45 protein-coding genes and 1 pseudogene are annotated in these 49863 nt (G+C 35.5%); 18 read left to right on the plus strand and 28 right to left on the minus strand.

Going from position 1 to position 49863, the window contains the following annotated elements; all coding sequences use genetic code 11:
* Positions 1 to 16: 16 nt before the first annotated feature.
* Positions 17 to 1747: pseudogene (locus tag A6M14_RS01105) on the plus strand (TonB-dependent receptor domain-containing protein); the annotation flags it as partial.
* Positions 1748 to 1857: 110 nt separating this feature from the next.
* Here the strand turns inward: A6M14_RS01105 and A6M14_RS01110 are convergent.
* The gene (locus A6M14_RS01110) at positions 1858 to 2757 is read right to left on the minus strand and encodes a LysR substrate-binding domain-containing protein (protein ID WP_152872928.1); all 900 of its coding nucleotides are present in this window, start codon (positions 2755 to 2757) and stop codon (positions 1858 to 1860) included.
* Positions 2758 to 2883: 126 nt separating this feature from the next.
* On the opposite strand from A6M14_RS01110, the gene A6M14_RS01115 reads away from it, so the two are divergent.
* From A6M14_RS01115 to A6M14_RS01130, 4 genes are all read left to right on the plus strand, one after another.
* On the plus strand, positions 2884 to 3588 hold the full coding sequence (locus tag A6M14_RS01115; protein ID WP_152872929.1) for an SDR family oxidoreductase: 705 nt from the start codon (positions 2884 to 2886) through the stop codon (positions 3586 to 3588).
* A 268-nt stretch (positions 3589 to 3856) separates the two neighbouring features.
* A complete protein-coding gene (locus tag A6M14_RS01120) occupies positions 3857 to 4855 on the plus strand; it encodes a putative oxygenase MesX (RefSeq protein WP_152872931.1) in 999 nt (332 codons plus the stop codon).
* A gap of 42 nt (positions 4856 to 4897) precedes the next feature.
* Positions 4898 to 5929 carry a methionine synthase gene (locus A6M14_RS01125; protein WP_152872933.1) on the plus strand — a complete coding sequence of 344 codons (1032 nt, stop codon included), beginning with the start codon at positions 4898 to 4900 and terminating at the stop codon, positions 5927 to 5929.
* 129 nt (positions 5930 to 6058) lie between these two features.
* On the plus strand, positions 6059 to 6553 hold the full coding sequence (locus A6M14_RS01130) for a flavin reductase (RefSeq protein ID WP_152872935.1): 495 nt from the start codon (positions 6059 to 6061) through the stop codon (positions 6551 to 6553).
* Between the two features lie 88 nt (positions 6554 to 6641).
* On the opposite strand, the gene A6M14_RS01135 is transcribed toward A6M14_RS01130, so the two are convergent.
* The 8 genes from A6M14_RS01135 to ybaK all read right to left on the minus strand — a co-directional run bounded on the left by A6M14_RS01135 (position 6642) and on the right by ybaK (position 15177).
* Positions 6642 to 7349, minus strand: a complete 708-nt coding sequence (locus A6M14_RS01135; RefSeq protein WP_152872937.1) for a DUF1826 domain-containing protein — start codon at positions 7347 to 7349, stop codon at positions 6642 to 6644.
* Positions 7350 to 7508: 159 nt separating this feature from the next.
* Entirely contained in the window at positions 7509 to 7742 is a 234-nt protein-coding gene (locus A6M14_RS01140) for a VF530 family protein (RefSeq protein WP_152872939.1), read from the minus strand.
* A gap of 437 nt (positions 7743 to 8179) precedes the next feature.
* Positions 8180 to 8782, minus strand: a complete 603-nt coding sequence (locus A6M14_RS01145; protein ID WP_152872941.1) for a biliverdin-producing heme oxygenase — start codon at positions 8780 to 8782, stop codon at positions 8180 to 8182.
* A 61-nt stretch (positions 8783 to 8843) separates the two neighbouring features.
* On the minus strand, positions 8844 to 11723 hold the full coding sequence (locus A6M14_RS01150; RefSeq protein ID WP_152872943.1) for a TonB-dependent receptor: 2880 nt from the start codon (positions 11721 to 11723) through the stop codon (positions 8844 to 8846).
* Between the two features lie 126 nt (positions 11724 to 11849).
* A complete protein-coding gene (locus A6M14_RS01155; protein ID WP_152872945.1) occupies positions 11850 to 12821 on the minus strand; it encodes a FecR family protein in 972 nt (323 codons plus the stop codon).
* 108 nt (positions 12822 to 12929) lie between these two features.
* The gene (locus tag A6M14_RS01165; RefSeq protein WP_152872949.1) at positions 12930 to 13337 is read right to left on the minus strand and encodes a sigma-70 family RNA polymerase sigma factor; all 408 of its coding nucleotides are present in this window, start codon (positions 13335 to 13337) and stop codon (positions 12930 to 12932) included.
* A gap of 160 nt (positions 13338 to 13497) precedes the next feature.
* Complete coding sequence (locus A6M14_RS01170) at positions 13498 to 14259, minus strand: alpha/beta fold hydrolase (protein WP_152872951.1); 762 nt, start codon at positions 14257 to 14259, stop codon at positions 13498 to 13500.
* Between the two features lie 450 nt (positions 14260 to 14709).
* Positions 14710 to 15177 carry a Cys-tRNA(Pro) deacylase gene (gene ybaK, locus A6M14_RS01175; RefSeq protein WP_152872953.1) on the minus strand — a complete coding sequence of 156 codons (468 nt, stop codon included), beginning with the start codon at positions 15175 to 15177 and terminating at the stop codon, positions 14710 to 14712.
* 305 nt (positions 15178 to 15482) lie between these two features.
* Between ybaK and A6M14_RS01180 the strand changes: the two genes are divergently transcribed.
* Positions 15483 to 15941, plus strand: a complete 459-nt coding sequence (locus tag A6M14_RS01180) for a lytic transglycosylase domain-containing protein (RefSeq protein ID WP_152873007.1) — start codon at positions 15483 to 15485, stop codon at positions 15939 to 15941.
* Positions 15942 to 16008: 67 nt separating this feature from the next.
* On the opposite strand, the gene A6M14_RS01185 is transcribed toward A6M14_RS01180, so the two are convergent.
* From A6M14_RS01185 to argC, 5 genes are all read right to left on the minus strand, one after another.
* Positions 16009 to 16362, minus strand: coding sequence for a YnfA family protein (locus tag A6M14_RS01185; protein WP_152872955.1), 354 nt, complete (start codon positions 16360 to 16362; stop codon positions 16009 to 16011).
* A gap of 84 nt (positions 16363 to 16446) precedes the next feature.
* Positions 16447 to 18723, minus strand: coding sequence for an ATP-dependent Clp protease ATP-binding subunit ClpA (gene clpA, locus A6M14_RS01190; RefSeq protein ID WP_152872957.1), 2277 nt, complete (start codon positions 18721 to 18723; stop codon positions 16447 to 16449).
* A gap of 9 nt (positions 18724 to 18732) precedes the next feature.
* Entirely contained in the window at positions 18733 to 19149 is a 417-nt protein-coding gene (gene clpS / locus A6M14_RS01195; protein ID WP_152872959.1) for an ATP-dependent Clp protease adapter ClpS, read from the minus strand.
* A gap of 16 nt (positions 19150 to 19165) precedes the next feature.
* Entirely contained in the window at positions 19166 to 19918 is a 753-nt protein-coding gene (locus A6M14_RS01200; RefSeq protein ID WP_152872961.1) for a DUF6776 family protein, read from the minus strand.
* Between the two features lie 78 nt (positions 19919 to 19996).
* Positions 19997 to 21046, minus strand: coding sequence for an N-acetyl-gamma-glutamyl-phosphate reductase (gene argC / locus A6M14_RS01205; RefSeq protein WP_188110830.1), 1050 nt, complete (start codon positions 21044 to 21046; stop codon positions 19997 to 19999).
* Positions 21047 to 21386: 340 nt separating this feature from the next.
* Here argC and A6M14_RS01210 point away from each other — a divergent pair, with 340 nt between their 5' ends.
* Positions 21387 to 23171, plus strand: coding sequence for a bifunctional diguanylate cyclase/phosphodiesterase (locus tag A6M14_RS01210; protein ID WP_152872963.1), 1785 nt, complete (start codon positions 21387 to 21389; stop codon positions 23169 to 23171).
* Positions 23172 to 23194: 23 nt separating this feature from the next.
* On the opposite strand, the gene A6M14_RS01215 is transcribed toward A6M14_RS01210, so the two are convergent.
* Both A6M14_RS01215 and rpiA read right to left on the minus strand, forming a co-directional pair.
* Positions 23195 to 23878 (minus strand): M48 family metallopeptidase, encoded by a 684-nt coding sequence (locus tag A6M14_RS01215; RefSeq protein WP_152872965.1) that lies wholly within the window; start codon positions 23876 to 23878, stop codon positions 23195 to 23197.
* Between the two features lie 125 nt (positions 23879 to 24003).
* Positions 24004 to 24675, minus strand: coding sequence for a ribose-5-phosphate isomerase RpiA (rpiA, locus tag A6M14_RS01220; protein ID WP_152872967.1), 672 nt, complete (start codon positions 24673 to 24675; stop codon positions 24004 to 24006).
* Positions 24676 to 24781: 106 nt separating this feature from the next.
* Between rpiA and ilvA the strand changes: the two genes are divergently transcribed.
* A complete protein-coding gene (gene ilvA / locus A6M14_RS01225) occupies positions 24782 to 26320 on the plus strand; it encodes a threonine ammonia-lyase, biosynthetic (RefSeq protein WP_152872969.1) in 1539 nt (512 codons plus the stop codon).
* A gap of 60 nt (positions 26321 to 26380) precedes the next feature.
* On the opposite strand, the gene A6M14_RS01230 is transcribed toward ilvA, so the two are convergent.
* Both A6M14_RS01230 and A6M14_RS01235 read right to left on the minus strand, forming a co-directional pair.
* Positions 26381 to 27655 carry an MFS transporter gene (locus A6M14_RS01230; protein ID WP_152872971.1) on the minus strand — a complete coding sequence of 425 codons (1275 nt, stop codon included), beginning with the start codon at positions 27653 to 27655 and terminating at the stop codon, positions 26381 to 26383.
* Positions 27656 to 27877: 222 nt separating this feature from the next.
* Positions 27878 to 28282, minus strand: coding sequence for a hypothetical protein (locus tag A6M14_RS01235; protein WP_152872973.1), 405 nt, complete (start codon positions 28280 to 28282; stop codon positions 27878 to 27880).
* 549 nt (positions 28283 to 28831) lie between these two features.
* On the opposite strand from A6M14_RS01235, the gene putP reads away from it, so the two are divergent.
* Positions 28832 to 30349, plus strand: coding sequence for a sodium/proline symporter PutP (gene putP, locus A6M14_RS01240; RefSeq protein ID WP_152873009.1), 1518 nt, complete (start codon positions 28832 to 28834; stop codon positions 30347 to 30349).
* 69 nt (positions 30350 to 30418) lie between these two features.
* Here the strand turns inward: putP and A6M14_RS01245 are convergent, their stop codons facing one another.
* Positions 30419 to 30916 (minus strand): Lrp/AsnC ligand binding domain-containing protein, encoded by a 498-nt coding sequence (locus tag A6M14_RS01245; protein WP_152872975.1) that lies wholly within the window; start codon positions 30914 to 30916, stop codon positions 30419 to 30421.
* 116 nt (positions 30917 to 31032) lie between these two features.
* On the opposite strand from A6M14_RS01245, the gene putA reads away from it, so the two are divergent.
* The gene (putA, locus tag A6M14_RS01250) at positions 31033 to 34785 is read left to right on the plus strand and encodes a trifunctional transcriptional regulator/proline dehydrogenase/L-glutamate gamma-semialdehyde dehydrogenase (protein ID WP_152872977.1); all 3753 of its coding nucleotides are present in this window, start codon (positions 31033 to 31035) and stop codon (positions 34783 to 34785) included.
* Between the two features lie 51 nt (positions 34786 to 34836).
* On the opposite strand, the gene A6M14_RS01255 is transcribed toward putA, so the two are convergent.
* Together A6M14_RS01255 and A6M14_RS01260 are read right to left on the minus strand one after the other, a co-directional pair.
* Positions 34837 to 35028 (minus strand): hypothetical protein, encoded by a 192-nt coding sequence (locus A6M14_RS01255; RefSeq protein ID WP_152872979.1) that lies wholly within the window; start codon positions 35026 to 35028, stop codon positions 34837 to 34839.
* Between the two features lie 239 nt (positions 35029 to 35267).
* Positions 35268 to 35714: a hypothetical protein gene (locus A6M14_RS01260; protein WP_152872981.1), complete on the minus strand. Its 447-nt coding sequence runs from the start codon at positions 35712 to 35714 to the stop codon at positions 35268 to 35270.
* A gap of 20 nt (positions 35715 to 35734) precedes the next feature.
* Here A6M14_RS01260 and A6M14_RS01265 point away from each other — a divergent pair, with 20 nt between their 5' ends.
* Positions 35735 to 36760: an IS30-like element ISAba125 family transposase gene (locus tag A6M14_RS01265; protein ID WP_005103844.1), complete on the plus strand. Its 1026-nt coding sequence runs from the start codon at positions 35735 to 35737 to the stop codon at positions 36758 to 36760.
* 251 nt (positions 36761 to 37011) lie between these two features.
* Here A6M14_RS01265 and A6M14_RS01270 read toward each other — a convergent pair whose 3' ends face one another.
* Both A6M14_RS01270 and A6M14_RS01275 read right to left on the minus strand, forming a co-directional pair.
* The gene (locus A6M14_RS01270; protein WP_152872983.1) at positions 37012 to 37809 is read right to left on the minus strand and encodes a hypothetical protein; all 798 of its coding nucleotides are present in this window, start codon (positions 37807 to 37809) and stop codon (positions 37012 to 37014) included.
* Between the two features lie 4 nt (positions 37810 to 37813).
* A complete protein-coding gene (locus tag A6M14_RS01275; protein WP_152872985.1) occupies positions 37814 to 38137 on the minus strand; it encodes a hypothetical protein in 324 nt (107 codons plus the stop codon).
* Positions 38138 to 38201: 64 nt separating this feature from the next.
* Between A6M14_RS01275 and A6M14_RS01280 the strand changes: the two genes are divergently transcribed.
* The 4 genes from A6M14_RS01280 (at position 38202) to A6M14_RS01295 (ending at position 40981) form a co-directional block, all read left to right on the plus strand.
* A complete protein-coding gene (locus A6M14_RS01280) occupies positions 38202 to 38840 on the plus strand; it encodes a hypothetical protein (RefSeq protein ID WP_152872987.1) in 639 nt (212 codons plus the stop codon).
* 170 nt (positions 38841 to 39010) lie between these two features.
* The gene (gene trmA / locus A6M14_RS01285; RefSeq protein WP_152872989.1) at positions 39011 to 40093 is read left to right on the plus strand and encodes a tRNA (uridine(54)-C5)-methyltransferase TrmA; all 1083 of its coding nucleotides are present in this window, start codon (positions 39011 to 39013) and stop codon (positions 40091 to 40093) included.
* 240 nt (positions 40094 to 40333) lie between these two features.
* Positions 40334 to 40558 (plus strand): hypothetical protein, encoded by a 225-nt coding sequence (locus A6M14_RS01290; RefSeq protein WP_152872991.1) that lies wholly within the window; start codon positions 40334 to 40336, stop codon positions 40556 to 40558.
* Between the two features lie 177 nt (positions 40559 to 40735).
* On the plus strand, positions 40736 to 40981 hold the full coding sequence (locus A6M14_RS01295; protein WP_152872993.1) for a hypothetical protein: 246 nt from the start codon (positions 40736 to 40738) through the stop codon (positions 40979 to 40981).
* A 3-nt stretch (positions 40982 to 40984) separates the two neighbouring features.
* On the opposite strand, the gene A6M14_RS01300 is transcribed toward A6M14_RS01295, so the two are convergent.
* Entirely contained in the window at positions 40985 to 41761 is a 777-nt protein-coding gene (locus A6M14_RS01300) for a phosphodiester glycosidase family protein (protein WP_171500222.1), read from the minus strand.
* Between the two features lie 105 nt (positions 41762 to 41866).
* On the opposite strand from A6M14_RS01300, the gene A6M14_RS01305 reads away from it, so the two are divergent.
* A complete protein-coding gene (locus A6M14_RS01305) occupies positions 41867 to 42412 on the plus strand; it encodes a lecithin retinol acyltransferase family protein (protein WP_152872997.1) in 546 nt (181 codons plus the stop codon).
* Between the two features lie 59 nt (positions 42413 to 42471).
* On the opposite strand, the gene A6M14_RS01310 is transcribed toward A6M14_RS01305, so the two are convergent.
* Positions 42472 to 44199: a glutamine--tRNA ligase/YqeY domain fusion protein gene (locus A6M14_RS01310; protein WP_152872999.1), complete on the minus strand. Its 1728-nt coding sequence runs from the start codon at positions 44197 to 44199 to the stop codon at positions 42472 to 42474.
* A gap of 166 nt (positions 44200 to 44365) precedes the next feature.
* On the opposite strand from A6M14_RS01310, the gene A6M14_RS01315 reads away from it, so the two are divergent.
* Positions 44366 to 44875: a peptidylprolyl isomerase gene (locus A6M14_RS01315; RefSeq protein ID WP_152873001.1), complete on the plus strand. Its 510-nt coding sequence runs from the start codon at positions 44366 to 44368 to the stop codon at positions 44873 to 44875.
* 90 nt (positions 44876 to 44965) lie between these two features.
* A complete protein-coding gene (locus A6M14_RS01320; RefSeq protein WP_188110831.1) occupies positions 44966 to 45685 on the plus strand; it encodes a UDP-2,3-diacylglucosamine diphosphatase in 720 nt (239 codons plus the stop codon).
* Between the two features lie 25 nt (positions 45686 to 45710).
* Here the strand turns inward: A6M14_RS01320 and A6M14_RS01325 are convergent, their stop codons facing one another.
* From A6M14_RS01325 to A6M14_RS14055, 3 genes are all read right to left on the minus strand, one after another.
* Positions 45711 to 46424, minus strand: a complete 714-nt coding sequence (locus A6M14_RS01325; protein WP_152873003.1) for an MgtC/SapB family protein — start codon at positions 46422 to 46424, stop codon at positions 45711 to 45713.
* A 5-nt stretch (positions 46425 to 46429) separates the two neighbouring features.
* Complete coding sequence (mgtA, locus tag A6M14_RS01330) at positions 46430 to 49180, minus strand: magnesium-translocating P-type ATPase (RefSeq protein ID WP_152873005.1); 2751 nt, start codon at positions 49178 to 49180, stop codon at positions 46430 to 46432.
* Positions 49181 to 49264: 84 nt separating this feature from the next.
* The coding region (locus tag A6M14_RS14055) for a hypothetical protein (protein WP_171500223.1) at positions 49265 to 49863 on the minus strand (599 nt) is incomplete at its 5' end.

Here is a 49863-nt window from a genome sequence, read left to right on the forward strand (position 1 = left end):
TCTGCTAGTCTAGAGCCTTAATATTATTACAAAACGTGCCAATAAAGAAAAACCACTTAGTTTTGAAACAAAACTAGGAATTACATCTGCTGATAATTTTCGTGGCGATAGTTTAGCGTATAACGTGGGTCAAACCATGTCCTTTAGTCAAGATCAGGTCGATGGCTTCTTCGGAATTGATTATACCCGTCGAGGTTCTCAGTTCGATGCTCAAGCTAATCGAATTTCATTAAGTCCTTGGCAAGGCAGCACTATGGATACAGATACAATTGATATAAATGGACGTTTGAATTTCAATTTAACTGATACACAAACTTTAAGTGTTGGTGCTCAGTACTATCAAGATAAACAAGATACAGATTACGGGCCAGATTATCGTTATATTGCAGATAAAACTCCACCATCACATCAAGCAATTAAAGGGTGGAATTTACCCAATCAACCCTTTACCAAGCGCTATGCGATTAACTCACAATATCAAAACCAAGATTTCTTGGGTCAAAACCTGAATATAGAAGCATATTATCGAAATGAAAAATCTCGATTTGTGCCTTATGGTTATTTAGCAGATGGTAAAACAGTCAAACAAAGTCAATCTAATGTCGATTTTGCAGGTATACGCAGTACGATTCAATCTGACTTTAAAATTGCAGATCGAGATTTAACATTAAATTACGGTCTAGATTATGATTGGGAAAAAGATCATCAATGGGCTGACTTATATATCGCTAATAATCAAGGTTTAGAATATATCCCTACAGGGCAAAAACAAGGACAGGGACCAGACACACAAATTCAAAATATTGGGACTTTTGTGCAAGGTGACTTTGCTTTAAATGATCAACTCAATATTCAAGCAGGTGTACGTTATCAATATGTGCAAGCAGATACAAAAGGCTATTTAACTGCACGTGACCCTGCAACTTGGATGCCTGCAGATTCAACCGATTCAGGAAAATTCCTATTTAATATTGGGTCTGTTTATAAAATTAATGATGAACAACAAATATATGCCAATTTTTCACAAGGCTTTAGCTATCCAGATGTGCAACGTGTATTACGTGATGTCGCAGCTTATACTCTAACAACATCGGGTATAGAACCCATTACAGTAAATAGTTATGAACTAGGTTGGCGTTTAGACCAGAATAAAGGGCTTAATTTAGGGCTTACAGGTTTTTATAATACCTCAGATAAAGTCGTTCAATTTAATTCTAACCGCTCTGTGAATGTTGTAGATACCGACCAACGGATTTATGGGCTAGAAGCAACAGCATCATATCCATTTCTTGAGAACTTTAAAGTAGGCGGAACTTTAGGTTATACACGTGGTCAATACAAAGATGCAGCCAAACAATGGCATGAACTTAATTCTTTTGTCGTATCGCCTGTAAAGGGAACGATTTTTGCTGAATGGGACAATAAAGAAGGTTCTGGTATTCGTGCACAAATGCAGGCAATTAAAGGCACTGACAAAGCGTATAACGATGACTTAAAATTAGATGAATTAGGTTTAGCAAAAAATGATAGTAATAGTGCAGCTAGAATTAGGGGGTATACCACTATGGATATCCTCGCACATTTTCCGATTGCAAAAGGTCGTGTAGATTTTGGTATTTACAATGTTTGGGATAAACAGTATCTATCTGTTTTTGCACAACAGGCAGCAATGACCAATGATAATGGTTTATTGCGTATTCCATCGGAAGGTCGAACATTTGCGCTAAGTTATACCATTAACTACTAACTAACATCTTAGGATTAGATTATTAGAGCTTCCCAATATTCTTTGGTTGGCTCTAATTTGTAAGCAGTTAAAAAATTTAGAGTGTTAAATCGTACAGCATAATATTTATCTTAATCATTATGATTGTCTACAAATTGAGAAACCAACCAATTATAAACTTTCATAAGGTTTTCAGTATTTGATGAATGACGAGGTGAAACTAAATAAAAGCCCGTTTCCATCTTTAAAGTATGCTCAACAACTTGAATCAGCTTTTTAGTTTGTAATTCCTCACGAATAAAAATTGGATTTACCAACGCAATTCCTTGTGCGGAAATTGCGGCATCAATCGCAAGAGTTGTTTGATTAAAGCGAATATTCTTAAGTGTGTTTAATGGTAATTCCACGTTAGATTTTTCTAAAAAAATAGACCATAAATTATGTGCATCGTGTAAGAAGGTATAGTTGAATAAATTATCTAAACTTAAGTATTGATTTTCTAACTTTACTAATTGCGGACTTGCAACAATAACAAAAGAATCTTGCAAAAGTAATGCTGTATTCAAACCTCCTCCCAATGGAGGGCTACCATAGCGTATTGCTAAATCTACACCGTCATTTTGAAAATGAGATATTTTTTCAGTTGCCAAAATTTGTAATTCAATATCAGGGTGCATCGCCGTGAAGTCGGCAAGCCTTGGGATTAACCATTTAGAAGCAAAAGTAGGTGTCGCACTAATGGTGATATGTTGCTTTTCATGGACAAAAGATTGAGTTGCTTCATGAATTAAAGCAAAAGCTTGATGGATACTATAAGCATAATTTCGCCCATTCGCTGTTAATGAAACACCTTTTGAATGCCTTTCGAATAGTTTTACACCTAACTCTTCTTCTAAACTGCGAATTTGTTGTGCAACAGCACTTTGTGTCACATTGAGTTCATTCGCTGCCAATTTAAAACTTAAATGTCGACTTGCTGACTCAAATGCTTTTAAAGCATTTAATGAAGGGAGTTTTTTTAGTATTTTCATAAATATATACAGTAGTTTTTCTACAGTTAAAACAAAGAGAATCTTGGGTAAAGAATAAAAACTAACATGCTATGCTGTTTTAAATAGAGCAATATATAACATTAATTGAATTTTAGGATAGCACACATGACTGTAGAAAAAGTAGCGTTAGTTATAGCAGGTGGTAGTGGCATGGGTGCAGCTGCTGCGCGTCAATTACATCAAGATGGCTTTCATGTAGGTATTCTTTCATCTTCTGGAAAGGGAGAGAAACTTGCAAAAGAGTTAAATGGTATTGGAATTACAGGCTCAAATCAGTCTACAGAAGATATCAAAAAGCTTGTTGAATTGGCATATCAAAAATGGGGACGTATTGATGTTTTAGTCAATAGTGCAGGGCACGGACCACGTGCGCCAATTCTAGAGATTACAGATGATCAGTGGCATTTAGGATTAGATACTTACTTCATGAATATTATTCGAGCAACTCGAATTGTCACTCCAATAATGGAAAAACAAAATTCAGGTGTGATTATTAATATTTCAAGTGCTTGGACTTTTGAACCAAGTGATATGTTCCCAACATCTGCTGTATTTCGCGCAGGTTTAGCTTCATTTACCAAAATATATGCAGATCAATATGCGGCAAAAAATATTCGAATGAATAACATTTTACCTGGTTGGATTGATAGTCTTCCTGAATCCGAAGATCGCCGTATATCTGTACCATTACAGAGATATGGTACCAGTGAAGAAATTGCAGCAACCGTAAGTTTTTTAGCATCTAAAGGTGCAGGATATATTACGGGACAGAATATCCGTGTTGATGGTGGCATTACACGTTCGGTTTAAAATACATACAAATATGATCAATCAATTCTAGTATTTTATGATTGTTTGATCATTAAAACTCCCCAAACCCATACATATAAAATAGGACCTAAATACAAATACTCAGTTTTATGCTTTATAAATTGATGATTAATCAAATCTAAAAACCACAAACATGAATATTACTCATCTTTTATTGAATTTATATCGTTTTACTCATCTTTTGATTCAAGCTTAAATAAGCTCATACAGAAATTTAGCTTTTTATAAAAATTTAGGGTGAATCTTCATGAGTAAGAAATTTGAGTGTTCAATTAAGCGTATTCGCTTTGATGAAAACTATGAGCCAGCAAATAATACACGTTTAACAACTAACTTTGCCAATTTGGCTCGTGGTGAAAGTCGCCAAGAAAATCTTCGTAGAACATTAGCGATGATCAATAATCGTTTCAATACTTTGGCAAGTGTTGATAATCCTAAAGCCGATCGTTATTCACTTGAAATTGACATCATTTCTGCTGAAATTGATATCGAAGGTAATGGTCAAACGTTTCCGTTCATTGAAATGCTGAAAAGTACCATTACAGATCACAAAACCAATGAACGTATTGAAGGCATGATTGGTAATAGCTTTTCATCTTATGTACGTGATTACGATTTTAGCGTCGTTTTATTGGAAAATGGCTTCAAAACAGGCGAAAAACCTGAAAACTTTGGTGATTTACACGGGAAACTTTATCAACATTTAGTAAATTCAGATGTGTTTAAAGCCGAATTTAGCAAACAACCTGTGATTTGTTTGAGTGTTTCAACATCTAAAACTTATTTCCGTACGGCAAATCTTCATCCTGTATTAGGTGTGGAGTATAAAAATGATGAACATTCACGTACAGACGACTATTTCGCAAAAATGGGTTTAAGCGTTCGTTATTTCAAACCTGAAAATGGTAATGCACCTTTAGCATTCTACTTTGCAGGCGATTTACTCCGTGATTATACCGATTTCGAATTAATCAGCGCGATCAGTACCATGGAAAGCTTTCAAAAAATTTATCGTCCTGAAATTTATAACAGCAATTCAGTTGCAGGCGTTGTGTATCAGCCAAGTTTGAGCTATCAAGATTATTCATTGACTCGAATTGTCTATGACCGTGAAGAGCGTGGTCAACTTGCAGTTAAACAAGGGAAGTGGACTGAGGAAAATTTCATCAAGCCTTATAACGACATCCTGAATAAATGGGCTGCAAACTTTAAAGTGAAAACAGCTCAGCAAGATCACGCTGCTTAATACATCACCGTTATTTACGAATTTAGAGAAAGAAGATTAGACATGGCAATTTTATTACCAACATCAACAGCAGGCAGCTTACCAAAACCATCTTGGCTTGCCGAACCTGAAAAGCTTTGGTCACCTTGGAAATTACAAGGCGATGAATTGTTAGAAGCAAAGCAAGATGCATTGCGTTTGTCATTACAAGAACAAGTACATGCTGGCATTGATATTGTGAGTGATGGCGAACAAACTCGTCAGCATTTTGTGACAACCTTTATTGAACACTTAGATGGCGTAGATTTTGAAAAGCGTGAAACGGTTCGAATTCGTAATCGTTATGATGCAAGTGTGCCATCGGTCGTTGGTGCGGTAAGCCGTCAAAAGCCTGTATTTGTTGAAGATGCTAAGTTTTTACGCAGCCAAACCAATCAACCAATTAAATGGGCGTTGCCTGGCCCAATGACTATGATTGATACGCTATATGATGGTCACTACAAAAGTCGTGAAAAATTGGCTTGGGAATTTGCAAAAATCCTTAATCAAGAAGCACGTGAATTAGAAGCTGCGGGTGTAGATATTATTCAGTTCGATGAACCTGCATTTAATGTGTTCTTCGATGAAGTGAATGATTGGGGTGTTGCAACATTAGAACGTGCACTTGAAGGCCTGAAATGTGAAACTGCTGTACATATTTGCTATGGCTACGGTATTAAAGCAAATACAGATTGGAAAAAGACTTTAGGCTCTGAATGGCGTCAATATGAAGAGGCATTTCCTAAACTACAACAATCTAAAATTGATATCGTATCTTTAGAATGCCAAAACTCACATGTACCAATGGATTTAATTGAGCTAATTCGTGGTAAAAAAGTGATGGTTGGCGCAATTGATGTTGCTTCTAATACTATTGAAACACCTGAAGAAGTCGCAAATACCTTACGTAAAGCACTTCAATTTGTAGATGCAGATAAACTTTATCCTTCAACAAACTGTGGTATGGCGCCATTATCTCGTCAAGTTGCACGTGGCAAGCTCAATGCTTTAAGTGCAGGCGCAGAAATTATTCGTCAAGAACTTGGTGCTCAGTAATAAATTTTTAGCTATCAATAGCACATGAGATATAAAAAACACCTTCAGCACATGCACCCATATGAGCAAATTGGGTGCGTTGCGAAACCAAAAAACGAGGGTTCAGATGTAGAACCTAGGAACAAAGTGATGATTCAAGCAACAGACTTTAAAAATGCAATGTCTTTATTAACAAGTGCCGTAAATGTTGTAACTACAGCAGGTACATCTGGTATGCATGGATTTACAGCTTCTGCAGTATGTAGTGTTACCGATACACCACCGACATTATTGGTCTGCATGAATCAATCATCACGTTCTCACATGCATTTTATTGAAAATGAAATTCTGACTGTGAATGTTTTGGGCGCACAACATGAGCAGATTTCTAATGCATTTGCATCGAGTAAATTCACTTCAGATCAGCGGTTTAAACTTGGTTCATGGACAACACTAGAAACTGGTTCGCCTGTTTTAAAAAATGCTTTAGCAAGTTTTGATTGTGAAATTGATCAAATTCAACAGATAGGAACTCATAGTATTTTTATGTGTCGTGTGGTTGCCATACAACAAAGCCAGCAGGAGCAAGCTTTGGTTTATTTTAACCGCGCTTATCATCAAGTTGGTCAATTAGAAAATGCTTAAATAAAACATAAAACCCATATAAAAATATGGGTTTTAATCACTCAAAAAATAGATAATTAATTGATTTAAATATAAAAATAATAAAAATTTAACAGATTAATAACAACCTATACTCACCATCATTTTCAATAGGCGCTCGATGAACACAAGGTAAAACTTGTTGTGTAGGATGATCAACCGCTAAACGCCATAAATGTCCTGTCGCTAAATTTGTAGGTTTGGCATTTGGTTTGGGTTGATAGTGTAAATCAAAAAAATACTCTTCTAAAAATTGATCAAATTCAGCATCTTGATCATTTTGTCCATCATATAAGTCTTTCAGTTTTTTTCTAATTTCAGGAATTAATATTTTTTGTTCAACTTGATCATTCGCAATAATATCGCTTGCAGCACCATAATATGTACATAAAAAAGTATCTGTTGCTATAGGCGAACGATCAACATGATATGAGTACACATCTGTTGAAATAAAATCGAGTTCATCATCACGTTCGTAACATTTAAGCAAATTCAAAGAAGGAGAGGCTCCAAAATCGGTTAAAAGCTGAATATCGCTTAAAATTATTTTTCGAGCTAAATTTCCATTTTCAGACAGATTTAACGCCAATAGATCTTCAATTGAAATCTCTGTGATATTTTCTTCTAATGAAAGTTTGCAAACAATCTCTTCGAAATCTCCAAACAAATTCCTTTGCCAGCAAATCGCATTATTTAATCCTTGAAATGTTGTATTAACCAATTCAGGGAAGTCATTCACGACTTTAATTTGAGGATTATCTAAAAATGGATTGTTCATGCAAAAATGGAAGATTCATAATATGTGTTTCATCATACACGCAGGTTTGTATAAATACAGCGTGATTAATCTACATCTAGGCGTTAGAACGTCTAAAAAGATAAATAATGAAAGAAACAATATTGAAGGAGAAATATCTGATGATGTGTAGTGTGCAGGCTAATTCTGTTTGGCTTTTTGGCGTAAGACATACAAATATAAGCTTTCTACTTTTTCACGTGCCCATGGTGTGGTACGTAAGAATCGCAATGATGATTTAACACTTGGATCTATGCAAAAACATCTAATTTCAATTTTATGACTTAAACCTTCAAAGCCACCGTAGTAATCTAATAATTCTTCTAAAATGTCAGCAAGTTTTTTGCCGTGTAAAGGGTCATTGGAGGTGTTCATAGTAGACAACCATATTGTGGGAGACCATTATTATAACCTGAGCTAGTTGGAAAATGAGAGCTTTGGAAGATGCATAAAGTATTTAAAATAATTAATAACTAGAAAGCTTTTTAATGTATGTATGGAATTCATGATTTAAATCTGCAATGTATTGTAGCAGTAGGTATATGAAGCTATTTTCCAGTATATTTTATTTAACATAATATACATTATACGAAATGAATCAAACTTAGAATTCTACATACTGAATACTATCGATTGTTCATTATTTTCTGTTGCTTGCACAAATATATCTGTTTAAAGCAAATAAGATGTCCGTGCTCACAGTTCGCATAAGTTGTTGTTTTGTTTTCAAACCAATATAAGTTATTTAGAATTAAAAAACTAAAGAACACTTCGAATGAAATATTCTTTAGTTTCTTATAACTTGTATCGTTCTATCTAAGTTTCTGAATGTTTTCTAATGCACGACCAAAATGTGCAAATCCTTGTAATGCTCCATCAACAATTTTATTCTGCTGATCTTGAGTAAAATCTGCCTGATCTAATGCTTGTTTAAATCTTTTCCATACACGCATACGACCTTCAGGATATGCAGCTAAATTACTAGCACCGAATGTTTCAGATAAACCTAGTTTACTTTGTGCCTCTTTGAACAAAAATGCAGCACCCAATGTAGAACCTTCAGAAACATAGATCCAACCCAATGCCTGTAAATAATCTACTGATTTTATGGAAGTTAAATCACTTTTACCTTTTGGAATCGCATCTAAATCCTTTAAATCTTTTAGTGCAGCTTCAGAACGGCCACGAATTTCTAAGTCAGGAATAAGCTTTGAAACTTCAGGATATGTATATAGATGCTCGATATCTTTTTGGAAATAATATTGTGATAAGGTAAATTTTATATAATTCTCTTTACTATCAAAGACTTTTGCTTGAGCCATTAAAACTTCCATTCGATCATGTTCATGCGATGTTTCCGCTTTTAATCGTGCTGAAATTGAGCAATCTGTTGCTGTGTTCTGTTGATGATTCATCTGTAATCCATCCAATTTTTAAGTGTATATTTCTATTTTTCGTACAATAAAACGCTAATCTTTAAAATTTCACGGTAAAACCTGCTTTAAATGTACGTCCTGGACTTGGCATAAAGCTTTGCGCTAAAGCATCTAAGTAATAACGGTTGGTAATGTTCTGTAAAGATGTATTTAAAGTCATGTTTTTGTTGAGCTTATAGCTAATAAATGCATCTAAAAGCGTTACAGATTGATATTCAATTTGCGGTGTTGTTGCACCTGTTTGCCACGGTTGATTAATGACTTCTGTAGGCCCAGACATATAGCTCACTCGCCCACCCACTGTTAATCTTTGATCTAAAAAGTGTTGTCCTAAAGTGAGATTTGCTGAAAATTTTGGTGGGTTTTGCGTGTTGCTATAAGAACCCATATAACTTCCAGCTGTGCAATTTGGCGTGTTATATGTTTTTTGATATTCCGATGCGGTTAAACGCAAATGTTGTGCAAATTTTGCATCACAGGTTTCAGTTTTCAAATAATAGGTTGCAGATAAGTCTGTAAAGAATCGATTGCTATTGTAGCTAGACTGAAACTCAAGCCCATTGGCTGAATAACTGCCTGCATTGGTCATATACATTGCACCAAATGTTTGTGAGTCATAATAACGCGTAATATAGCTTTTAATTTTCGTATCAAAATATGCAATTTTAAAAGATGCAGAATCATCTTGTGTAATGACATTATCAATACTTGTATTTGCACCAATTTCCCATACCCGTGAACGTTCTGGTTTTAGTCCAATAATAGGTGAAACTTGTTGCGTACCAAAGGTCGTTTCAAAAAGTGAAGGCATACGCAGACCTTCAGTATAGCTCGCATAAAGATTGGTTTGAGGCAAGATTTCATAATTAATACCAAACGCAGGTGCAAAGCCATGATCTTTAGATGACAGCGCTTCTTTATGACTAAAACCAACGACCATATTTGTCGTTTGCTCATCATATACAACAGAACCAACAGCGCCATATTCATTATATGGTGTGCCATCATACGGATTATTTGTATTACTAAAAACAATAGCATTATTTAAACGTGGATCTGTTGCATCGGTATAGTTTCCATTTTCATCTGGGAACCAATACATAGAATCGCCCCACTCACCTTCTTTTTTATAAGCTCTCACTTGCTTTGCTTTCATATTTTTACGAATGGCTTTGTATTCTTTATTTTTATCTTGTGAACTAAATTTCGAGAATTTTGTACCTGCCCAAATATTCAGTTTATCTACAGGGCTATAATTGAGTTGAGCATTCATGTTAAATGCTGTTCGAGATCCATCTCGCATCACTTTATTCATTTGGATATCTGACTCTGAAATCAGCACATTCTTTTGTGGGCTTATATTTTCATGTTGGAATGAGCTGCCAACACTCAAGCTAAATAAACCTAATTTAGATGGAAAATCAAAACGGTTAGAAATATCTCCTCCTATTCTTTCATTGTCCATTCGCACCCATGAACGATCACTCATATATTCCTGAGAACTTGGAGAAAAGAATGAGCCGTTTAATTGATCGCTTTTGGTTTGATTCCACCATGCATTTGCTTTTAGATGAATAAGATCGTTATTTTCTGGCTCTAAAACATAGCGTGCACTAAGCGTATCCATTTTAATTTCACCTAATGGATACTGATAAATACCTGCTGTACCACTACGGAAAATATCAGATGGCATAATTTCACCATATTTTCCATCAAAACGTCGGTAGCTTAACTCTAGTTCATGTCCTTCTTTAGGTCTTAATGTACCTTTTAAAAGCCAAGATTCAGTTTCAGCCGAAGTATTTAAAACTTCTTCTCCAGCAGCATATGATTGTGCAGTTGAATTTTGTTCAGAGCTTCCATCAAAAATACGGTAACGTTCAAGCCCATGTTTACCTGTAAAATAGTTACCTTGTTTACGTTTTGCATATGCCGCAACAATATCGAGTGTATCGCTTGTCCATGCAAATGCCGCTGTACCTGCTTTGGCACTATTATTTAAAAAATTACCTCGTCCACTATGCGGTATTTCCGTAAGTTCAACACCATCTGCTTTGTTTGTATTTTTATATGCAGGATTGACACTATTATCTAAAAATTCTCCTGTAATACGAACACCAGACTTTTGATCTGCTAATAAGATATCTTTTGCCTTTAAGGTAGACATTGCGACTGTTCCACCAATACCACCTGTAGGAGATGCAGCACCACTTGGACCTTTGGTAATATCAACTTGGCTGATTAAATCTGGATCAAAATAGCTTCGTTGTTGCGTTCCTCCATATCCTCTATAGGTATCTAAGGCTTGTTGAGATCCATCGACCGTTACGGCAATTCGACTTTGTCCCTGAATACCACGAATATTAATATCTACACCACCACCATTACGACTATCCCCAACTTGAACACCTGCAACACCTTTAAATAAATCACCTGCGGAAATATTTCCGTAACGGTCTATTTCTGCTCTAGATATTTGTGTTCCAGACTGAGTCGAAGAATTTGCCTTGGTATGAATGGACGGTAATACAACGTTACTTATATCCTTTTTTCCTGTGCTTAAATCTGTTTGCGGGCGAGCTATTTTAGCGATGACATAACCTTGAGTTGTTTTTTGGATATATAAACCATGCGGAGAAAGTAAGGCTTTAAACCCAGCATCTATACTAAAACTTCCTTTTAAGCCTTTGCTCTGTAAATGTTGAATTTGTATAGGATCAAATGCAAATACAATTCTAGATTGTGCACTAAACAATGAAATTGCCCGATCTAAGGACATTGCAGGAATATTATAGTTATATGTAAGTGTTTCTTTCGCATTGACTGTTTGTGTTATGGCAATACTAGATGTTGCTATAACACCTAAAAATATTGCCTGATGTATTGCAAGTGCCAAAGGACGTGCAAAGAACTGTTTCATTTTCTAGAACCTTATTCGTTATTAACGCAATAGCAGAATTGATATAAAAATCTATTGCTCTTATAAGGCTTAATCCGTGAAAACAAAAAAAGTATCATTTATTTTCCGTTTATTTTAACCTGAATGTTAAATCGTCTTTTTAATCAAAAGCTTATTTCCAAAAATATTTTTCTTAATCTCTAACCCATAAGTATCTTCTAACAACGTAATTAATCGCTCTAAATCATTCATTGGATATGTACCTGAAATTTTGAGTTCTGCTTGATGACTTAATGTCGTATCCGCTTCTACTTTTAGACCATAATTTTTTTCAATAACTTTACTAAATTCGGCTAAATTCATTCGATCAACCATCATCAAACTATGACGCCACAACATGTTTTCTATATTTATTTTTTGTTTTGGGTAAAACTGTGTTTTATTAAAATCCATGGAATAACCAGTCTCTAACTTAATTTTTTGATTGGTACTTTGTGTTGTCGCTTCTACGCTATGTTGAGTCACAGAAAGCGTTGTAAACTCATTTTCTTGACGTACATCAAATGCTGTTCCAAGCGCTAACATCGCACCATCTTTATTCAAAACAGTAAATGGACGATGTTTCTCATCTTTGCCTGTTTCCACATAAATCTCACCAAATTTTAAAATAATATTCCGTTGTTTTTCGCCGTATTGAACATCAATAGCTGTTTTACTATTTAAATGAATTTTCGTTCCATCATTTAATAAAATCTCTTTTTGCTCGCCATAAGTAGTACTATAATCAGATGTCCACGCTTGTTCATGAGCAAAGTAAATAGATGCTATAACAACACTACATATCATAATAAGCATTAAATTAAGCGGTAAAATTTGAGTTATTTTTTGATGAGTTAATAGATCTCTTGCAATACTTTTAGGGATTTGTTCTGTATTTTGTTTTAATTTATTTTGAACATTTTCTATTTTTTGCCAATTTTTTTGATGTTGAATACTTAAATTTTTCCATTGTTCAAATTCTATTTTTTGCGTTTCACTTAAACCATTTTCATCCATCAACAAGAGCCAATCTAATGCTTGTTCGAGAATAATCGAATCATCTTTTTCCTTAATATTCATTCAATACAATCCAGACTCAGCTCTTAATCAACTTCAAAAACATGCATACAACTGAGCAATATTTTTTTAATATCTCGTTTTACCGTAATTAATGAAACATCAAGTTTTTCAGCAATAGATGAATACGTTAGCCCCCTCAATCTTCCATAAAATAAAAACATTCTTTGTTCTATCATCGAGGTTATTGAGCAACTGCGTTAGCTCTAATAATGCTTGAATCACAATTAACTCTTGTTCTGGAGATGGATGACTTTCAACATCCATTAAAGAAAGGCTTTCTTGATAGGCTTGTTCTATATTTTTGCGTTGCCACCATTTATTCGCTAAATTTCTAGCAATTGTAGTGAGTAATGCCCGAGGATGGTCATAGCTGTAACGATCATAATGTTGAATAATTTTGATAAAAGTATCATGCGCTAAATCTGCAGCCAAAGCATCTTGTTGTAATCTACGAGATAGCCAATCATGTAACCAGTCATGATGGTGTCTATACAGAGATTCTACGGAATTAGGCATATGGTATTATTGCAAATGATAATTATTATCAATAATACCTAGTATTGCCTCAATATACAAACCCATAACTACACTTTTTATAACCGTTAGGGTTATGCATAAATATTAATTAAAGCTTATAAGCTTGTAATTTCAAATATATAGCAAAATAAAATCATTCTTAATTTAAGAATGATTTTATTAAAACTAAAACTTCAGCTGTTTTTTCAGCGTGTAGCCAGTGCCCTGCGCCGTCAACAGTTTCAATTTTAGCATTTGGAAATTGTTGCTGAACAGCTTCAACATGGATGTCTTTTTTCAGATAAGGTGATGCGCCACCACGAATAAACAGAGCTGAAGTTTCACAGCAGATATTTTCCCATGCAAGAATTTCAGAATAATGCTCATATAATGTATTTACATTAAATAAGAATTTACCCTTATTAAAAGATTTCATTAAAAATTGAATCACCATTTCTTCAGATAAAATTTCACGCATAATAAGCAAAGCTTCTGGTCGTGAAGAAATATGAGCATTTTCAACAGCCATTAAAGCTTTAAAAACAGAATCATGATGACTTTCTTGATATGCGAAAGGTGTCATATCTAACACAATTAATTTTTGAAGACGATCTTTTGCAAAATCTGCCAATTTCATGGCAATTTTTCCGCCCATAGAATGCCCTACAACATTAAAGTTATGAACGGCTAAATGATCTAATGTTTCTAAAACATCTTGAGCCATTAAGACATAATTCATTTCACTTGAATGTTCAGACTTACCATGATTACGAACATCTATTTGAACAACATGATGTGTTTCTAAAAATGCCCTTGCTAGCATTCCCAAATTACTTAAACTTCCAAATAAACCATGTATAAATACAATTGTTTCAGACTCATTTGTTTTTGGGTTTTTATGAAATTCATAATTTAGTATCATGATTTAAATAGGTCTAAGAAAATTAAATTGATTTTAATTATAGTTGATATTTGGTGCGATTTCTTTCAAAAAATATTTCCTGCTTAGGCTATTTATAACAACACTATCAATACTTCCTTTTCTCTTTTAGAGCTTATTACCTCTCTTTATTTCATTTTGAAAAACGCTGCTATCTTTCTATTTTTTGGGAATTTAATGGTTATATATTTTTAAAATTGCTTAGGCTATTTTGTTAGGTTCATTATAATTAGTGCTCTTTTAAAGGGTAAACAATAGATTTTTTATGTAATAAAACTAACCAATATCACAATTTCACGAGATATATCCCCGAGGATTTTCTATCAACCGTAAATTACTTTAAAGTTCAACTAAATAAGAGCTAATATTTAATCAAATAAAAGGCTTAATTGATTACAATCAAACTAAGCCTTATTCCCCTACTTTCATTGGTTATACATCTAGAATTTCTGCAAAGGTTGCACCTAATACTTTTGCTAAATCTTGCGGATTTAAACCAATATCTAGACCACGCTTTCCGCCACTTACATACATTTTATTTAAAGTTTCTGCCGTGGAATCAATCACTGTTTTTAAGCGTTTTTTCTGCCCTACGGGACTAATCCCACCGACCAAATATCCTGTTAAACGTTCTGCATCTTTCGGGTCTGCCATATGCAGTTTTTTACACCCCAACGCACTCGCAACTTTCTTTAAATTTAGTTGATGATTCACAGGTAATACCGCAACAAAATAGGCTTTATCATCGGTCACCATTAAAGTTTTAAAAACTTCGTTTACATCTAGCCTCAATTTTTCGGCAGCTTCTAAACCAAAACTTTTGGCATTTTGGTCATGTTCATACTCATGAATACTATATTCAATTTTGTTTGATTTTAAGATCTTACATGCAGGTGTCATTGGTTATTCAATCACAAATCATCATGATATGAATTATATGCCTTTTAAAAAAGGATGTTAATTTGTATGAATCCTATTTTAGTAAAATTCCTGTAAACAAACGCTATAAAATCGTTGCGAATATACTCTTGACGCTTAATGCATGCTTTACTTATATTCGATGCAATATTTTGTCTGAGTTGGTTTGTATTTTGTTGACTTTAAAAAGCGTTAATTTTATTCGTAAAATAACAAAATCTGATATTTTCAAAATTGCAGGAATTTCTATTACTGCGCTTTTATTTACAGGGTGTTCATCTTTAGGTATGGGCTCTGTAGAAAAACGTGCCACAAAATTATCTGCTGGTATTCAACGCGCATATTCTGTAAATCCAACTACGGCAAATCGTGTATCGCCTATTATTGTGGCGACAGCAGATCGCTACGATATGGATCCCCTCCTTATTGCGGCCCTTATTCGCCAAGAATCTTCTTATCGTCCTACTGTGGTTTCAAATGCAAGCGCAGTGGGTTTAACTCAAATAATTCCTCGCTTTTGGCAACAAACTTGCCCAGGTGATTTATTTGATGAAACAGCCAATGTAAATTGTGGTACTTATATTCTAAAAAAATATGAAGCATCAGCAGGAAGTATGCCTAAAGCTCTGGCTTATTATAATGTTGGGCCAACAGGCTATAACACCAACCGACAAATGAAGAAACAAGGCAAACGCTACGCAAAACAAGTGAAACAGCATAGAAAAGACTTAAAACACGCACTTTAATTTTGCTCGTGTGATGATAAAAAAGGATGTATATATGCATCCTTTTTATCTTTCATTGACTTAAGATTTAGCGAATAAGCCCTTGTGGCTGTAAGATAATCATTGCAGCGCCAATAATCACCACTAATCCGCCCATTATATCCCAACGGCTTAAACTCACTTGATCTACATATTTAAGCCACATGAGTGCGGTAAAAATATAAATCCCACCATAAGCAGCATAAATTCGACCCGAAGCGGCAGGATGCAAGGTCAATAACCAAACAAACACGGCGAGACTGAATAGCGTTGGAATCCACAACCAATGGCTTTTCCCTTGATTCAAAATTAAATACGGGAAATAGCATCCGAGTATTTCAGCAATAGCGGTAATAAAAAACAAAAAAAATGTAGTGATTATCTTTGTGATCTGAATATCCATCAATCTACTCACAACAACGACTTTTAAGGTTCTAATAAAAAAATAACCCGTGCTGACACGAGTTATTTTCATCATTTATAGATTTTAAGCAGGTTCTGCTGTTTCATCTTCAAAAACAGCTAGTTTCAAACCAACTGCTTTGCCTTTTTCTTTTTTAACCGTAACTGAAACATTACCGCCATTTTCGGCCAATTCACCAAACAAAATCATTTCAGCTAAAGGCTTTTTCAAATGCTCTTGGATAAGACGTTGCATCGGTCTTGCACCCATTAAACGGTCATAACCATTTTCAGCTAACCAAGCACGTGCAGCTTTCCCAACTTCAAGTATCACTTTTTTCTCATCAAGTTGCGCTTGAAGCTCTGTAAGGAATTTATCTACTACGTTTTCAATAACAGTTGTTGGCAATGCTTTAAACTGAATAACGCTGTCTAAACGGTTACGGAATTCAGGCGAGAATGCTTTTTTCATTCCATCTTGATTGTCATTACTATTGTCTTGTTCCATGAAACCAATATTCGTACGTGAAATACTCTCTGCACCAATATTTGTTGTTAAAACAAGAACAACATTACGGAAATCTGACTTACGACCATTATTATCGGTTAATGAGCCATGATCCATAATTTGCAGTAATAGATTAAACACATCTGGATGTGCTTTCTCAATTTCATCAAGCAATAATACACAATGCGGATTTTTATGAATCGCATCTGTTAGCAAACCACCTTGGTCAAATCCAACATAACCCGGAGGCGCACCAATTAAACGAGATACGGCGTGACGTTCCATATATTCAGACATATCGAAACGTACAAGCTCTACACCTAACAACTTCGCAAGCTGTTTAGTAACTTCTGTTTTACCTACACCTGTTGGGCCTGCAAAGACAAAGCTACCTACAGGCTTATCTGGTGCTTTTAAGCCCGCACGAGAAAGCTTGATGGCAGATGCGAGTGCAACAATGGCATCATCTTGACCAAACACAACGCGTTTAAGATCACGCTCAAGATTACCCAATACAGTCTTATCATCTTTAGATACTGTTTTTGCAGGGATACGTGCAATTTTAGACACAATATCTTCTACGTTTTCTACAGTAATTAAAGTATCGTCTTGTTCTGCTTTTAAACGACGTTGCGCACCTGCTTCATCAATCACATCAATGGCTTTATCAGGCAAGAAACGATCATTGATGAATTTGGCAGAAAGCTCTACAGCCGTTACTAATGCTCTATCATCATATTTAACGTGATGGAATTCTTCAAACTTAGATTTCAAGCCACGTAGAATATCAATGGTTTCTGAAATAGAAGGTTCATTCACATCAATTTTTTGGAAACGACGCGACAATGCATGATCTTTTTCAAAAACTTGGCGATATTCTTGGAATGTTGTTGAACCAATGCAACGTAAACTACCATTAGATAGCGCAGGCTTAATTAAGTTTGATGCATCCATTGTGCTGCCCATACTAGAGCCTGCACCAATAATCATGTGAATTTCATCAATAAACAAAATTGCTTCTGGTTTTTTCTTTAAAGCATTTAATAATTGTTTTAAACGCTTTTCAAAATCACCACGATATTTTGTTCCTGCAACCAATGCACCAATATCTAAACTAAAGACTTCTGCATTTTCTAAAGGCTTTGGTGCTTTACCATTCACAATTAACCAAGCCAAACCTTCTGCAATCGAAGTTTTTCCTACACCTGGGTCACCAACAAGCAAAGGATTGTTCTTACGGCGACGACATAAAATTTGCGCTGCACGTTCAATTTCCTTTTCACGACCAATTAAAGGATCAGTTTTACCCTTTTGCGCTTCTTGGTTTAAGTTAACCGTATATAGCTCTAAAGGCCCTGCATTAGAAGATGATAGTTGTTCACCATCTAAATCTTCGACTTCTTCCTCTGCATGCTCTTCTTGTTTATGTGCACCATGAGAAAGATACTGCGTTAATGTAAGACGGTTAATTTGATGACGTTTTAATAGATATACCGCAAAAGTATCGCGTTCTGAGTACATAGCAACAAGAACATCGGCACCCTCAACGGTACGATCTCCACCACTCGACTGAACATGAAAAATTGCACGTTGTAAAATACGATCAAAACTTTCTGTCGGATGCGGTGCTAAGTCACTATCTTCAGATAATTTAGGCGTGTTTTGTTCTGCAAATTCTTCTAGTTCTTTACGCAGTACAATAATATCTGCACCACATGCTTTTAGAGCATTTACCGCAGAATCGTTATCTAATAATGCCAATAACAAATGTTCAACTGTCAGAAACTCATGTCTCTTTTGACGAGCCATGCTAACAGCCAAACGTAATGATACTTCTAGTTGTCGACTTAGCATGTGATCCCCTTAATTTTTAGGCTCTATCTGACAAAGTAAAGGATGACCTTGTGATCGAGCGTAATTATTGACTTGGTTCGCTTTTGTTTCCGCAATGTCTCTTGGATAGACGCCAGCAACACCTTTACCTTCGTAATGTACAGTTAGCATTACTTGAGTAGCTTGGTCAAGATTCATTGCGAATTTTTCTTGTAAAATTTCAATAACAAAGTCCATTGGTGTGTAATCGTCATTCAAAAGAAGTACAACATACATTGGCGGACGTTTAAATTCGGGCGGTGCAGTTTGCACAACTGTATCGCCTTCTTCCTCATAATTCCCATCTTGCATATTCGTACGAATATCTAAGTGCCAATCGATTAAGCCCGATTGAGAGAATCCATTCTTAATTTCAGTCAAACACAGTTGACGCTTTAAATTACTCATATTTAATTTGAATACACTATTGAGCAGTTGCTTTGACTTGTGGAATATCTGCTATAGACGTTGATACAGCATCTACAGGTTTTCCTCTTACCCAACTAAAACGTTTAATAATAGGTGCCAACCCTGTACCAGTAATACGCGCTTCAATGAACTGCGGTGTAAAACCTTTAGGTAATGTCCAACGTCCTGTTAAACGCTCGAAGTTATCAAAGTTAAAGTTTGCTTTTTCCATTGGAATCACAAGTACTTCAGAACCTCGAATAACACGCAATTCTACATTCCCAGACGTCATACTTTTAGATGGGCTGACTTGAACTAAATCGAGCTGATATTCATATGAGTTATCAGCCAATGGCTTAACACCTAAGTTTTGAACGGTCAGGCTTAATCCACCACGTTGTCTTAATACTTCACGGTAAATTGTTAACATACCATCCGATTGAACTTTATCGGCCTTTGCTTGAGTAACAGCAGCAAATAAATCATTTGAGTTACTCACAGCAACATCACGTTCCTGAACAGCAGCATTCAATGATTTATTTAAGGTTTCTAAGCGATCTTTTTGTAACCCTACCACTTCTACAAGCTGTTGAGCATCCGCATCATAACCAGACACTGTTAAACCTTGACGATGCCCAACGCTATAGCCTAAAAAGCCACTGCCTAAAATCAATACCGCAGCACCGACAACAAGTGGCATATTGCCTTGTAAATGCAGTTTATTTGACTTTAATTGTTTTTCTTCAGTCTTAGATTCAATGTTGCTCATCGTCATCTCTTTTAAAATGTTTTTCAAAGCACAGATTTAATTCGAAAAAATGCCGTCTGTGTAGTTGAAAAGCGTTACTTATGGTAATAACCCAATAACATCTAAACCTGCATTTTCAGCAAAGTTAAACATTAAGTTCATATTTTGAACAGCCTGACCTGCTGCACCTTTCACTAAGTTATCTTGTACAACCAAAATCACTAGTTTTTGTGGATGAGGTTTGTATAGTGCAATACGTAATTGATTCGCACCACGTACAGAACGAGTTTCAGGTGAGCTTCCTGCAGGCATTACATCTACAAATTGTTCATTGGCGTAGAACTGCTCATACAAACTTTGTAAATCTGCTGTTTGACCTGCTTCTGTTAAATCAATATAAATGGTACTGAACATTCCGCGAATCATTGGAACTAAATGCGGAACAAAGAGAATATGATCAAACACACCTTTTTGCCCTGAAATATTTTCCAAAGCTTCTACAATTTCAGGATGATGACGGTGACCTGCAACGCCATAAGCTTTAAAGTTATCTGCATTTTCAGAATAGATCATGCCTAAGCTTGCTTTACGCCCTGCACCAGACACACCCGATTTAGCATCGATAATAATACTTTCAGGTTTCACTAAAGCTTCAGTTGCTTTTAATACAGGCGCTAAACCCAATTGAACCGTTGTTGGGTAACAACCTGGGTTACCAATTACATTCGCTTGTTTAATTTTCTCACGGTTTAATTCAGACAAACCATAGGCAGATGCTTTTAACACATCTGGACATGCATGTTCTAAACCATACCATTTTTCAAATTGAGCTAAATCTTGCAATCTAAAGTCTGCTGCAAGGTCAATGACCTTAGTATTTGCAGCCAAAAGATCTTCTGCATGTTTCATTGCTACACCATGTGGCGTTGCAAAGAAAACAACATCGCATTTTTTTAATTCTTGAATGTCTAAATCTGAATATTTAAGCTCTGTTTGCCCACGTAAACTTGGGAACATGTCATCTACACGGCGACCAGCTTCAGTACGAGACGTTAAAACAGTGACCTGCACATTTGGATGACGCAATAAAAGACGTAATAATTCAACGCCTGTATAACCTGTTCCACCAACAATCCCGACAGAAATCACGCTAGCTACCTCAATTTAAATAAATTATTGATATGTTCGTTGCTTAGTATGGCAGGGTTTAAAAACTTTCTGAACAATTTTGAACGAGTTTGTTGATTTTTTAACTCTTTTATAGCATTGTCCTTATGTGATTCACATAATTTTTCACGAGAATTTAAAAGCCAAATATACAAATTTTGTGTATATTAAGCATCATTATTTTACATGATTATGAATAAGTTCAAGACTTATACAATGCTAAACAAGTCATATTTAAATATAAACTTAATGATTAAAAATACTAAATTTTATACGTGGAACTCTTTAGTTTCACAAGTACTTCGAATAGGGTCGAAACATAGTGCGTACACCAAATAAAACAATAGATCAAAGCAACACAGATCCCCAAACAACGCTACCGCCTATTCATTACTCTACTTCAGAGCAAAGCTTGCATATATTAGATCAAATGCCTAATTTCGCCTTGATTATCAAATCCAATAATATCCATATAAATCAAGAATTTCGAAAATTTTTAAAGCAAGAAAAGTCAGATCTAAAGCTTCAAGATGTTTTAGAAGCATTTCATCCTGAAGATGCTGTTAAATTTAGTGAATTACTTAATAGTAAAATACCTCGACCTGAAAGCATTCAACAACAATATCGAATTAAAAATAACAACAATGAATATCAATGGTTTCTTATACAAGCCAAAGCAAACTTAAATGATTCTAAAACGCTAGATTGGTTTATTACGCTAATTAACGTACAAGAACATTATCAATCTCATAAAGATATATTAATGCAGCTCAAGACTCAAAAGGAAATGAGCAACCAAGTTAAAAATGCATTACGCATTTCGAATGAGACAGATGAACTTACAGGTTTACTCAATCGATATGGTTTAAAAGCCAATGTACAAAGTCTCTTTAAAAGTAATAAAAACAGCTATGGGCATATTGGATTATTTCTTATCGGTTTAGATCATTTTAAAAATATTAATGATACCCAAGGTTACACAGCAGGTGATTTTATCCTTAAAAGTTTTGCTAAAAGATTAAAAAAAGAATTCCAAGATCAAAGCATTCTTGCTCGACTAGGCAGTGACGAATTTGCAGTTGTTTATTACGGCATACAAGATATTGATACTTTTAGCCATATTGGAAACAAAATACTCAATTTGATGAATGAACCTTATGACTATAACGGTAAAATGCTGAGTAGCAGCATGAGTATTGGATCTGCCATTTTCCCACAAGATGCAGATAACTTTTCAAACTTATTGCAATGTGCAGATACAGCACTAAGTGACCTAAAAACACGTGGTCGTGGCGGAATACAATATTTTAACGAAAATATGTTTAATATCACGCGTAATAAAGCCATTCAAATAGAAACGGCACGGCGTATTCTTCGTGAAAATACAATTACACCGTATTATCAACCTAAAATTGAGCTATCGACGTTAAAAGTGATTGGCTTGGAAGCTTTACTACGCTGGTATTGTCCCGAAACAAAAACAATCTTTAGTCCCGAAACAATTACCGAAGCTTTTGATGATTTTGAGCTATCGACCAAAATTAGCGCAAATATGCAAAATAAAATTTTTGCCGATATTAAAAAATGGCAATCATCAGGTAAAAAAATTATTCCTGTTGCTATTAATGCATCGCCTGTGGAGTTTTTTAGAGATAATTACGCAGAAACACTACTGCAACGCATTCAAGATGCAGACATTTCCCCTCAGCATATTGAAATAGAAATCACAGAACATTTATTTTCAGATCGTAGTGCAGGTTACGTAATTCGTGCACTCAAAAAACTGCAAGAAGCAGGAATTCTTATTTCACTTGATGATTTTGGTACAGGTCATTCATCTTTAACGCATTTACGTGACCTGCCCGTAGACAGTATTAAAATAGACTATAGCTTTATTTCTAAAATTGTTGAGAAAAAACCTATTGCCGCAATTGTCGAAGGTATTGTGAAATTAGGACCTCTTTTAGGCATGAATGTTATTGCTGAAGGCATTGAGAACCAAAAACAACTCGATATGCTCATAAAAATGGGTTGCCCTCAGGGACAAGGCTTTTTATTTAAAGATGCGATTACGAGTGAAGAAGTTGAAAAGAAGTTAGAGGAGTAAAAAATCTAACGAATGTATAAAACTTAAATACTATTCCACCAATACGGCGTTGGCATTTTCTTCAATACGTTTTGATTTTGTTGAAAATCTACATCGTGCTTATGTACCAACTGCCAAAAATGCGCACTATGGTTAAAATGAACCGTATGCGCAAGTTCATGAACACAGACATAACGTACAACGTCTTTGCTATATAAAACCAAAGCACTGTTCAGCATAATTTTTTGTTGTGCTGAACAACTTCCCCATCTTGTCTTTGGTTGTCTAATACTGCATTCAGTAAATTTAAGCCCTATTTCCGCACTTACGCTATTTAAATACTTCGGTAGTTGTTCTTTGGCATATTCAATAACAAAAGCTTTTAAATACTTTTCAGGTGTGCGATCACTTATCTTTAAAATCATATTTTCAACATCAAAAATAAAATTATTTTTCTGCGTTAAATATTCAATTTGAATTGGCTGAGTTAAATTAAATAATTGAATTTCTGTAGGTCGAGCTCTATCTACATGAACAATATTTTGTTGTTGTGCTTGCCATGTTTTAAGCAACCAAGCTTCAGACTGATCTATAAAATTTTGGATTTGCTTTTTTGTGCAAAAAACTGGGGCAGTTAAACGAATACGTGTGGGTTCAACACGAAGTCTTAGCCGTGTAGATCGAATATTGCGTGTAATTTGAATTTCAGGTAAATCAGATAATGTCATTTTTGTTCTTTTCTTATTTAAATCCCCCTTGCGCAGCAATGCTGCTCACCTTTGGTAAAGGAGGGAGTAAAAGTCCCTCTTTATTAAGAGGGACTTAGGGAGATTATCTCTTTAATAAGTTAAAATTAAACTGCAGTACGTTCTTCAATACCGTTATCTGTTGCAACAATCGCAATATCAGCTTTGTTTAATGCAAAAATACCGTTACATACAACACCAGGAATATCATTTAAGGTTCTTTCAAGCTCTAGTGCATTTAAGATATTTAAATTATAAACATCTAAAATAACATTACCGTTATCTGTCACTACGCCTTCACGGTATACAGGGTCACCGCCTAAAGCAACAATTTTGCGAGCTACGGCAGAACGCGCCATTGGAATTACTTCTACAGGAAGTGGAAATTCACGGCTTAATTGTTCAACCCATTTTGAATCATCTACGATACACACGAATTTCTTCGCAATTGAAGCCACAATTTTTTCACGTGTAAGTGCAGCACCACCGCCTTTTACCATATGCATGTGCCGATCAATTTCATCTGCGCCATCTACGTAAGCATCTAAACCGCCCACGCTATTCATATCAACAACTTCAATACCTAGTTTTTTAAGACGTTGTGCAGTTGCTTCAGAACTTGCAACGGCTGCTTCTAATTGAAGTTCAGGTAAAAGATCAATTAAAAAATTAACAGTACTACCCGTACCAACGCCTAAAATGCCACCTTTTGGTAAGTGTTTTAAAGCAGCTTTTGCCGCGGCTTGCTTTTTCTCATCTTGGGTTGCATATAGACTCATTACATTACTCAACTATTTTCGACATTTGTTGCTGATTTTACAGCCTAAATGTATTTGGGTTTGTTACAATAAGCGCCTATTTTAAACTGTTAGATGGAAAATTAACATGCTGTCTCGTTTGGTTCGACAAATATTACAAGCAACCGTATACGATGTTGCAATCGAAACCCCACTCGAAGCAGCGCCACGAATTAGTGAAAAGCTAAATAATAATATTCGCTTTAAGCGCGAAGACTTACAACCTGTCTTTTCTTTCAAGCTACGCGGTGCCTATAACCGTATTAGTCAGTTACCGAAATCTCAGTTAGAACGTGGCGTTATTACTGCTTCAGCAGGTAACCATGCACAAGGCGTGGCATTATCTGGTCAAAAGTTAGGAATTCGCGCCATTATCGTGATGCCAAAAACCACACCAGACATTAAAGTCCAAGCGGTTAAACGCTTAGGTGGTGAAGTTGTATTACATGGCGATTCATTTGATGTAGCCAATAAATACGCAATTGCACGTGCAGCCGAAGATGGTATGACTTTTATTCCACCGTATGACGATGAGCTCGTTATGGCAGGACAAGGCACCATTGGTAATGAAATTTTACGTCAATGGCGTGATGTAGATTATGTATTCGTTGCTGTTGGCGGTGGCGGTTTAATTGCAGGTGTTGCAGCTTACTTAGGTGATGTTGCACCACATGTAAAAGTCATTCCTGTTGAATATGATGAATCTGCATGTTTAAAAGCAGCACTTGAAGCAAATGAACGTGTAATTTTACCTGCTGTTGGTTTATTTGCCGATGGTACAGCGGTTGCACAAATTGGTGAAAAACCATTTGACGTGATTCGCCTACAAAAATCAGATAACTCAGGGCCAATTGTTGAGCCAAATGTTGTATTGGTAAATACAGATGAAATTTGTGCTGCAATTAAAGATACTTATGATGAATGTCGTAGCATTGTTGAACCATCAGGTGCAATGGCTTTAGCAGGTATTAAAAAATACGTTGCAGAACATGGCTTAGAAGGCAAAAACTTAGTCTCTATTGTTTGCGGTGCAAACATGAACTTTGACCGTTTACGCTATATTGCAGAACGTACAGAGCTTGGTGAACGCAAAGAAGCCATTTTTGCAGTGACGATTCCTGAAGAAAAAGGCTCATTCCTGAATTTCTGCCGTGCTTTACAAGGCCGTAATATTACCGAGTTTAACTACCGTGCAAGCCATGCAACAGCGGCACAAGTGTTTGTGGGTATTAGTCTTAAAGCTGGTGAAAAAGAACGCCAAGATATTTATGAAGCATTAAAACTTCAATTTGATGTAGATGATTTGTCTGATGATGAAGTTGCTAAGCTACATATTCGTTATTTAATTGGCGGTCATGCAGATTTAGAAAATGAACGTTTATTCCGTGTAGAGTTCCCTGAACGTCCAGGTGCACTACTTACTTTCTTAGAGCGTTTAGGGCCAACACATAACATTACACTTTTCCATTACCGTAACCACGGTGCCGCGGAAGGTCGCGTTTTAGTTGGTTTAGAAGCTTCTGATGCGAAACAAAATCCCGATGGTTTAATTGAAACATTAGAAAGTATTACTTATCCATATGATGAAATTACCAATAACTTAGGTTATCAACGTTTCTTGAAATAAGTTTTTTATCTTTTCATCAAAAACAAAAGCCTCCACTATGGAGGCTTTTTTTTAAGCAAATTAGGCAGATTGTGTCTGAATAGGATTCTTTAGCAGAAGGAAATAAGCTAAAGCAGAACTAATAGCAACAATAGATGAAATAAGAAATGCGATAGAGAATGATCCTGTATATTCAATACAATACCCTGTAACAATAGGTGCTATCGATCCAGCAATATAACCACCAAAGTTTTGTATAGAACCAAAAGAGGCAACACGATTGGTTTCAACAATTGTATTTACAATCATCCATGCTGTCGCACTTGCCATATTGATACTAAATAAAGCAATACATAATAAAACCACACACGTTGTTAAACTCGGTGATAACGCCAAAGGTAAACTTGCTATTGCTGCAAGTAATAATCCTGTAATCACAAGACTCTTACGACTATTAATATTACTTACACCTTTTGAAACCAACCAATCACATAATCGTCCAGCCGTTAATGTACCTACTGCACCAAAGAAATAAGCTAGAGATACAAGCCATGCGGTTTTATAAAGATTCAAACCATGCTCACGTTCAAAATAACCTGGCAACCAAGTCAATTGAAGCCACAGCATATAAATGACCCCCATGAATCCTAAAATTGCTCCCCAAGTACTTTTATGCTTGAATAAATCTACCCAATTAGCAAATACACTCGGTTTTGCTAATTCATCATTCACTTTTACAAATTCTGTAATCGCCTTTGTTCCAGCTTCTGGATATTGCGCTAAATATTCAGCTTTACTCTTATAAAATGCAAACCAACATATACCCACTAGAATGCCAACCACACCTGTAATAATAAACATTCCTCTCCAACCAAAATTAATCATTAAAATGGTTAATACAGGTGGAGCTAAACATGGTCCTATACAGGTAGAAGACCAAACGATACCCGTAGGTGTTCCTCGTTTTTCCGCATCAAACCACTCTGACAAAGCCTTTGCCGCAGATGGAAACATCGGAGCTTCACCTAAACCTAAGGCAATACGAAGTCCCATAAATCCTGCAAAGCTGTTCACTAGCCCCGTAGCTGTTTGTGCAACAGACCAAATAACCAATGAAGCACCTAAAGCGATTTTACTGCCTAGTCTATCGATAATTAAGCCTAAAGGAAGTTGTGCAAAGGCGTATGCAAGAGAAAAGGCTGACAATAAAATCCCCATTTCTGATGGACTTATCTGCATATCGGCTTGAATTGATGTATTTGCTATAGATAAAGCACTACGGTCTAAATAATTAATAATTCCTATTAATAAGAGGAATGTGACTGTAATCGTTTGATACTTTTTTAACGGATTCATAATTAAATAACTTCCTTGTATATATTTTAATTTTTTATACCGCCTAACCCATAAAAATAAGTATTTTTTATGAACAAAATGAATCAGGTGAAGTCACTATAATTTAGGAGTTTCCATGCAAGCCAATGAAATTATTTCATAAACCAATAACTAAACATCAATTATGCTTTACAGAACTAGATCATGTATTTTTTTCTTTAAACTTTTGACATAAAAAAGCCTCTATATAGAGGCTTTTTTTATAATCATCTTTTTCTGAATTATTGAGGAAATTAGAAGTAAAATAAGTAAAATAATAGTCCCAACAAAAGATCTATCCAAACCATTAGGCATAAGAACAAATCTAAAAATTACACCATAAATAAAAACTGCTAAAGCAAATAGCAACATGGATTTGTAAAAAATTTTAAAATCAAATTTTATCTCTTCGGCATCTTTAGTTAAAATCTTAGTTATCAAGCCTACAAAGCAACCCGCTATTACACTCACAACAAAAAAGACACTAAAACCATAAGCTAACGGCTTATATTCAATCCATCTCCAAATTGAGTAAAATAAAAAAAACGGTACTCCCCATCCTAAACCGCCATAGAGAAAAAATTCTTTAAATATTTTATTTATATTCATTATATAAATCTCACTACAACACCTAGAACCAATAGAATAAGCCCGATTTTTCCTAAAAGATGGGCAAAAACACCAATTGCTGTAAGCTCTGTCTGCTCACGTTCATATGAAAATAAAGATTCAATGTTACTTTTCTTTTTAACTGTTCTGATGTCATCAGAAGACCATAGCCAGTTTTGTTAAATAGCCATGAACCTCTCGATCATCTGAAGATAAACTTAAATAAATAGAGAATAAGAAAAAACCAGATACAGCAAAGCAAACAAATTTAAAGTATCGCTCGAGTTTCACCCCCAATAATAATTATCATTCTTAGTATTATATTTTAACGCGATTTATAAAACAGCCTATCTTCTTATGAATAACACAACAGCACAGCAAGTTTTGTAACCAAAATTACATTTCGTTGCATAAACAACATACAAGAGCCACTCAATTGTTACAGAGCGTAATTTCAACTTTATGCTTGAATCAGCAACTTGCGAAAAATGCATAAAAATTCATCTTGGATAGATGATTCTTTTAGGACTGACAAAGGATGGCAAAATGATGAGCCAACTGAATCCCACATTAGTAACATTTATGTTCTATATCGTGGCTATGATTGGTATTGGGCTATATGCCTATAAAGCCACAACAAATTTTGATGACTATATTTTAGGTGGACGAAGCTTAGGTAGCGTAGTAACAGCTCTATCTGCAGGTGCATCCGACATGAGCGGATGGCTATTGATGGGCTTACCAGGTGCAATTTATCTTTCAGGTTTATCTGAAGCATGGATTGCAGTTGGCTTAGTCGTTGGTGCTTGGCTCAACTGGTTACTTGTTGCAGGACGCCTACGTACGCACACTGAAATTCAAAATAATGCCTTAACCCTCCCTGACTATTTCACTAGTCGTTTTGGCGATACGAAAAAAATATTACGTTTAATCTCTGCCGTTGTAATTCTAGTATTCTTCGCAATTTACTGTGCTTCAGGCATGGTTGCTGGCGCTCGATTATTTGAAAGCCTATTTGGTTGGGACTACACAACTGCATTATGGATTGGTGCAATTGCAACAATCAGTTATGTATGTATTGGTGGCTTCCTTGCAATTAGCTGGACAGATACCTTCCAAGCCGGTTTGATGATTTTTGCATTATTACTTGCTCCAATTGTGACTTACCTTGCGATTGGTGATCATGCACAAAGCGTTACTGTTCTTATTGAAAGTGCACGTCCACATGCAAACAACATCGTTTCAAACTTAAGCGTAGTTGCGATTTTATCGTCAATGGCTTGGGGCTTGGGCTACTTTGGTCAACCACATATTCTTGTACGTTTCATGGCGGCAGACTCTGTAAAAGTAATCCCTGCTGCTCGCCGTATTGGTATGACGTGGATGATTCTTTGCCTAGGTGGTGCTGTAGCTGTAGGTTATATCGGTATTGCATATTTCCACGCGAATCCACAATTTGGTGCAGTGGTAGATGCAAATCCTGAAATCGTATTCATGGAAGTGACTAAAGTTCTATTTAACCCATGGATTGCAGGTGTCATTTTAGCGGCAATTTTAGCTGCTGTAATGAGTACGCTAAGCTGTCAATTACTTGTATGTTCTACAACATTAACTGAAGATTTGTACAAAGGCTTTTTCCGTAAAAATGCATCTCAAAGTGAATTAGTTTGGGTTGGTCGTTTAATGGTAATCCTAATTGCAATTGTTGCAATTTGCCTAGGTATGAACCCAGATAGTAAAGTTTTAGGCTTAGTTGCTTATGCTTGGGCTGGTTTTGGTGCTGCATTCGGTCCACTCATTATTCTTTCATTGTTCTGGAAACGTATGACGTTAAATGGTGCAATTGTTGGTATGATTGTGGGTGCTGTGACTGTAATTGCATGGAAAACTTATTTTGCAGATACAGGCTTATACGAAATCGTTCCTGGATTTATTCTTTCTACGCTTTCAATTATTGTAGTAAGTTTATTAGGTAAAGCACCTGCAAAAGATGTTACAGATCGTTTTGAGCTTGCAGAAAAAACTTATGCGCAAGCAATGCACGAAATGAAAACAGACAAAAAATAAGATTTCATTCTTATTGATTAAATAAAATAAGGGGCTATATGCCCCTTATTTTATTGCTTTAAAAAATAGCTAAACCACAGGTTTTGGCTGTACTTTAAGTTTAATTTGGCTCGATTCTTTAATCACTTCCATCACAGGATAACTGCGGGTTTCTTTTACACCTGGCAATTGCCATAGCACCTGACCTGAAATTTTCCGAAACTCCTCCATATTTGAGCATCGAATTTTTACAAGAAAGTCAAAACCACCACTAATCATGTGGCATTCTACAATTTCAGGATAATGAACCACAGCATCTGAAAAACCATCCAGTGCATTAGGCGTCGTCTTATCGAGAAGAATTTCCACAAACACCACAAAGCTACAATTCAATTTATCTGGATTGAGCTTAGCTCCATACCCTATAATATAACCTTCCTTTTTGAGCTTCTGCACACGAGCCAAAGCCGCGGTAGGCGACAAGTTAACAGCTTCAGCAAGCTTAATATTTGAAATTTTCCCATCGTTTTGTAGAATATCTAACATCCTGATATCTATGCGATCTAGGGTTGAAACATGGTTTGTCATCAGAATTATTCTCTAAAAAATAGAAAAATTATAGTGAGTTGTTCGTCAAAATTTCTGTAATCATAAATTATATCTGGTTTCTTACCTATTATTTTTTGTAGTCACAGGATGCTGACATGAATATCACTGAAAACGAATTTCAAATTGATAGCTCAAAACCCCATTTAGAATATATCTCTCAGTTTCGTGAAAAGAATGAGTACGAAGAAAAAATCAATGCTGCTTGGCGTATTGACGAAAGCGATTGTGTAGAAAACTTACTTGCACATAGCGAACTTTCAGACGAACTAAATGGCAATATTCAAGATCTTGCTTTCCAACTTGCGCATGCATTACGTGAACGTAAAGGTTCTAATGGCAAGGCTGGTATCGTTCAGGGTCTACTTCAAGAATTCTCTCTTTCTTCTCAAGAAGGCATTGCATTAATGTGCCTTGCGGAAGCATTGTTACGTATTCCAGATACAGCAACTCGTGACCTACTTATTCGTGACAAAATCAATCAAGGCAGCTGGAAAGAACATTTAGGTAATAGTAACCTCATGTTTGTAAACGCTGCTGCTTGGGGCTTAATGCTTACAGGCAAGTTGATGGAAACACCAAAACAAACAAGTTTAAGCAGTGTTTTAACAGGCTTACTTGCACGTTCAAGCCGTGGCATTATCCGTAAAGCAGTCGATGTTGCTATGCGTATGATGGGCGAACAATTCGTTACAGGCGAAACCATTGGCGAAGCATTACAAAATGCCGAAGTACTTGAAGCAAAAGGTTTCCGTTATTCATACGATATGCTTGGTGAAGCTGCATTAACAGATCACGATGCAGAACGTTACTACCAAGACTATACCAATGCAATTCATGCCATTGGTAAAGCTGCTGCCGATAAAGACGTTTATGATGGCGCAGGTATCTCAATTAAGCTTTCTGCTTTACACCCTCGCTATGTACGTGCGCAAATTGACCGCGTTCATGATGAGCTATATAGCAAAGTTTATAACCTTGCATTGTTGGCAAAACAATACAACATTGGCTTAAACATTGATGCTGAAGAAACAGATCGTTTAGAAATTTCTTTAGAACTTTTGGAACGTCTTTGCTTCGAACCAAAACTTAAAGATTGGAAAGGTATTGGCTTTGTCATTCAAGCCTACCAAAAACGTTGTTTTTACGTTGTAGATTATATTATCGATCTAGCGAAACGTAGCGAAAAACGCTTAATGATTCGTTTGGTTAAAGGTGCTTACTGGGATAGCGAAATTAAAAAAGCGCAAATCGAAGGTATGTCGGACTACCCTGTTTTCACACGTAAAGTGCATACAGACTTGTCTTATATCGCGTGTGCTAAAAAACTACTTGCTGCACCAGAGCATATTTACCCTCAGTTTGCGACACACAACGCGCAATCTTTGGCAACCATTTACCAAATGGCTGATCCTGCTAAATACTACTCTGGTCAATATGAGTTCCAATGCCTACACGGTATGGGTGAACCACTATACGAACAAGTTGTAGGTCCTAAAAACGAAAATAAATTAGGCGTTCCTTGCCGTATTTACGCACCTGTAGGTAACCACGAAACACTATTGGCATACCTTGTACGTCGTTTACTCGAAAATGGTGCAAACACATCTTTCGTAAACCGTATTGCAGATAAAAATCTTAAAGTTGAAGATTTAATTGAAAATCCTCGCCAAACGATTACAGAAGCACAGCGTAAAGAAGGCAAAGTTGGTCAAAAACATCTTAGCATCCCTTTCCCTATCGATTTATACGGCTTTAACCGTAAAAACTCTTCAGGTTTAGACCTTGCGAACGATAAAGATTTGCTAGAACTGAATGCGACTGCAACTAAACTACAATCTCATCAATGGAATGCCGCACCTTTAGGCAAAGAAATTGTTGCAGATGAATCTGTTGTTGCTCTTAACATCATTAACCCTGCAAATCATAATGATGTTGTAGGTACAGTTTATGAAGCAACTTCTGCTCAAGTTGATGTGGCTTTAAATACTGCTGCAAATGCACAAAGCGATTGGATTAACACAGATAAAGATGTTCGTGCAGGTTGTTTATTACGTGCTGCTGACATCATGGAATCACGCTTACAAGAGCTCATGATCCTTCTTAGCCGTGAAAGTGGTAAAACATCTGCCAATGCGATTGCTGAAGTACGTGAAGCTGTAGATTTCCTACGTTATTACGCTTCACAAATCATCGATTTAGACAAAAATACAAACATTGAACCATTAGGTACAGTGTTATGTATTAGTCCTTGGAACTTCCCGCTTGCGATTTTCTCGGGTCAAATTGCCGCTGCACTTGTTGCGGGTAATACCGTTATTGCAAAACCTGCTGAACAAACACCGTTAATTGCAGCTGAAGCGATTCGTATTTTATGGTTAGCGGGCGTACCACAATCTGTTGTACAGCTTGTTCCTGGTCGTGGTGAAACTGTTGGTTCACAACTTAGCCAAGATGACCGCATTAAAGGCATCATGTTCACAGGTTCTACAGAAGTTGCAAAAATCTTGCAAAAAACTGTTGCTAACCGTTTAAGTAAAAATGGCACGCCTATTCCGTTAATTGCGGAAACTGGTGGTCAAAATGCCATGATCGTTGACTCATCTGCTTTAACTGAACAGGTTATTTTAGATGTTGTGAACTCGGCTTATGACAGTGCTGGTCAGCGTTGTTCAGCTTTACGTGTATTGTGTGTTCAAGAAGATAATGCTCAAAGCGTAATTACAATGCTTAAAGGTGCAATGCAACAACTACGTGTGGGCAATCCTGGTTTACTTAAAACAGATATTGGCCCTGTAATTGATGCTGAAGCTCAAGGTATTATTAGCAAGCACATTGAAAAAATGAGCGCTAAAGGTCATAAAGTTCATCAACTTATGCGTAATGCAAATCATGATGATCTTACAAATGGTACTTTCGTTCCACCAACACTAATTGAGCTTCCAAACCTTGATGACTTAGAACGTGAAGTATTTGGTCCTGTTCTACACTTAATTACCTATAAATACGGTCAATTAGAACAACTTTTAGATCATATTAATTCTAAAGGCTATGGCCTAACTATGGGCTTGCACACTCGTATTGATGAAACAATTCAATCTGTAGTTACTAAGGCTCAAGTAGGTAACTTATACATTAACCGTAACATTGTTGGTGCTGTAGTTGGCGTTCAACCGTTTGGTGGTGAAGGCTTGTCTGGTACTGGCCCTAAAGCTGGTGGCCCGATTTATCTATATCGCTTAATGGAAAACTGTGATCGTAAAAAGTTAGCTACACCATATGCAACAGGCGAAATTACACCATTAACAGACAATAGTTCTGTATTGGAACAATTCAAAACTTGGGCGCAAAAAACGTTCCCACAATATGAATTGCAAATGCCTCAAGCATTCTGTGTAGGCAATAGCTATGAATTACACGGCCCTACTGGTGAAAGCAACCAATATGTTGTTGTGCCACGTGAACGTGTATTGTCTTTAGCAACGAATGAACGAGACCAAATTCAACAGTTACTTTCTATTTTTGCTGTAGGTAGCCAAGCGGTTGTTCTTGCGGAAAATACATTTATTTTGAAGTATATGTCTAGTATGCCAAAAGCTGTAATTGATAATATTAAGGTTGTAACTGACGTTGTAACTGGCGATTTTGAAGCAGTATTACATCATAATGATGCTTCTGAATTACTTGAATTACAGAAGAAAATTGCAAGCCGTAAAGGTGCGATTGTTGGTATTACTCACTTAAATTCAGGTGACTACAACATTCCACTAGAACGTTTTGTGATTGAACGTGCAATTAGTATTAACACTGCTGCTGCGGGTGGTAATGCAAGCTTAATGACTATGAATTAATTCATTTCATATAAAAGCGAAAAGCCTATAACTTTATTGTTATAGGCTTTTTTATTGAATATCATTTTTAGGGTCTACAAATAAATCACTATTATTTACCAATTCTGCTAATTTTTGAGTATCTACACCAGTAGCCAAATGAGGTACTTTACTTGGGTCAATTTCTCCACCTGATGAGGTTGATACAAAAAGTATCCAATCATCATAAGCAACACCAATATCCAAAGCACTACCAATAAACAAAAGGTCTCCGCTAATACTGACAGAAATTTGTTTTGCCTTGTGCTTCGATGGCTTATATTGTGTTATTGTGAGACTTTCATTTACTAAAAATATAATATAATTTGATTTAACCACTTCACTTTTATTAAATTATAAGCATATAAATAATATGGAATCTCTCTATCCTTTATGAATTCTCTATAACTTAGTTATATGTAAAAATATTTTGGCATAGTAAAACTTAATTCCACTATAAATATTTATTTTTGGTCTAAATAGCTGAACATTTTCATATCATGAGGACTTCCCCTGTGGTCTTCTAAATCTTTGAAAGCTGTATCATTAATCCTTCTTAAAATGTCCTCTTGCTCTAAACCTAATGCTAAATCCTCTTCTAGAACACCAACAGAAGATAGATAATTAATTGTATTCATTCTATTTATATTTATATTTATATTTATATTTATATTTATATTTATATTTATATTTATATTTATATTTATATTTATATTTATATTTATTATAGTTTCATCCCCCCCCATAACTAAATGATTTGTATATTTCATTTTTGCATACTTATTTCCATATTTGGCATAAATAATATAATCACTATATTTATTTAAATCGCTTTTTTTATAGTCCTCAATCTTCCCTTTTTTATATAAGATAATATGGCAGAGTAAAACTTGAAGTGCGACATAAACCACCTAATTAATTTAAAGGGTTTATGGAGTATATAAAATTGTCATACCATCATCTTAACTTTGAAGATCGTACTGCATTAATGCTTGAGTCAAGAAAAGAAGGCTTTTCACCCAGAAAATTTGCTGAACTCATTAAAAGACATCCTAGTACGATCTATCGTGAGCTTAAAAGAAATAGCATCAATGACGTTTATCAAGCTCAATATGCTTCTGATAACACCTTCGCTAGACGTAGACGTGGTCACAGAAAACTCAAAATCGATTCAATCCTCTGGAAATTTATTGTTGAAGCGATCCGTTGTTTATGGTCTCCTCAGCAAATAGCAAAGCGTTTAAAGACATTTCCTGATTTGGATCAAACAATGAATGTAAGCCATACAACGATTTACTCAACTATACGAGCATTACCAAAGGGTGAGTTGAAAAAAGACTTATTATCCTGTCTGCGTCATGAAAATAAAAAGCGAAAAGCTAACGGTGAACCTAAAAAAGATTCTATATTACAGGATATTAAAACTATTCATGAGCGCCCAGCCGAAGTTCAAGAAAGAAAAATACCGGGTCATTGGGAAGCCGATTTAATTAAAGGTAAAGACAATAAAAGTTCGATAGCAACACTTATTGAACGAAATACACGGCTCTGTATCTTGGCAACATTACCTGATGCAAAGGCAGAATCCGTGCGCAAGGCTTTAACTGAAGCTCTGAAATATTTACCTGCAGAACTGCGTAAAACGTTGACCTATGACCGTGGACGTGAGATGTCAGAACATAAAATCCTCGAAGAAGATTTAGGCATAGATGTATATTTCTGTGACCCACATTCGCCATGGCAGAAAGGCACATGCGAAAATATGAATGGTTTAATTAGGCAATATTTACCTAAAGGGATTGATTTAAACCAGGCAGATCAGCATTATTTAAATCAAGTTGCCATGTCACTGAATACTCGTCCTAGAAAAGCGTTAGATTGGCTTACACCATTAGAGAAGTTTGCTCAGCTTGTTGATTATCATAAGGCTTTTGAAACTGTCGCACCTCATGTTTGAATTCGCCTATATTTATCTGTTAAACCGACACGTTCTTTTATTTCATAACCATTAAGAATATAACCATATGTATTTATTATAATATTTAAATCATCTCTTTTTATTTTCTCATGAACCTGAATATTAACTCTCATTTTATATTCATAAGGAAATGTTTTTATCAGAACTATAACTACACCTATCATAATAAATATTAAAAAAAAAATTTTCAACTTAAGATTCCTATTTAACAAAAATGTAATCTAAATATTTTAATTTTTCCTGTGGTCATTAAACTGGCTTTGAAATATTTTTCCTTTTTGCACACCATTTACATATTTTTTCATAGGTAATGGAGTAGGGGAATTTAATGGAACCCCTCTTGTTGCAGCAAAACCATCCACATCTGTTCCTGCTACCATATATGTAGCATTAACAGACCAACCTGTTCCTACATTCCTCAAAGCACTACTATCCCTTTTATCTGGATAAAATGAAGGTTTTGCAGGTCCTGTTTGCCCCCATATTTCAACATCTCTAAAGTTAGGAGATTTAGATATATCCTCAGCAAAAGATCTAGTAGCTTGAGGATCATCAGATGCAGTATTACAACCAAACATTACGAAACGAGCATCAGTTGCCCAGTGAGCTTCTAATTTAGACCATCCACCATCTATTTTCATTTGTTTTTCACTTTCAGGAGCCATCGTACATATGGCTGACCCTGTTGGTCCATCAAACCAAGCATGTGAAAAAATACTGATTTCTTTAACAACAACTTTACCTACTCCACCTCTTTTTTCTATAGAGCTAAGAACTGTCTTAACAACTTCAGCTATATCTTGAATAGGAACATTAAAAACTAAGTGTTCATCTTTATTAAACCAAGAAGCATTTTCTATATTATATCTTCTCGTTTTTGCTGCAAAATACATAAAATTATCCCCTCTTCTATTTTTAGTGGTATAGAACAAAAGAAATAACTTTTTCTTTCTTGAAATTTTTATATGTTGAACATTATTTTCATTCTTAGAAGTTGTTCCAACTGAATATTTTTTTTCTTGTGTCATATTATCAGTCTAACTCCAACTGAATTTTAATATCTTTTTTATCCCCTGAATTAAACTCTTCAGTATATCCCTCCTCATCTGTTACCCCTTTAACCTCAGCACCACTCGGATAAACAGCGGTATAAGGTATGTTTTTATAGGGTAAGCCATCGTCATCAGTACATAAAAATTTTAAATTATGACCAAAAGCTTCAGGAAGTATTGGAAGCTGAAAACTTTGACTAGCACCATTTTCAAAAACATGCTCAGAAGCAAAAAATTTGGCATAGCCTGCCGTTTTCACTGTAATCCCTTCAGGGGAAATAATAATTTCAGTACTACCAGCCATAAAAGAGACCTATTTAATATTTTTATATATAATTGTGATTTATTTAATTAATAACTTATAAAATATGACATTTATTACAGCAATTCAACTAAAAGATAGTGCTATCGTTGTCGCAGATAATAAATTCATATCAATAGACAAAGATAATCCAAGCGAATACAAAGAATACCTAGACAGCAAACTTTATAGTTGGAAAAAAGGCATACTCACAGGCGTAGGCGAACATTATTTACTAGATAGAGCGATACAACTTTTTGTACATAGTGCAGATTCAGATACAAACAAACTCCCAACATGCCTCCACATCTCAAGACAAATAAGAGAACTAGAAATAGAACATCATCATCAACTCAACATTAGCCAACTTCTCTACAGTCAAGAAAGTCAACTCTATAAGGTCAGCCCCACTACGCCAACAGGTAAATATGAAACGACCGCATTAAAAGATAAAGAAATCATTCTATGGCTATTTAACCCAGATGTTAGCCAAATCATGGATGAGCTACAGACCCTATACGCTACACTAAAGCCCCAAAACAGCTTTCCGACAGAAAAAGAATGGACAAACCACTACATAGACCAATTCAAAACTATCTATAAAAAACACAGTAAAATTGACCCATGTGTAAGTGCAAGTTTTAATATTTATTTCCAAACACCTAATCATGCTCAAGATTATTACATATCAAATATCTCTAGCTAAAATACAACGTGTACTTAAATACAATACATAGATAAAGTTATTGCACAACCTAACTTCCAAACAACCTAGCACACACAGTTTTTTCGAGATTTTTACCAATTCCTTTAGTGTTCAACTGCAAACTTTGTTAACATCCCTGTTTTGAACATGTCTGTGATTTTTACTGCATTATGACTTCATCTTATCAGCAACAACTTGAAGCAAAAGTTGAACGTATTTCAGCGCAATTTGCCGAATTTAATCCTCCCTCATTAGAAGTATTTGCATCACCTGAACAAAACTTCCGTATGCGTGCAGAATTCCGTATTTGGCATACAGATGATGATATGTTTTATGCAATGTTTGAGCGCGATGAAGACAATCAAAAACAAGTTGTCCGTATTGATGAATTTCCAATTACAGACTTAAGCATTAACCTATTAATGCCAAAACTGCTCGAAGCTTTAAAAGCAGAACCTATTCTTGCAAAACGCTTATTTGAAGTCGATTTTCTTGCGACATTAAGCGGTGAAATGCTTGTCACGCTTATTTACCATTGCAAACTTGAAGAAGAATGGGAAATTGCAGCAAAAGCATTATCAGAACAGCTTAATATCAAAATTTTTGGTCGTAGCCGTGGTCAAAAAGTTATTTTGACTGAAGATTATGTGGTAGAAGAACTACAAGTTTTTGACCGCAAATTTGCATACAAACAAATTGAAAGTAGCTTTACTCAGCCAAATGCTCAAGTGTGTCAAAAAATGCTTGAATGGGCATGTAATTGTGCAGAAAAAACAGATAAAGACTTATTAGAACTCTATTGTGGGAATGGTAACTTTACCCTTCCGCTTTCTTTAAAGTTTAACCGTGTATTGGCGACAGAACTTGCAAAGTCTTCTGTATATGCAGCACAGTGGAATATTGAAAAGAATGCAATAGACAACATTCAAGTGGCACGTTTATCTGCTGAAGAATTTACTCAAGCCTACAATGGCGAACGTGAATTTAGACGCTTAGAAGAAGCTGAAATAAATATTTCAAGCTATGACTTCAATACTGTGTTTGTAGATCCACCACGTGCAGGTATTGATGATGACACTTTAAAGCTATTACAGCGCTTTGAACGCATTATTTACATTTCATGTAACCCCGATACTTTAAATGACAATCTTGGATTATTAAGTCAAACACATCGTATTACTAAATTTGCAATGTTCGATCAGTTCCCATATACACATCATGTAGAATCTGGCGTATTACTTGAAAAAATTTAAACAATTTGTTTCATGAAATAGTAATGTCATCAAAGAGGTGTAAATCCACACCTCTTTTTTATTTCATATAAATGAATAACTTATAATTATAGATACGTAAAAACATAAAAACTGTCTACTCTTTAAGCCAATGTTACAAAAATAACCCGTTCAAGTGGTGAAATAATCTATCAACAGGACTTGCATTATTTTTTAATTTGGCTATATTTCGATCTATGTTAGGTTGCGTATGAAGGCTCTATGAGTTTTTGGCAAAAGTTGTTCTCGAATGAACAACACAACGAACATAAGAACCAAATTTCTTGTGTTGAAAATGATTGCTCTTGTAAGACAAATGAACAATTAATTGAAGCTTTATCTAAAGCAACAGATGAAGATGTAATTGTCGGCATTAAAAAGGTTTTAGCCTCTCGAGGTTATAGCCGTAAAGAGTTAAATGAACTTCAGCATTTACCACTACAATAGTAGTGAAGAATGACCAAGAAGGTATTTAGTCTAAGACTAAATACCTTTTTTTTATGGTCTATCTAAAGATATCTGCAGAATTCATATCCTCATGTTTTAGATAATTTACATATCTTCGTTTTTTATGATTTAATTAAAGTGCTTAAAATAAACACATAAAAAAGACTAAGGATAAATATGAAAAAGCTCATTTTACTAGGTATGGGGATTACACTTGCATCTTTAACGGCTTGCAGCAAAATGCCAAGCGAGTGCCAAGAGTCTTGGAACAAAATGGAGAAATTTGGTAAAAAGTTAGGTGTTCCCAAAGAGGAATTAGCACAAAGAAAAACGGATTTTGAAGAAAAAATTAGCCAGATGGATCCAAAAACAGCGACTCAACTTTGCGCTTCTCAAAACTCTATTCTAGAACTCAGCAAATAAGCCCTATTTCCCCATTAAACATTGAGTCCCGTCGATATCTGCAATCATTGGGCCTATATAGCGGTATTGCGTATATCGTCCTAATTGAGGAATTAGGGCGGCAGATATTGAACCATCTAAATAAAGTGCTTTATTGACGTTTAATTCTGTTTTGAAAAAATTTGCAAAATTATAAAAATTAATCTTCTTATTGCTAATCACAAAGTAGATACCCTGCTCATTAACTCCCACACCGTTACGAATTTTCAAAGAATTTGAGTTTTTTACAAAGTGAGTATTAATCTGTCCATTCATTATCAACATTGGACCCGACTGAGTGGCATATTGATATTTTTCTAATGATTGAGAGAATTCTTGCGTAGTAAAGATATCAAATTTATTTTCATTCCATGCAAATATGCCATTGGGTTGAATCAAAAAATTACCAAATCCTTTAATTTGTGTATTGATTGAATATTTTTCTTCCGCTTTTTCTATATACAACCCTACAGGTTCATAATTTGAATGAAACATTCCTGCGTTCATCAAAAAATTAACTCCCTCACAATTGCTTAGGCTATTTTCTACATTTTGAAATGTTTTATACATTGACCCATTTTCAGGGTTTTTTAAAAATAATTTTAAATTTTTGCTATTTGATAGAAAAATCACATCTATATCAATATCGTTACTCTTAAACGTCCATGTCTGAAACTCGGCTTGTAATGTACTCGACAAAGTCGCTAAAATTACGCCATATACAATTTTCTGAATTTTCTTTTTTATTGTGAGTTGTGGCATTTGTATCATGATGTTTGTATTCGCATGGCGCTATCGTAATCTGAAATCAAACGCTGTAAAATATCAACTTAAAATACATTTGTAACTTTATTGGTAAATACGTCAATGCAACAGCAGAAAAAGCGATTTCCATTAGGGTCTCATCTCATTGTTACCCACTTTGGCTATACCCACCACGGGATTTACGCTGGTCGTGGGCGTGTCATTCATTATTCAGGTTTTGCCCATTTTTTTAAAAAACACCCTATTGAAATCACCTCAATGGACAAGTTCAGTTTCGGGAAACCTATAAAAGTCCAAAAATACGACAACCCTAGATACACAGGTCGTAAAGTGGTACGCCGTATGCGTAGCCGCATGCATGAAAATAACTATCATCTTATTATTAATAACTGCGAACACTTATGTACGTGGGCAATTACAGGTGTAGAAAGCAGTCCACAAGTCATTAAGATGATGAATCGCTTAACAACTATTGGCTACGTTAGTTCAGTTATGAGTTATATGAACAGCATGATGCTTACAGTGACCACAACATGCTTAGCCTTAGTTTTATATATTAAGAAAAAGTTACGTGAAAAAGCCAAAGCGCAAAAAGCACAGCTTGCAGCTTATTTTCAGTTAAAAGAACAAGACCACAAAAATCGGTAATTTTAAGTTTTTTCTCAATAAAAAAACCGCCATTTAGGCGGTTTTTTTATTTCACGAAATTACTTCGCAGGTTTAAAACTATCTTTTAAATCTAAAATACGGTTAAACACAGGTTTTCCGCTTGTATGATCATGTTGATCTGCTACAAAGTAACCTTCACGTTCAAACTGAAAACGATCTTCAGGGTTTGCTTGTGCCAATGCAGGCTCAATTACCGCTTGAACCACTTTAAGTGATTCAGGCGTTAAGTTTGCAAGGAAGTCACCACCCACTTCAGGATCAGACTCTGTAAATAAACGATCGTAGATACGAACTTCTGCAGGAATACCTTTAGTAGCAGAAACCCAATGTACAACACCTTTTACTTTACGACCTTCAGGATTTTTACCTAAAGTCTCAGGATCAATTGAACATTTAAGTTCTACCACTTCACCATTTTCATCTTTAATCACTTCATCGCACTTAATCACATAAGCATGACGTAAACGTACTTCACCATCTGTCGTTAAACGCTTAAAACCTTTTGGTGGAACTTCTTCAAAGTCTTTACGATCGATATAAATTTCAGATGTTAACGGAATAACACGTTCGCCCATATCTACGTTTGGATGACGTGAATGAACCAAATCCATCGCTTCAGGCAAATTCGTTAAAGTCACTTTAAGTGGATTTAACACCGCCATACCACGCGCTGCGGTATTTTCTAAAGATTGACGAATGCAGTATTCAAGCATTGCAACATCTACAATACTGCCATCAACTTTGGTTACACCCACACGCTTACAAAAATCACGTAAACCTTCTGGCGTAAAACCACGACGACGCATACCAACAACTGTAGGCATACGAGGGTCATCCCAACCAGTTACAAAGCCACCTTCTACAAGCTTACGAAGCTTACGTTTAGAAGTAATGGTGTAATCGACATTTAAACGGCTAGATTCATACTGATGTGGAACAGCAGGAGATTTAACTTTCTCTACAACCCAGTCATAAAATGGACGATGATCGACAAACTCTAATGTACAAAGTGAATGCGTTACGCCTTCAATGGCATCTGATAATGGATGCGCATAGTCGTACATTGGGTACATCTTCCATTTATCACCTGTTTGATGATGTTCAGAATGAAGTACGCGGTACAAAATAGGATCACGCATATGGATGTTTGGAGATGCCATATCAATTTTGGCACGTAGAACAGCTTGTCCTTCACCTAACTCACCATTACGCATTTGTTCAAAACGCGCTAAGTTTTCTTCGATAGTTGCATCGCGTTGCGGAGAGTTTTTACCAAGATCTACAAAGTTACCTCGGTTTAAGCGAATTTCTTCAGCAGTTTGCAAATCTACATAAGCATCACCTTGCTGAATCAATTGAACAGCCCATGTATAAAGCTGATCGAAATAGCTAGATGCATAACGTGGTTCGCCATTCCATTCGAAACCTAACCATTTCACGTCATTGGCAATACCATCAACATATTCTTGTTCTTCGGCATCTGGGTTTGTATCGTCAAAACGAAGGTTACATAAACCTTCGAACTCTTTTGCGATACCAAAGTTTAAGCAAATTGCCTTCACGTGACCAATATGCAAGTAACCATTTGGTTCTGGCGGGAAACGTGTTACAACTTGTTGTGCGCGGCCAGCTTCTAAATCGTCTGTAATGACTTGACGTACAAAGTCCAAGCCTGGCTGTTGTTCTTGCTGCACAGCATCGACAGAGGCATTGTTACTTGGTGTCGGATTGTTCGGCAGAGATGAAACAACATCATTTGGCTTCATAGTAGTAAAATCACTTTTAAAATAAAAAATTGGATAATTAAAACGCTTTTCTGTATTTTTAACAAAGAAAATAACGTTTTTACTTGCCTTGTAGTTTACAGTTTGCTTATGCTTCTCACAACCAAAAAACCCATGGCTTTCATGTCCATGTAAAGGAGATTACACAATGAGTTTTCCTCAAGTTGAATTAAACACCAATAAAGGCCGTATTGTTCTTGAACTGAATGCTGAAAAAGCACCTATCACAGTTGCTAATTTCTTAGAATACGTTCGTGACGGTTTCTATGATGGCGTGATTTTCCACCGTGTAATTGATGGTTTCATGATCCAAGGCGGTGGCATGGATGAAAACTTCAAAGAAAAAGCAACACGTGATGCAATCGAAAACGAAGCTGACAACGGCTTAACAAACGATTTGGGTACAATCGCTATGGCGCGTACTCAAGCACCTCACTCTGCTTCTGCTCAATTCTTCATTAACGTTGGCAACAACGGTTTCCTTAACCACTCTGGCAAAACTGCTCAAGGTTGGGGTTATGCAGTATTTGGTAAAGTAACTGAAGGTTTAGATGTTGTGAATGCAATTAAAGGCGTTCGTACTGGCAACCGTGGTTACCATGCAGATGTTCCTTTAGAGAACGTTGTAATCGAATCTGCTAAAATCATTTCTGAATAAGAATCCCTCCCGACCTCCCTTTTTAAAGGGAGGAGAAAGTCCCTCTTTTATAAAGAGGGATTTAGGGAGATTCTAAAAAGGAATCGATTCGTGACCTATCTGTTTATCTCAGATTTACATTTGTCACCCGATCACCCTCTACTTGTTAGAGGGTTTTTGGATTTGTTAAAAGAATACGAAAATAAAAACACACAACTTTATATTCTTGGTGATTGGTTTAATGCTTGGATTGGCGATGATTACAGCGCCCCATGGCTAGATGAAATTGTTTTAGCACTGCAAAAATTTAATGCATCTGGAAATGAAATTTATTTCCAATTTGGTAATCGGGATTTTGCACTTGGTCAAAAATTTTTAAATAAATTTAATGGTCACTTATTAAAAGATGTCGATTATTTAGAACTTTCTCATGTGAAAATTCGCCTAGAACATGGCGACTTACTTTGCACAGATGATGTCTCTTATCAAAAGTTTCGTAAAGTTATTCGCAATCCGCTACTTTTAGGCTTTTTAAAAAGTATGCCTTTAAGTTTTAGACAAAAACTTGCCAACGGCTTTCGTAAAAAAAGTTCCGAAACTAAAGAATCAAAGTCTTATGACATTATGGATGTGAATCAACATGCTGTAGAAGATGCTTTGAAGCAAGTAGATTTACTGATTCACGGTCATACTCACCGCCCCCAAATTCATGATGTAAATGGGAAAAAAAGAATTGTTTTAGGTGATTGGCGCGAACATGAAGCACAAATATTAGAAGTTCAAACCCCTATCAATACCTCTAAAGTTACATTAACAACTTGGAGGTATTGATAAACGTGATTAAAATTATGCCTAATTAAGCTATACTATTCTTGTCTAAATAAGCATGTCTCACTTCTGGCATATCATTTAATAATTTGATAATTTGAGTAATATCCTCAGCATTTGTTGATGTTGCAATTAAAGTTGCTGCAATCTCCACATCCTCCTCACCAAAAAGATCAACCTCAATATCTTGTGGTGGATAATTGTACCGATTTAAAGCTTCATTTAATCTATCCATCACCTGCTTACTAAATCTCCTATCACAAATGATATAAATAACATTTAGAAGTTCAGATTCATCATCTAAAGGTCTACGGTCAATTGCATGGCCAATTGGACGCAATAAAATATTTGCAGCAAGAATAAATATAGTCGCTAATATAGCTTCTGCAATTAAGTCAGAACCTGCAGCAGCACCAATTGCAGCAGAACACCATAAAGTTGCAGCAGTATTTAAACCATGAATATTACCTTCTTCCCGCATAATGACACCAGCTCCTAAAAAACCGATGCCAGATACAACATAAGCTATTACTCGAACAGCACCATCGCTCCCATGTAACGAAACTGCAATATCTACGAAGATGGCAGCGCCTAACGCAACCAAAACATTGGTGCGCAGGCCTGCAGTTCGTTGCCGATACTGTCTTTCAAATCCGATTAAACCACCTAATATAAAGGCTGTTAATAGACTTAAAAAAGTATCTGCGATTTTATCAATATGAATATACTCTAGAAACTTCATATGTCTTATTGCCAACCATAACGCTTAACATAGAAACTCTTCATCATTTGAGTTAACAGCATATAAGCCAATAAAATGAGTGGTAAGTAAATAAAGTATTGAAGTGGTAATGCTTGTAATTTAACGTATTCCGCCCAAGGTCCCATTGGTAAGAATATACCAATACACATAATAATGACCGTCATTACAATAAGTGGCAAAGCAGCGCGACTTTGAATGAAAGGTATTTTTGATGTACGAATCATATGTACAATAAGTGTTTGGGTGAGCAAACCAACAACAAACCAACCCGATTGAAATAATGTTTGATTCTCAACTGTATTTGCTGAAAAAACATACCACATAAGAGCAAAAGTCAATATATCAAAGATCGAACTAATTGGACCAAAAAAGATCATAAAACGACCAATTTCTTTTGGTTGCCAACGTTGAGGTTCTTTTAAAAGCTCTTCATCAACATTATCAAATGGAATTGCAATTTGAGATACATCATATAGTAAGTTTTGTAGCAATAAGTGTATTGGTAACATAGGTAAGAAAGGTAAGAATGCGCTAGCAACCAGTACAGAAAAAACGTTACCAAAGTTTGAACTTGCCGTCATTTTTATGTATTTCAACATGTTAGCAAATGTTCGTCTTCCTTCTAAAACGCCTTGTTCTAATACCATTAAGCTTTTTTCAAGTAAAATAAGATCGGCTGACTCTTTCGCAATATCTACAGCTGTATCTACAGAAATACCAATATCTGCTGTTCTTAACGCGGCAGCATCATTAATACCATCACCTAAGAATCCAACAACATGTCCATTTTGCTTGAGCTGTATGACAATTCGTTCTTTATGCAATGGACTTAATTTGGCAAAAATATGATATTTTTGAACAGCTTCTTTAAGAGCCTGATCATCCATCTCATCTATATGATCACCAAGTATAACTTTGGCGCTTTTTAGACCAATATCCGCACAAACTTTTTGTGTAACATATTCATTATCTCCAGTTAAAACTTTAACTGTTACACCATGATCATCTAAAGCTTTTATTGCCTGACGTGAACTATCTTTTGGAGGGTCTAAAAATGCTAAAAACCCGCATAATATTAGATTACTTTCATCTGCAACAGAAAAGTCGGTTTTTTGAGACTCAACATCAAGATATGCCAAGGCAATAACACGCAATCCATCACGATTATAGCTTTGGCTATTCTTTTGGATTTTATGAATAAGCTCAGGAGTTAAATCAACAATTTTATGATTAATTTCTACTTGGCTACAAATTTGAAGCATTTCTTCAACTGCGCCTTTCGTAATAATTCTAACGTTCTTTTGTGGTGTATTAACAATAACCGACATCCGTCGACGTTCAAAGTCAAAAGGGATTTCATCTAATTTACTATAGCGAAGCTTCTCCATTTTTATTTCTGTATTAGCATGCTCTAGCACTGCAACATCAAGTAAATTTTTCAATCCTGTTTGATAGTAACTATTAATATATGCTAATAAAAGTACATGATCAGAATGATCTCCCATTACATCAATATGCTTAGATAAAATAATTTTATCTTGTGTTAATGTACCTGTTTTATCTGTACAAAGAACATCCATTGCACCAAAATTTTGAATTGCATCTAACCGCTTTACAATAACTTTTTTACGCGACAGAAAGACTGCACCTTTAGCCAAGGTTGAAGTCACAATCATGGGTAACATTTCAGGTGTCAAACCAACAGCTACAGACAAAGCAAATAACAGTGCTTCAGACCAATCACCTTTTGTATATCCATTAATGAATAATACAATGGGTGCCATAACCAACATAAAGCGAATTAACAGCCAACTAACTTGGTTAACCCCCAATTGAAATGAAGTTGTCACACGATCATTATTCGTTACTCTTTTAGCAATAGCACCAAAATATGTTTGATTTCCTGTTGTTAGTACAACTGCGGTTGCAGTACCAGAGACAATATTGGTTCCCATAAAAACAATATTATCCAAAGACATCGCATTACTTACATCTTGCTGTAAATGCGTTGCAAATTTTTCTACAGGCATTGATTCGCCAGTCATTGTTGCTTGAGAAACAAATAAGTCTTTTGCAAATATAATTCGACAATCTGCAGGAACCATATCACCTGCTGAAAGTTTGATAATATCACCAGGAACCAAATATTTTGTTGGAATTTCAATAGTCTTAGATTGTCCTAAATCATCAACATCAGTTGCTAATGGTGTTGATTTAGTATCCTTTCTTCTGCGTATTACGTGAGACTTATTACTCACCATTGACCGTAAAGTATCCGCAGCTTTATTAGATTTAGCTTCCTGCCAAAAACGTAGTAAAGTCGATAAAATCACCATAATAGAAATAATGATTGTACCTTCTGTGTCTTCAGTCAATGCTGCAATAATTGCTAAAATCGTTAACAAAATATTGAAAGGGTTTTTATAGCAGTACCAAAGGTGTTGCCACCATTGCAATGGCTTTTCATGATTCAGCTCATTAATGCCATATTTTTGAAGACGACTATCAACTTCATCTTCATATAATCCATCAGAGTGAGTTTTTAAATCTATAAAAAGTTCCTCTTTGTCTTTCAATGCATCATGTTTCAATTTTTGTGAAAGTTGTTCTCCAACCTGTTGCGCATAACTAGATTGTTGCAATTCACGTAGCGATGTAGCTTTTAAAAAATGTTGTGTTAGATGAAATTTTTTCAAAAAACGTAAAAATATTTGTTGCCAGAGGTTGCGAATCATGTCGATTCTCCTACTTTAGACAATAGAAATCTCTTAGCTTTACCAAAGGTAAAACCAACTTTTATGTAAGGATGTAAACTAAATTTAGAAGGAAGCAGAAGCCCAGCTTAGGCCAATACCAACCCATGAGGGAGGCTTAGACTGTAGCGTTTGCCCATATGAGGTATAGATAGATAGTTTTTCTGGTATGATTTGATAGTGATATACAAGCTGTGTAGATGTAACCGAGTCTGAATCAGACTTGTAGAATTCTAAACTCAACTTATTGAGTTCATTGAAGTTATATGTAGATGCCAGACTCCACATCTTATCTAAATGATGATCAGATTGAGTCCATCCCATGTTCACATCCAACTGTAAACTTTCAGCAAGATATAGTGATAATGGCACATTAAATTGCCACTGTTCCAAAGTCTCATTCTGTTTTGGTTGATATTGCACACTCGCTGCAACAGCAAAATAATCATGCATAATCAAAGGCTTTTTTATTTGAAATGCATAACTATTTAAACCATCTTCCGAAGATAATGGTACAGAAAACTCCAATTGGTTAAATAAATTACATGCAGGTGTTAATTCAATATTACTTGAATGATTTCGTGAATTGTGTGATAGCTCAATTTGACACTGATTAACATCTACAATTCCCGCATCATCGGTAATGATGTGTGCTGAGAAAACAG

This window comes from Acinetobacter portensis, from assembly GCF_009372215.1.
In the GTDB taxonomy this organism is placed as follows: domain Bacteria; phylum Pseudomonadota; class Gammaproteobacteria; order Pseudomonadales; family Moraxellaceae; genus Acinetobacter; species Acinetobacter portensis.

What these genes read in the sequence shown, in the direction of transcription:
- A6M14_RS01245 (WP_152872975.1), bottom strand. Translation starts at nt 30,916, where the DNA reads ATGACAAACCATGTTTCAACCCTAGATCGCATAGATATCAGGATGTTA.
- A6M14_RS01215 (WP_152872965.1), bottom strand. Translation starts at nt 23,878, where the DNA reads ATGACATTATCTGATTTACCTGAAATTCAAATTACACGCAATATTCGA.
- A6M14_RS01125 (WP_152872933.1), top strand. Translation starts at nt 4,898, where the DNA reads ATGGCAATTTTATTACCAACATCAACAGCAGGCAGCTTACCAAAACCA.
- A6M14_RS01120 (WP_152872931.1), top strand. Translation starts at nt 3,857, where the DNA reads ATGAGTAAGAAATTTGAGTGTTCAATTAAGCGTATTCGCTTTGATGAA.
- A6M14_RS01110 (WP_152872928.1), bottom strand. Translation starts at nt 2,757, where the DNA reads ATGAAAATACTAAAAAAACTCCCTTCATTAAATGCTTTAAAAGCATTT.
- A6M14_RS01115 (WP_152872929.1), top strand. Translation starts at nt 2,884, where the DNA reads ATGACTGTAGAAAAAGTAGCGTTAGTTATAGCAGGTGGTAGTGGCATG.
- rpiA (WP_152872967.1), bottom strand. Translation starts at nt 24,675, where the DNA reads ATGAGTCTATATGCAACCCAAGATGAGAAAAAGCAAGCCGCGGCAAAA.
- A6M14_RS01290 (WP_152872991.1), top strand. Translation starts at nt 40,334, where the DNA reads ATGAGTTTTTGGCAAAAGTTGTTCTCGAATGAACAACACAACGAACAT.
- A6M14_RS01200 (WP_152872961.1), bottom strand. Translation starts at nt 19,918, where the DNA reads ATGAGCAACATTGAATCTAAGACTGAAGAAAAACAATTAAAGTCAAAT.
- A6M14_RS01170 (WP_152872951.1), bottom strand. Translation starts at nt 14,259, where the DNA reads ATGATACTAAATTATGAATTTCATAAAAACCCAAAAACAAATGAGTCT.
- A6M14_RS01270 (WP_152872983.1), bottom strand. Translation starts at nt 37,809, where the DNA reads ATGACACAAGAAAAAAAATATTCAGTTGGAACAACTTCTAAGAATGAA.
- A6M14_RS01280 (WP_152872987.1), top strand. Translation starts at nt 38,202, where the DNA reads ATGACATTTATTACAGCAATTCAACTAAAAGATAGTGCTATCGTTGTC.
- putA (WP_152872977.1), top strand. Translation starts at nt 31,033, where the DNA reads ATGAATATCACTGAAAACGAATTTCAAATTGATAGCTCAAAACCCCAT.
- putP (WP_152873009.1), top strand. Translation starts at nt 28,832, where the DNA reads ATGAGCCAACTGAATCCCACATTAGTAACATTTATGTTCTATATCGTG.
- A6M14_RS01300 (WP_171500222.1), bottom strand. Translation starts at nt 41,761, where the DNA reads ATGCCACAACTCACAATAAAAAAGAAAATTCAGAAAATTGTATATGGC.
- A6M14_RS01310 (WP_152872999.1), bottom strand. Translation starts at nt 44,199, where the DNA reads ATGAAGCCAAATGATGTTGTTTCATCTCTGCCGAACAATCCGACACCA.
- A6M14_RS01165 (WP_152872949.1), bottom strand. Translation starts at nt 13,337, where the DNA reads ATGCCTAATTCCGTAGAATCTCTGTATAGACACCATCATGACTGGTTA.
- A6M14_RS01275 (WP_152872985.1), bottom strand. Translation starts at nt 38,137, where the DNA reads ATGGCTGGTAGTACTGAAATTATTATTTCCCCTGAAGGGATTACAGTG.
- A6M14_RS01140 (WP_152872939.1), bottom strand. Translation starts at nt 7,742, where the DNA reads ATGAACACCTCCAATGACCCTTTACACGGCAAAAAACTTGCTGACATT.
- ybaK (WP_152872953.1), bottom strand. Translation starts at nt 15,177, where the DNA reads ATGACACCTGCATGTAAGATCTTAAAATCAAACAAAATTGAATATAGT.
- A6M14_RS01230 (WP_152872971.1), bottom strand. Translation starts at nt 27,655, where the DNA reads ATGAATCCGTTAAAAAAGTATCAAACGATTACAGTCACATTCCTCTTA.
- trmA (WP_152872989.1), top strand. Translation starts at nt 39,011, where the DNA reads ATGACTTCATCTTATCAGCAACAACTTGAAGCAAAAGTTGAACGTATT.
- A6M14_RS01145 (WP_152872941.1), bottom strand. Translation starts at nt 8,782, where the DNA reads ATGAATCATCAACAGAACACAGCAACAGATTGCTCAATTTCAGCACGA.
- A6M14_RS01150 (WP_152872943.1), bottom strand. Translation starts at nt 11,723, where the DNA reads ATGAAACAGTTCTTTGCACGTCCTTTGGCACTTGCAATACATCAGGCA.
- A6M14_RS01235 (WP_152872973.1), bottom strand. Translation starts at nt 28,282, where the DNA reads ATGAATATAAATAAAATATTTAAAGAATTTTTTCTCTATGGCGGTTTA.
- A6M14_RS01135 (WP_152872937.1), bottom strand. Translation starts at nt 7,349, where the DNA reads ATGAACAATCCATTTTTAGATAATCCTCAAATTAAAGTCGTGAATGAC.
- A6M14_RS01325 (WP_152873003.1), bottom strand. Translation starts at nt 46,424, where the DNA reads ATGAAGTTTCTAGAGTATATTCATATTGATAAAATCGCAGATACTTTT.
- A6M14_RS01155 (WP_152872945.1), bottom strand. Translation starts at nt 12,821, where the DNA reads ATGAATATTAAGGAAAAAGATGATTCGATTATTCTCGAACAAGCATTA.
- A6M14_RS01295 (WP_152872993.1), top strand. Translation starts at nt 40,736, where the DNA reads ATGAAAAAGCTCATTTTACTAGGTATGGGGATTACACTTGCATCTTTA.
- clpS (WP_152872959.1), bottom strand. Translation starts at nt 19,149, where the DNA reads ATGAGTAATTTAAAGCGTCAACTGTGTTTGACTGAAATTAAGAATGGA.
- A6M14_RS01305 (WP_152872997.1), top strand. Translation starts at nt 41,867, where the DNA reads ATGCAACAGCAGAAAAAGCGATTTCCATTAGGGTCTCATCTCATTGTT.
- A6M14_RS01315 (WP_152873001.1), top strand. Translation starts at nt 44,366, where the DNA reads ATGAGTTTTCCTCAAGTTGAATTAAACACCAATAAAGGCCGTATTGTT.
- ilvA (WP_152872969.1), top strand. Translation starts at nt 24,782, where the DNA reads ATGCTGTCTCGTTTGGTTCGACAAATATTACAAGCAACCGTATACGAT.
- clpA (WP_152872957.1), bottom strand. Translation starts at nt 18,723, where the DNA reads ATGCTAAGTCGACAACTAGAAGTATCATTACGTTTGGCTGTTAGCATG.
- A6M14_RS01265 (WP_005103844.1), top strand. Translation starts at nt 35,735, where the DNA reads ATGGAGTATATAAAATTGTCATACCATCATCTTAACTTTGAAGATCGT.
- A6M14_RS01180 (WP_152873007.1), top strand. Translation starts at nt 15,483, where the DNA reads ATGGGCTCTGTAGAAAAACGTGCCACAAAATTATCTGCTGGTATTCAA.
- mgtA (WP_152873005.1), bottom strand. Translation starts at nt 49,180, where the DNA reads ATGATTCGCAACCTCTGGCAACAAATATTTTTACGTTTTTTGAAAAAA.
- A6M14_RS01130 (WP_152872935.1), top strand. Translation starts at nt 6,059, where the DNA reads ATGATTCAAGCAACAGACTTTAAAAATGCAATGTCTTTATTAACAAGT.
- A6M14_RS01185 (WP_152872955.1), bottom strand. Translation starts at nt 16,362, where the DNA reads ATGGATATTCAGATCACAAAGATAATCACTACATTTTTTTTGTTTTTT.